This window comes from Methylotenera sp., from assembly GCF_029946165.1.
Lineage (GTDB): Bacteria > Pseudomonadota > Gammaproteobacteria > Burkholderiales > Methylophilaceae > Methylotenera.
Map to the genome: position 1 here is coordinate 57,672 of NZ_JAQSDZ010000008.1, position 57,671 is coordinate 115,342.

A 57,671-nucleotide genomic window follows, 5' to 3' on the forward strand; every position below is an offset into this window, starting at 1 on the left:
AGTAATCATACTTCAGAGCATAAAAAATAAAGTTGTATCGTGAATAAGGTATCGCAGCAATACGTCGCCGAAAAAACACATAATAAAGTTGTATCGTGACTTTTGCTGAACCCGTCAATTTATAAAAGACTATTTCTTTGGATAAAAGCCAGATCTTTCGCCACCAAACTGAATAGGATTGATGGTAGTTAGCAGATTTTCTGGTACCTTTTCATTCTCAAGAATAATGACTTGGCCAGGGCCTTCCCAATTGGCCAGCCAAGAATAAAAACCATCTCTGACTGTTGATAATGGAACTTCAATCTGCTCTTTTGATTCTGGATCAGCATAGGCTTTGAGCGGGGAGTCAATAACAACAAATCCCAAATGTGGGTGATTATTCTCCATAGAGAACTTAAGTAAAGAAATTGAGAGTGCGGTGAGAAACAGAGCTCGACGTCCCGCACCATAACTTAACCTCGCTCTCTCATTAATATACAAATCACAGGACTCAGTATCTAATCGAACCGTTTTCACATCTGCAAGACCCCAGCCATCCAATAAATCTTTTGCATATTTTGCTACAGTAGTCGATGCAGCGAGTGCCTCTCGAAGAACTGGTACAGATTTTGAGCGTTTTACGTCTTTCAATCGTTTAATTTCTAACTCTAATCGCTCAATCTCTTCTAACAAATTCAGTTGAGAGGATAGTTCGCTATGACGTATAGCCAATTCTCTTGGATCGCTACTAAACTCAACTTTAAGGCTGTTTATCGCATCACGTTCAAACTTCTCAAGTGCTACTAATTGCTCTCGCTCTTGATTGGAAATGTCTGTATACGTTTTCAGTCTGCGATTTTCTTGATCAATAGAGTGCCTCAGCCCTATTCGAAGTGCTTGTATTTTTTCTGCTTCGGCCGCCACTGCTGCCCTATATTTTTTGGGACTTTCAATCTCTAAATCTAAATGTTGTCCATGCTCCTTTAACGCTGATCCACAAATCGGGCATGGCGTTGAATCCAGAGATTGATAATAAGCTGTGCCTTCGTTAATCGCGCCAAGTCGATCTAAGTCACTTTGATACTTTGAGTCCAATAAATTAAAACGTTGCAACATGGCTTCAGATTGGATTCGTGCAGCCTCTGATAAATTGAGTTCAGTTATAGACTGTGTTATTTTCTGACGAGTATCTCTTAATAGTGCGGCTCTTGCATCATACTGGCGAGTAACAGCTTGAAGTGTCTCATCAACTCTAGATAATGCAGACACCACATCTGCCTTTTCTAAATCAGCAGGTATTCCAGCATTAGCTCTTTTGATACCTTCTTCAGCCGCAAAAATTCTACCCGCTATTTTATCTTTGTCTGACTTTGACTGTGCAAGCACAATTGCACTATCGTCTTTGCCAGTTAAAAAAACATGAAATGCAGCAACGCGTTGAGTTCTATCAACGTGATTTGATCCACTTGTTGGATCCTCACTAATCATAGACGGTTGGGATAATAAAAACCAATGCCGAAGGTCTCCGCTCGTAACGCCGCCTTTTTTGCTAACTGAGCGCATTGTTTGCATATCTGCGGCTCCAGCCAACCTCACTATCAAATCATTTAGATCGTCCTCTATCGGGGTTAATTGCTCAGGTGCCGTCTTATTATTTACACTATCGATAGAAACACCACCTCCTCTTAAACCACGGGTAATGATGTAATCTTCATCACCACTCGTTATTTCAAGAGTTAATGTATTGTAGCCTTCATCTTCTGGTACAGTTTTTGGCTGCTTATCACCACCAAGCATATACCAGAGACAATCTCTGATATAGGATTTACCCGTATCACTAGGGCCGCGAATGAGACAGTGCGAATTGGAAAAATTGATTTCAGCATCAGCCTTATCTGGTCCTTTGGAAATAATACGTTTTAATACTATTGCCATAGCTTTAACCCTTTAACTCAAAGTTTTCAATTTCAGCACCCCATCGATGCCCCTTATCTGAAAACATTTGCGTAAGTTCCAATGATTCTATATTTGCAAAGCGGTTTGCAGCCCAATTGCAACGCTCTTCAAGCTCTCTAAAATACGGTGACGCAAGAGAACCAACTAGCGCGAAGGAATCTTTGCCTGCCAAATATGTTATGCCCTTTTCGTCGAGCTGGGCTTCAACGAGCCCTCGCATCATCATTAAATGTAGGCCTTGTTCAATTAATGTTCTCCGACTTAATAACTCGCCCCCTCTAAAAGGAACTGGAGTGTGTAAGCTGGAAGGTCCTTCTAAATCTCCAGAATAGACAATTGCATAATCAAGAAGAACTAACTTTTGAAGATCTGCTCCAGTCGGGCGAAGTGAATAAAGCAAATAAACCATTCTTAGCCCAAGCTCAAATGGGGAGTTGAAAACTAATGGAACGGAACTTTTCATTTTACCCATTTAATTTTCTTCTCATTGACCAGATGGTGACAACTTCCAGGAAGGTCACCAGGGCGCATTGTCGGGTGTAACTTACTATCATTAAGAGTCAATGATGATACTTGTGTTACGGCGGCACTCAGTCGGTCTAACCCATTTTTGTGCTTAGGATGACTGACTGTACTACGGATGCCTTGATGCACCATCGTTAAAAGTCTTTCAAATTCGTTTGGATATATATCTCTGCTAAAGCGTTTGAGGCCTTCTGCACAATAAAACTCGCTACGACAATCCATTAGATGCTCTGAGTAATCTGAGGATGCTATTACCTCACCGAACGTCATAGGCTTTCCTACATCCTCTTCATAAACTTTGACTAATTCATTGATGTAAACTTCCTCTTCTATCGAAGGATTGGTAGGTGCTGAAGGATCGTCTCCACGAACTGGTGTAATATGAAAAAGCTTGAAGTGATTTACTTGATCTGCGGAATGTAGCTCTATTAACTCCCTAACTAACACTTCTCGAATATTTTTAAAATCAAAAGCCTCAATCTGGGCAAGAGTGTCAGGCGTTTTCCATTTTGCTTTACCTTTTAAGCCAGTTTTTTCTGATTCCCAATCAGCCAAAAATCTTTTTTTGAATTCATCTGGTTTGGCTAGTAAATCATGGAGCTCTGGACCCGTGTTTAAAGGGGCGCAGATAAAGTAATAACGAGGGCGGGGAAAGGTGCCCAATCCCAAATGCCAGAAAAACTTAGCTAACTCAGGAAAAAAGTCTGAAGGTGCTAATTGGTTTTGATAGTGTTTTGCTTGGTATAAGTCCCACTGATCAATTATTAAATCAGTGGTTAACCTCGCCTCAACATCTCTGCCTGCATCTCCAGGGCCACCCAGTCGCTTTACATTAACATAGCCCTTATTTTTATCTAATAAGCAGCATGCCTCGATAAAAGCTTCCCACTGTTTATCACTGAACTGTTTAACCTGAACGGAAGGTGGAAATGACCCTGCTGAAATTTCGAGTTTATTTTGTTGCATAAATTAAATTATTTTTAAGCATTCTTACTCATCTTTGTTAGGGCAGAAATTAAATAATATTTAATAAACTAAAATCCACTTTTGAGGAAACTTTCTTAATTTTCAACAACACCTCACATGATAACAGTAACATAATACATATCATGCCTGACAGACCCTGCTTTTAGTACGTCTTAGTATCCAAAATTTAACATCATTGATGCCACAATAATGAAAAACACCTACCAAGAAAAATTAAAAAGATCTGCCAAAAATTTCCATAAAAATAGCCGTGGAGAACACTTTTCCAACGGACTCATTGTACGGCATCAATACGATGAAGAAAATATGACTAAACTCTCATGGTGGGATGATGTTGGTTTCATACTCAATAGTTATCTTGTACAGGTTTATTGGATACATCCTAGAACGGCTTACCGAGATAAAGCTGAAAAGGAAACACATAAAAAAATAGCTCACTTAGAAAGTGGTATAGATGATTATTTGAATACCGCCGAACCAAACTATGTCAAAGTCGGTACATCCAGAAAGAAAATAATCAGCCACACTTTAAATGGGCCGCTACTTTCAAGTGATTGGACTGCCGCCTTTGATGCAACCTATGCAGAAATCATCCATGATGCAAACTATCAGATTGTGCCATTTATTAAGACTAAGTGGATGGCACATAGCCGGTTTGTAAAGTTATGTGCGCCTATTGAAGTGCGAAATGAACAAGATCTGAAAATTGTAGCCAATCTAGTCAAAAAACTACTCAAACGCGAAACCACTTTAGAAAAAGAATTTCCTGGCTACGTTTACACCAAAGACAACTGGATCTCTGATAATCCTTGAAAAGTGAATACCTGTTAGGTATATATAATTTATTCAGGCCGCGGCAAATTCAATTTATGCATAAGTTTCACAGCCCAAACCTCCAGTTGGCCCTCATTGTTAACACTCTTACGCGGTGTCAGCATTTTGGGTAATCGTTCACAGATGCATTTACTTTTCAGCTTCTCTTCAATCTCGACATCCCAATGCCCACTAGAATCTATGAGCCCATCCAGCGTTTCCTTGATTGATGATTCAAACTGTTCAAATGGCAAAATTTCTTTGAAATGAAGTGCCATTAGTGACAAAGCAATTTCTCCAGTACGCTCAACATCAAGCAAAACTATCGGGGGCTTCGTTGGCGCATAGATTGAGACTACGAGCGCTAAACGTGGCATTCTGTTCGCCATTGAAAAAACTCGTCCTCCTTTTAGCTGACAAAGTGACATCGCAAACTTGGTGTCTGTTAACCGTTTAGCCAAAAGTTTGATTACCTTCTCCAAGGCATCTAAATCGCCTAGGTATTCCCAAGAGGCAGGTATCAACAATTTAAATTCAATAGGTGGTAACGCTCCCTGTGAAGACTGCTCGCCAGCACTCACCCAAACCGTTTCATGTTTCTCTTTATATTCCCTAGTATTCTTTTGCTTGTTGGCTTCCGATGCTTGTTTATCTTGCTTAATCAAAACTTTCTCTACAGGAATAATCTGATCAAAACTTGATTGTTTGAATGTGTTATTTACAGATTTCTGCTGCTGGCTTGCCTTGCTACCATCCTGCCCATCGTCAAAACGATAATCATAAATCACCTTTTCCTGCGGTGTATCAGTTGAATTCTCGTCTGGATCTCCATCTGTGCCAGAGCCAGATTCAGTAGACTTGGTATTTGGTGCAGCCTGTTTTAAAGAAGGGTGTCCGTAATACAATTTATCGCACGGCAGCACTTTTCCACTCAAATGTAATAACTCCAGCACCAACCACTGATTACCATGCTGAACCCCACGAAAACGCCAATGAGAATCTTTCAACGGAGGCGGTGTGAAGGTCAGGTAGTCTTGATCTTTGCTTTGGATATGAACGCTATCCCAAGATTTTCGTGCATCAGGATCCACGGCTAACCAAGCGAATTCTTGCGCAAATTGGGATGACAGCGAACTCTTAGGCATTTCCGCAGTAAAGTTAATCGTTAGCTCAGCGTAATGCCCTGGCATTTCTGGACTAAATAAAGACATAATGCCTGATGGTCGCATCAAAGAATTCGCAAGCGTTCGGTTATGCAAAAACAGGTAACGAATCAGCTCTATGGTTGGAATTAATATCTCAACATCTCCAGCCTGATATTTAAATAATCGTTGCACACCAACTTGCTTATCATTGAAGGAGTAAAGCACTTTCGGTATCTCTGCCGATGTAATCTCTTTATAATTTGATACGTCTGGGATTAAAGCTGATCCCATGATTCCTTTGGCAGACAATGTCATCAATTTACCAGCGGCATACGCCTGACCTAGCGTCAAAATTGGTAGCATACCAATCGGTAGCAACCGCATGTGGAAATTCCCATCAATGACTTCTCTCAATACCGCTCGGATAAACCATGCATCCTGCTTACAGACCAAGCCAGCGAGCCAATGCAACTCGGTGTGTTGCGGACCAATATCAAACTGAGAAATATAGAGGGAACTCATGCTGCTTTCTGCGAATACAAAATACGGTTTTCTAAAGCTATCTGTACAAGACCAGATGAGGTTGGCTTTAAACCAGCCATTCGCATCACTCGCCATGCCACAACAGGAAAATTACTCTCGTCTAACTGGGTAATTGCCCAGTCGATCCGCCTAGATTGAAAATCCTCGGTAGTCTCAACAATTCGACCAAGATACGTCATGGTGTGGGGTAGTTTGTGAGTGCGTTTCAGTATCCAGCCCTTTTTGTCAGCGCGGCGTTCCAACTCGGCAAGGGTCACTCTGACCGGAGGTGCTTTTTTCCTGATTGCATGCTCCAGTTTTTTTAGTTTAATCACCCATTCTCGGTCGATGCATTTCCAGTCTTTACGCGCCAGCCTGTTCGCTGAAGGATGGCTTTTAATTAAGTTTGGCACTGGTGCAGTTTTAGTGCTCTTATGGACGACAGCCCTTAATACTTTCTTTTTATAAGGTTTTGATTTCCATGGTGTGGATATACCCAGATCATCCGCCAGCCGCACCACTGTTTTTGGATCAAGTTGAAGCATGCGTGCGGTTTTACGTAATGCGGTTCCAGAGCTGACCAAATCGCGCAACACAGGCTCTAGTAGTGGCCCATAATTTTGAAAACGCGGCGAGCCTAATTGACCCGTTTTTTGGTAAAACCAGCGCGTATAAACATACCCACAATCGCATGAAAATACACCTACCGTTTTCCCATGGTTGGCATGTTGCTGAATAGCTTTAATTTGAAGACTGCCATAATGGTCAGCTAATGGATTGAGGCAAGGCCATGGGCCGTGCCCAAATATGGGTTGCCTAGCAACATGTTGATCCAGAAAGTCCCGAAGGAGCAGGTGATAAAGTGGATGATTTGCCTTACGGTGCTTACGCACCATCGATGCTAACCAATCATTGGTAAATTCATTGTCTTCCAGAACACCGGGGAAATAGTCCAACGACTGTCCATAGTAACTTCTAAACTCCTGATTCAATAACGGCTGATTCATCGTCACCATTGATTTACTTAGTCCAGCGCTTACCATCTGGTTGCGATAGAAGCTTGTCCAACTTGCAAAAGATCTCGATGGTACTGACTGCTTTAGAAGATTTGCACTATGTATTGCTAACCGATGCAAATGCTTAAGCACTTTTTGGTTAGGTTTATCGTTGATTAATACAGAAGGTGCATTAAAGGGACAGTTTATTCTGGTAGCCGCTACAAATTCATGACGGCTTTGTGAGGAGATGCTGACTATACTTTCCTGTAATACAACCCCATGATCAGGGCAGACCAATACACTGTCTAACTGATGATCACGACGCCAATACAACTCCCCATGCTGTACCTGCATCACATCAAGACATTGATGACAAAAACGCAATCGATTAACTCGGTTGATTCGAAAGGCCGCCAAGCCAAGGCGGAGATAGACCCCCTCAATTTCTCCTTTAGCTATCGCCTGCCTGATGGTTTCCTGAATGGCCGGTGGCTGAAAAGCCAGATAATATGGAACCAGCGTCAGGTGCTCGATCATATAAGCGACCGTCAGTTTGCGTTGTGGTGGGATACGATTAGCCAGCGCTTGTAAGTTGCCTGGGAGGTCGAAAGCGGCCACTGTTTTTCTGTTTCCAAATAGCGACTCTAGCGTTAGGGCAACTGGTGGTAAACCCATATGAAGATGGTATCTGGCGAGGACGCTATAAAGCAGTTCACTTGGATAGATAGAGGGAAAATAGGCAAGCATCAAGAAATCAGGCGGCAAAATCTAAAAGAGGAGGCTTCACCATATTTGCCTGCAATAAAGCCTCGTACGCTGACAACCCTTTATCACGTCCTAATGCAGTGATGTGGCGCAAATCGTTGGCTGGCAGTTCATCAAACTCTGGTTTTGCAGTGTTACTGGGCTTTGTTCGAGCGATTTTATTTTTCGGTATGACAGTCAGTTTCTCGGAAATTGTCGCCATTAATAACAATGGATCTGCTGAGGGGTGTTGCAACATCGCCTCTTGGATCAGGACATTGGCCACATCAGTTGCCACGCCCAGAGACTGAAGGGTAGAAAGCATAACAGTCTGTGTATTCGCCTCAGATTCAGGGACTGATTGAGCCTCCGTTTTTTGAGCACTTGTTTCTGTAAATGGATAAGTGACTAACCCATTTTGTTGTATGGCGTCATACATGAGCTTATCTACGTGCACTTGTAACGGAAGTAAGTCATCGTACTTTTGCAAAGCATGTTGATCACCTGCCCGTAAAGCATCTAGCATCGGACGTACAATCTTAAAATCCTCCTTAGCCACTCGTCTAAGGAGGGCCTCAGTCAGCGCTTCTGGTCCAGCTTTAACTTCACGAATGGAGATAATTCGCATTTGCGCTAACATGATTAGCTTCACAACAATATCAATAATGCCTTGGCTTTCATCGTAAAGGACTGTCCGGATTTCCTCTGTCAAAGGTGTCTGTTCACTAGTCCACTGATATGACCATAGTTGATCGATAAAATACCGCCAAGCATTATTATTCGGCATGGCATCCCATATCAGCGAACCCAACCCATTGGCTCTTCTGGCTTGCCTGAAATTCTCCTGCAGCATTGGAATTGCACTCAGCGTTCCGATTATAATCACTGGAATTGCAATCGTATTAACGAGGGTGACCAAGAAATTCAGTAGTGCATCTGGGCCCATCTTGGTTTTATTGAGATGTTGTATTTCGTCAATCACCAATACCCCGATGGCATGCAGATTAGCTACATGCGCCATGTGCACCATCATTTCATCAACACTGATGCGGTTACGCCCGTAAATACTCAGATAATTCGTTCCTATCAGACGATCAACTGCTGAGAAGAAGTTGATGCAAAGCTGTTTAGGTGATCCTTGCGAAGGGCAATCCAATTTGAGCCAGACAATCTGAATCAGACTGAAAGGTTCAGTATGCTCAATGCACTGTTTGTATTGCATCAGAACCCGCTCAATGCCTTTTGATTTACCATTCCCAGAACAACCGACTAAAGCAAAACTATTCGCCGTGTTCTCCACCGGATGTTTAGTAGGCACATGTAACGATTTAGCTTGTATCCGTTCAGTACCATTCTGCAAATGGCGAATATAGTCATGGGTCAAAGGATTTCGGCCAATATATCCCTGACGAAGCAACATACCAAATCGATCCGCGAGCTGAATTTGGCGCTCTAATGGTTCAAAATATCGACCAAGCCTTAACAGGCAGTGCTTACGCAAATGTGATGGATAACTGCGTTCCTTCTCGTCAAAACTAGGTTTTTGAGCAAGGGCGTCTAACAAATCTCGTTGTGAAAGCAGTGGCGGTAGCTTTGCGATGAATGGATTCTCAAGATATTCTGGCAACATCAGCTCTGGTAATTTATTGTTTTGCATCACCATCCTTAGATTTGGTTGCTAAAATTTCCGTGATGTCTGGCTCGCCGTAATCATCCTCAATCACACCAGGGAAAGGCACAATAGTTGCAGTACTGGAAGATTTCACTGACTGTGACGAATGTTTATTTCCTAGATGAAACGCTTCAGGCTGTCGATTGGCTGCTTTTTCTTCAGCCCGATGGGTTCGGATATTTTTGGTTCGACTAGCCGCGCTTTCCGCATTGGCTTCTGGTTGTTGAATAACGGCCGTCTGCACAATATTTTGGATATTCGCAGCCAGATCGGCTGAGGCTAACTGCTGCTTAGGTTGATGATTGGCCGAGATATGACGTTCGGTATTTTGTTGTTGTTCAATTTCCCAAGTAGACATTTGTCGATATGAGCGACTTCGTTCGGTCATCTGGCAAACATGAAATTGCATGGATAAAGACGCATCATGCAAATAGATCTCATCCTGATCTCGCGGATCATAAGAAACATTGACTTTCCAGTTACCCTTTTGACGAGCGCGGTCAAACCAGTGCTCTTGTATCGCTTTTTGGCAAGTATAGAAAGTGCCATGAAAACGAATGCCGTTAAGTGTTACGGTCGCTTGTTCTACAGGTAGCAAACTAAATCTAACTAAGTCTTCAGGATATGCACGTAAGCTGCCACTGCTATTTGCAATGCCCCATTCCCAAAGGTCTATCGGAACAGTCGCAATACTATCAGCAGCAATATTGTGATCTTTATCGTAGCCTTCAATCTGATGATGATTGTTATAGTAAAGGGCGCATTCAATGATAATTTTTGTGAACTGATCTAAATCTAGCACCGCATCTAACCGGTAATCCTTACCACCACGAATCCTGTAATCAACGTCAATATAGCCTGGCACATAAGGTTTAAATTTAGAAGGAAGTAATTTAAAACGTTGCTCTACGATGCCTTTCCAATCTGCCCGATATGCAGCCGCATTTTCAACGGTTACATTGAAACTATTGATTAACATTTCAATGGCACTGGCCTCGATTTCACCCCGATCGCCTAGCAAGGTTGCAGGAAGATAATGACAAGGCCATTCCTCTGGCTCAATGATACGTCCAAATTTTTTACAGAACGCTTGTTTATCTGAGGCAGTGTTAGCCAAAGCCATCATGGCACCCACCCAAGACGGCCCCTCCAAACCAACATAAATACCAACGATCATCCTGCTAAATGTATCAATTACTACATAGAGCACTGGACGGCCAATGATTTTGTTGCGATTCAACCGTGACACGAGAAATACATCCGCGATAGTAGCGTCGATTTGATACCTTGCCCCTGGCCCCCAAACTTCCGCGGTCGATGTTCCAATCAGCCCACGAAAATCTTTGTCATAAACGCGTGGTGTCATGCGCTTACGCGCTATTTCAATACGATCATTGTCTTGATCTAACCAATAATTAAATTGAGCGAATGTAGGAAACCCAGTCTCAGCAACGTCCATGTTGGGGTAATGCGTAACCATGCCAGTATCTGGATTGATTGACCTCTGACAGAAAAAATCCTTAATCATCTCGTTAAATGCACCTTTGAAGGTGAATTTTTTATCTGAAACATAGTATCGGAGTACCGCCACACGAAACACCTTCCTAATTTCAGGGGTGACATTTAGACCCGACTGGTCACCGTATATCCTTGGCCGACCACGCTTAACTCCATCCTTAGTATCACGACTTTTGCCTTTTCCTCCAGAATTTGCATAATCAGGTAATAGCGCGTTCATGGTCTGACTGCGTTGCCAATAGCGACGCATCTTTAGGTAAATTACCTTATGTGTTGAACCGCTTTTCTCAATGCTGTCTAAAACTAATCCCCAACGTTTATCAGCCGCATAAATAGCGGGTTCATTCGTAACTAACTCTTGAATCAACTCCCAAGCATCTTTTCGAATTTTTTTATGTTTTTCCTGCAACAACGACTCATTCACAATACAAGAGTAAGGATCAGTAGAAAGTCGTTGCGCAATGCCTGTCATTAAATCGTCCTCTAACGCTGCTATTTGTTGAATTTCAGGCATGGCTTTAGGTGCATTAATGTCGATTATGACTGCATAAGGATGCGTTGGATGTTTCCATAAAATACGTACGACTTTCCCCGTTCCCTTGTATTCAATACAATCGTTTCTTAAAAGTATCATGCTGTTCTCCTAAGAGAACCAGTAGTCGAGTTGACGCCAATAGCGTCAATGGAGGAGTTAATATCAAATCGGGCATCTAAATCCATACTGATCACCTTGTTTGCCGCAAGATGGCGTAATGTTGTAATCACTTCACCCGTCGCAAATCCTTGCGAATTCTCCATATAACGAATAAATTGCTTGATACTCATAGTATTTGCTTGGGAGATGCAGGCTAGCAATCTGGCACATCTATCTTCCCAATAACCTTGATAGGATGAAACCATATGCTCTAAAGATTGCAGCTCATGCAACCAGCGCAGGTTCTTAATACGCTGCACGGGCAAGTCAATATCTATAATCAAAGCCCAATCCACACCCTTGATTTCCCAATAGCGGCGCTCAATTTCCTGTTTTTCTAGAGTTCTTTTGTCTTCTAATTCCCCATGCGGTTTAACTGAGCGTGCAATCATCTTTTTTTCAGCGCCGTCATCCAGGTCAACCAAAAAATCCGTCGTCATAACAATGTCTGTGCGAGTATGTGGATCAATCGGATGAGCCACTCCCATCTCAGCGGCAATACGTCTAGTTAGGTCTCGATCAAGCGGAAATTGCTCCCGTATGTCGGTAACCTTATCTGACCAGTCGAGCATTAAAAACACGGCCGTTTCATTGTCTGAGAGTAAATGATGTTCACGCTGAGTTTTGCGACTATGAATACGAGTTGAGCGGCCATGAGATGACACATCTTGAATCGTTAGCCATGGCTGATAGGCACTTCCACTCCCTTGCCCACGACCTTCTTTCAGGAATCGCGTTATCTTTGCCTCATCAAAGCCGTATCTACGTTTTGCCATATCTTTGTTCTCTGCTCGATTTAATTGCATAGCGATATGGATTGAAAATAACCATCCCCATCATGCCTGCAACCTTTTTTATTATTTAAAGAGGTAAATTTTTTATTTTGACCGGCTTATAGGAATGTATGAGAAGTACCATTCACCGTAGTATTTTCGGTCTTCAAAATGCTGGTACATCCATCTAAAATTCTTGGTTTTATAAGGTTTTGCTGCGGATAAACTATAAACCCCCATCACGCCACCGCTAGGGGCTTCAATAATTCCCCAGCCCTCTCTTTGCGTGACTGGGTCTACATACATCTTACGCAGATAACGTCTTGGTTCAGGGAATCGATCATCCCTCAATAAGGCCTCTAAATTCGGCGGATATTGTTTAACAACACCAGGTGTTTGATTGTAATAATTACCAATTGCCTTACGGATACAATCGCCAACTTTGAGTAACTCCTGCTCTCTTTCTCGCTTTCTTGCATCACTCCACTTTGTGCCAGCTTGAGCTAGAGCAAACCCAGAAACCATAATCAAGACCAGTAAGCCTATCAATATATAACCTGACTGACCCTGGTCGAAATATCTGACTTGATGATTACCAATCAACATAATGACTACCATCAGATGCAGTCTCTTGAGATCCGCTATGAATGTCGTAAATCACGCCTTTCACCTCAATATCTAGTGGCGGAGAAAATACCCAAGTTGCGGCGCTTTCTGTGATTGGATCTTCAGGTATTGTTCGCAGATATTTGAATTGCACTAGTTCTTCGAGTGAATCAGGATATGCATTTTTATCGCTGTAGAATTTATCAAGCGCTTCTCGCATGGTGGCTAAATCATGTTTTAAAATGGTTTCTTTGGAACGACTAATCGAATCAAAATAGCGCGGGGTCACCAAACTGAGTAGCAAGGCGATGATGGTCAGCACTACCAGCATCTCGATTAGCGTGAATCCATTTGTAATGTGATGTTTTTGCATTACCACTCGCTATAAGGCTGCTGATTGATGCCAGCTTCATGTGAAAGTGAATACACATCATAGACATCGTCACCTTCCTCTGGCTTGTCAAATGAACTGGTATAACTGCGCTTTCCCCATGTATCTTCTGCAGCTATCGCTGAATCTGCTGAAAATGGATCTCGAGGAATATTGCGCATAAAGAATATTTTTCGTTTTTTAGGGTCTTGAGTATTCTCAACACCGCTTACCAGTATCTGCAACGAGGCAGGATAACCTGATTGTTCAACTGACTTTTTGATGATGCCATCATCAGCTGCCTGTTTATATGCATCTATGGCATCACGGATCTGCCAGAGTGACTTTTTCAGCTCCTGCTCTTTATTGCGTTTGGCTGACAGCTGCATTAACGGAGCTGCAGAAGTAATCAGTAGCGCCAATAAAACCAAGGCGACCAACAGCTCAATAAGCGTAAACCCAGTAGCCTTTTTGGATGAAATCAACATGACTTATGCGCGGCTTATGGGTTAGGTTTTACACTAGGGCTATTTGTCTCTATGCCCGGCTGCAATAGCTGGTTAGAAAAACTTTCATCTAACTTTGCACGCTCAGCCTGTATGGCTTGTGGTGTTTGTACGGCTACGGGTTCTGTCGCTATAGGCACTACCGCTTCGGCTTGTCGTGCGGCTTGGTTGCCCGTGCCTGACACATGACTAACCCCTGATGGGAACAGCGTATAAACAGCATTTGCGGGGGCAATATTATGCAAAATGCGTGGCGTAATCAGTAAAACGATTTCGTTCTTACGCCTGTCATTATTTTTATCAGAAAAGAGTTTGCCAATGATTGGCAAACTAGAGAGTCCAGGTACTTTATTCGAGATACGCTGACTATCATCGCGGAATAAGCCTGCCAGAATTTGTGTTTCGCCATCTTTTAATTGCAAAATGGTATTCGCGTTACGACTACCAATAGTGTAAGCCAGCACCCCTGAATCAGTTCTGACTTGATCGGTCACATTGCTAACTTCTAAACCCACTTTAATGCTCACCAGATTTTGTAGCAGGATGGTGGGCTCAACGTCCAGCTTAATCCCAACATCAATATAGCTCACCGTTTGTGAAACAAAGCCTGTGGAATTAGCGATACTGGTAAGTACAGGTATTTTATCGCCCACATGAATTTTAGCTTTTTCTCTATTTTTAACGCGGATTTGTGGGTTTGCCAGTAAATTGGTATCTGTATCTTGTTTCAATAAGTTCAGTGCCAAAACTGGGTCGCTCACACTAAACACACCTAAGCCTGAGTTAAAGTTTTTAAGTTCCGCGATGGTTAGCCTACCTGGCGTTGTATTGACAACCCCATTAGTAGTGCTTGATTGACCCTGTACACCAACGCTGACTTGCGTTGGATATTTAATACCGATTGCCTCCAAATTCTTACGATTGATTTCCATCACCACCACTTCCAGCATCACTTCTGGCACAAGCATGTCTTGCGATGCAATAAGCTTCTCTGCCACCTGAATCGCCTCAGAAGTATCACGCATAATGAGCGTATTAAGCTGTTCATCAATGTAAATATCTTTAGTTTTAACCACCGTTTTAATCATATTCATGGCGCGTTTGGCATCCATGTTATTCAAGTAAAAACTGCGCACAAACTGCTCTTGATACTCTTGGCTACGGCTCAATGGATAAATCAACAAAGTGTTATCGTTTAAGGATTTTTTGGCCAGCTGATTAGACGTTAAAATCACCCCAATGGCATCCTCAATCGTGGCATTACGCACAAAAATACTGGTTTTTAGGTCTTCGCGTAGTTCCTGATCATAAGTAAAGTTGATATTGGCTGTTTTACCAATCAGCTCAAACACCGTTTTAATTGGCACATTCTTGAGTTCTAAAGTGATGGTTTTTTTGAAAGCAGATTTAATCTGTGGCACGGCTGTGGTTTTTTTGTTGCGTTTGTCTTCAATGCTTTCGAATAAAGCGCGCGCCCCTTGATCATTGGCATCTTCCGCCAATATTGCTCTCAGCAAATTTTGCGCTGACTCATCATCTTGTTTATTCACCGCACTTTGAGCATTGGCAAGCATCATGGCATGATTTTGCACTAAGGATAATTGTCGCAATCTCTCCTGGGCACGTTGATTATCTGGCACGAGTAGCAACACTTGCTTATAACCAGCTTCCGCATCACTGAATAATTTTTGTTGAAATTTATTTTCAGCATCCTTGAGCAAATTAGCAATCTGAAAATCTTGCTGCACTTTAAGCATGGTGCGGTATTGCGCATTTTCAGGATACGCATCTACCAATTGTTTAAGCTTGGTAATGCCAGCCTCAACCTCACCGTGACTAATCAACTGTCTTGCAGACTCATAGGACTGATCGGCTTGCGCTTGGCTGTCTAAGCCTTGATTCTCATGGTTTTGCTTCACTTGCATGCTGCTTAAACTGGCACAGCTCGTCATGAGCATTAACACTGCTGACAGAAATATGTATTTTTTAAAATCTTGTTTATTCATAGAAAATCTCAACTTAATGCTCCAATTTGCAGCTGTATTTCAATTTTTGAAGGAATATTTTTTAGGGTCATTACAGGTGGGGTTATTGACTTAACCTGCCACATTTCTTCAATCACATCCCCAGATTTAACGGCATGGTTCTTATCCCCATCGATTAAGAAAACAATCACCTTGCCGTCTTCTACCAATTTTCCTGCATATACAAATGGGTTAACTACCGCCTGCACCACTGACTCAGAGGCATTTTTATCAGACATATTTTCTACTGCAATATAAGGTGTAAAAATGTTTCGTGGTTCTTCAGTGATGATTGGGCGTTGCATCAATAAAGCACTTGAGTCTATCTGGCTTTCAGCTTTCGCTTGAACAACCGGGGAAGGGTGGCTTGTTCTTGTTGTGCGATTGAAAGTCGGCGCAACGTCATTAGCCACATTCGATTGACTCTCTTTTTCTTCGGACTGAGAAACCCAAGCCGTGGCGGCTAGCGTCAATGCCAAAGCAATCCATACACCGTATTTTTTAATCATCCCCATCGAGCTTTACTGCTTTTCGTTTTGCAAATATAAAGTGAACTGAATACGCGCTTCCAACTGATCAGTCGTAATATCTTCTCGTCTTAAGCTAATGTCATTGAGTGCAATTGATGGCAAGGTATTCAGTACTTGATTGATAAACTGGCGAATCTGTATATAGCTACCTTTTAATGGCAATTTAATTTGATATTGAATAAGTGATGAAGCCGAAAGTGGCTGGTCATATTCCACCTTATCGATGACTAATCCAGTATTTGTCGCAACATTGAGAATGGCTGTAATCTTGCTATTCGCGTCTTTCTGCGCAGGCAGTAAGTCATAAAACTTTTGAACAATGTCAAATTGCGCATTATTACTACGGTTTACAATGTTTAGAGTTGGATTGGCCTTAAGTACAGTCATTTCCATTTGTAACTGCTGAAATTGATGTGTGTTAGGAATGGCTGCAATTAACAAATAAAGCAAACTACCCAAAATGAGCATCATCCCCATCCACCCTTGCCAGCCCAGTTGTCGACACTTGTACTTAACAAACTGAGCCATATAAGCAAGCTTATGATTAAGTTCGCGATTGGGTTTTAGTGTGAGATTTATATTTTCCATACTGCCTCGATCACGAATTGGATTGCCTTCTGACCATTAATTTCAGTCGATTCCTGCGACAGTAAAGCGACATCTTTTAACATTTTTAGCTGGGTTAATTCATCTACATAACGCATCATGCTGTTGGCATCCAATGCAACAGCAGTGATGCGTACAGTACGTTGTTGAGCGTTTAGTGCTGTAGTACCAGGTTCTAAAGCAAGTAACTTTACTTCCTCTCGATTGGCAGATTCCAACGTCTTAAATAATGCTGGCCACGGCATCACTATTTCTTTAATGGCTGCATTCACGGTAGCGATTTCATCGCGTTTTACAGCCTCTTCTTTATTGTTACTTTGTAGCAAAGCACGAGAACTCGCCAATAGTGAGCGCGAGGTGACCTTTGGTTGAGCGTGTTGCTGCATATCAATTTGCAATAACTCGGTTTTACTAGTTAATTGCTGAGAGTAAATAGACAATGCAACACTGAGCAAACTCCCTATTACCAACAGCGTCATGGCCGCTGCATTATTTCTAGATGTTTTCATCTCATGATTTAAGTGGATAGACTTCATGCCAGCACCCAGCTAGGCACACTGTTTAATGCCTGGTCATTTTGCATATCAAATTGATGAGAAGGTACTGGAATGACTTGATGATTCGCGAGTTTCAAAGACTTATTTCTTTGAGATTCTGGTCTATATAACAATACGGGGACATCTTCTTTTACATTGCAATTTACTATTTCACGCTGTATTAAAGCCGTGAGCTGTTCAGAAACATCAGTTTCTATCCCCACATTTTTAACTAATCGCCAACCGCTATCATCAAAGAGGGTTAAGCATACGCGTTCACTTTGTATCGCCACAAGCCAAAAAGTGACGGCCTTATTTTCACTCTGAATTAAGTGATTTTTTTTTATCTGACTGACTGTTTGATTAATTGCCAGCATTAATTGTGGATACACTGCCGCCAGTTTCATATCGGCTTCTGCAAATACTTCATGCAATACTTGCAACAGTCCACGATTGATTGCGCTTGCCATCGCAGACTGACCGAAATCAGGCTCACTCATGCGCAAATCCCAAGCTTTTGTAGCATCGCCATAAGCTAAGTTAAAGCAATGTTGCATATAGGCTTGGCGTTCATCCTCAACAGCCAATTCATTACTCCAAGGAATAACTGCATATCTGGCAAATTGATTAGAGACAATGACTGTCGGTACTGCGCCTTGCCACTTAGCACTCTTCAACATGGGTTTCAAATAATTGGCTAATATTTGCCAGTCATTGTCACCCATTTGTTTAGCGGCCAAATGCTTAGTGGCTAGATCCTGCGGTAACGCAATGACCTGCTTATGCATGATATGTTGTTTCAGGCCTTTTTTTAAAGGTCTGGTTAAGCGCAGAAACGTAATGCTTTGTGGGTGAATAAACACCCATAACTCATCTTTAAATAACGATTTAAACCATTGAAGTGACACGGTTGATCTCCTGTAAGGTTGTTTCACCACGTTTAACTAAATCTAGCGCTGCTTCGCGCATGCTGCGCGTGCCATTGGCTCTGGCTGCTTCCTTTACTTTACGAACTGGTTCACGTGTCACTATCAATTCGCGAATCTCGTCGTTAAAACACAATAATTCAGCAATGGCTTTGCGACCTTTATAGCCAGTGCCATGGCACTGACCACAGCCTTGACCTTTTTTAAAATTGAATTCCGTCGCTTGCGATTGCGTGAGTCCAGATTTAGTCATAAGCGCACTATCAGGCGTGTCAGGTACGGCACAATGATGACAATTGATGCGTACCAAGCGCTGTGCCAAAATACCGTTGATGGCAGACACGAAACTGTAGGGGTCGACTTGCATATTGGTAAATCGACCAATCACATCAAACACATTATTTGCATGGACGGTAGTCAATACCAAATGACCTGTCAGTGCTGATTGCACTGCAATTTGTGCCGTTTCAGCATCGCGAATTTCACCCACCATGATTTTGTCTGGGTCATGGCGCAAAATCGAGCGTAGTCCACGCGCAAAGGTCAGCCCTTTTTTCTCATTGACGGGAATTTGTAACACGCCTGGTAATTGATATTCCACAGGGTCTTCAATGGTGACGATTTTGTCTTCGCCATGGTTAATTTCTGAAATGATGCCGTATAAGGTGGTCGTCTTACCGCTACCCGTTGGTCCTGTTACCAGCAGCATGCCGTAAGGTTCTTCAGCCAATAAACGGAAGCGCGCCATAATGTCTGGCTCAAAACCGAGTGTTTCTAAACTCAAGCCTTTCGCTTCATCACTCAAGGCTTTGCGGTCTAAAATACGTAGAACGGCATCTTCACCAAATACGCTAGGCATAATCGAAACGCGCATATCGACCTCACGCACTTTGCCTTCAGCACCTGTCGCTAATACCTTAAAGCGGCCATCTTGCGGCACGCGTCTTTCAGCAATGTCTAATTCAGACATCACTTTAATACGCGAAATCGCCTGTTCGGCCTGTGCAACCCCTTGAATACCGCCCTCTAAACTCAACACGCCATCAATGCGGTATTTCACAGTCAGGCCATGGGCATCAGTTTCCATGTGTACATCACTGGCACCTGCTTTGAGTGCATCATGCAGGGTAGAGCGGACAAATTTAACCACAGGGCTGGTATCTTCACTAATCGAACGTAAAGAAATATCCTCAATACCATTTTGTTCGGCGTGCGTTTCTGTTACATCTGCCGTTAGGCTATCCATCGCGCGCATGCTGGTTTCGTGGTGTGCTAAAAATGCACTTAAATCTTTGTGATGTGCCAGCACCCATGTTGGCCGATTTTCCAGAACACGGTCTTCGATAATTAAATCAATTTTGCCTTGTAAATACACATCAAACGGATTTGCAAAAACCAAATACAAATCTCCATCAGCATTGCGCAATGCGACACAGCTATATTTGCTGGCATCCGTAAATGGCAGCATCTGAAAATCCGGTGCCATCGCGTAAAGCTGACTGATGTCAAATACTGGGTAATGCATGAGCTGGCCCATGGCTGTCACAAAGTCATCTGCACTCAATTTGGATTTTTCTTCCAGAACATCCAACAGTAACTGATTCGTTTGACTGGCAATCGCTTTCGCGTGGTAAATTTGCTCAACAGTAAGTTGAGTGTTTGCGTGTTTTTCTACTTCAAACATTGAATTTTCGAGCATGGTGCCCTTAGCATTAAAGTCTGTAGGTATCATTTTGCTAAGTAATGCACTCATTGAACGCTCCCTGCTAATTCAAAAATCGGCATGTACATCAATACCACCACCAAACCTACAATCAGGCCAATCACAATCATTAATAATGGCTCCAGTAACTTGGTGAACCATTCCACGGCACGACCAATTTCTTCATCATAAAATGCGCCAATACGCTCCATCATTTCACCCATTTGCCCTGAGCGCTCACCCACGCGTAACATACGGATTGAAATCGCAGTGGTCATGCCATGCTGCTCCATCGCAGATGACATCGGTTTACCTTCACGCACGTCATGTGTCACCTTTTCTAGGCTGCTACGTAATTCTGGCTTAAGTAAAGAAGACACCATGCCCATGGCCGTCACCAAAGGAATACCTCCACGCAACAACATGCCCAGCGTGCGATAAAAACGTGCCAACTGATAAATATGCAAGGTGTTACCTAATGCGGGGATCTGCCATATATTTCGCATCATGGCAGCACGAATGGCAGGGCGGCTTACGGTAAAAACCAGCAGCGCCACACCAGCCACAAATACCAATAACACCTCTTTACCATGCTCTTGCAATAGTCGACCCCAACTCAATAGTAGTTGAGACATCCACGGCAAATTTGCACCCGTGCTTTCATAAATCGTGCTGAATTTTGGAACCACATAACCCAATAAGAACACCACCACCAAGCCACCTACAATGATGAGTAATACTGGGTAAATCGAAGCGGATATAATCTTTTTGCGCACCGCATCAATCTGTGTTTGGTAGGTCACATGCCTTGCCAGCGCTTGCACCATATCCCCAGTGCGTTCACTGGCGCGAATCAATGCAACGTATAAGGGGCTGAATACCTGTGGCATCTGCTCTAAAGCCGTTGATAAAGGCAAGCCTTCAAACAATGCCACCATCACCTGCTTGAGAATTGCTTTTGACTCTGCCTGTTGCTCTTTCTCTGCCAAAGCGTCAATCGCCTCAACTAAACTTAAGCCAGACTCCAACAAAGCCAATAACTCCTGACTAAACAACATTAAATTGAATTTAGGTTTTGCTAATGGATGCGTGAATAAATGCTGAAATGACCACCCAGCACTTTTAACTGCAAGCACACTGAATCCCTGAGACTCAGCCAAAAGCCTCGCCTGTACCGCAGTACTGGCTTCTAAAGCGAGCATGCTAATCGCTTCACCCATAGCCACTTTTAATTCAAATTTCATATATGAAAACGCACTATTCCCAATTCACCACATCAGCGGCCTCATCAGTACCACCACTCACGCCATCGCGACCAAATGACCAAAGATCATATTCCCCATGCTCGCCTGGCATTTTGTATTGATACGGTTTACCCCATGGATCATCTGGCAATTTTTTCTGCAAATAAGGGCCGTGCCATTTAGGCTCGTTAGCAGGCGCTAAAATTAATGCGGCCAAGCCATTTTCTGAGCTTGGGTAATGCCCAGCATCTAATCGATATTGGTCTAATGCTTTCCCAAGTGCATCAATTTGCGCTTTAGCGGTTTTAACTTCAGACTTACCTATCTGTGCAAAATATTTAGGACCTACATAACTGACCAGTAAGCCAATAATCACCATCACTACTAAAAGCTCAAGCAGGGTAAAACCTTTTAGCGTAGAGCTAGATTTTAATATTTTTAACTTTGATTCAAATTTAAATGCCATGTCTTTTACTTTCTATCCAATACACTCATGATTAATTGACGAAGAAAAACTGGTTGAGATTTTGTAGCTGGGTTTCATTGAGCACGCCAGCAAAGTGCTGAATATTGACTACATCATTGATTAAAACGTAATAAGATTTGCTTAAATTAAGCTTATTTTCATACAATTTTTGTTGCGCATTCAGCACGTCAATATTGGTTCTAAAGCCAGCTTTAAAACTTTTAGAAGTGCCATCTAATGCAAGTTCACTAGATTTAACCGCTTGGCTGTAGGCTTGTATGGAGCGCATTTCGCTTTGCAACCGCTGAAAGTATTTCTGGATATTGGTACTCGCATCTCTTGTTTTTAAATTCAGATCTTCTTTAGCTGCTTCAACTTTATCTAAAGACTGCCTGACACTGGCTTGGACTCCTCCGCCAGCATAAAGCGGCATGCTAAATTGCAGCGCAATCGTGGTGCTATCAAACCGTGATCCAAGCGTATTGTTACTATCGTTTTCACTGTATGAACGCAAGCCGACTAAATCCAATGTTGGGTAGTGTCCAGCTTGTTTCTTTTCAACATTTTGTTGCGCTTCTTCAACGGTCAATTTAGCTGCCATGATTTCTGGATTATTATCGATAGCCTTTTGTAGCCATGGTTCTACGTGCTCAAAGTCAGCTTTGATTGAGGTTATTTTTTCAGGATTAAGTTTTGCTAAGCTCTCTACCGCATGCCCCGTCATATTGCTTAGGGTGATTCTAAAAGAGTCGGTAGCATTCTCAGCCTCGATAAGTTCTGCTTGTGCAATATCTAAACTGGCTTGCGCCTCACTGATTTCAGTGAGCGTGCCTTCATCATGCTTATAGCGCTGGGTTGCCTGATTGAGTTGCTGTTGAAGCGCATCTGTTTTGTTTTGCACCACAGTTGACTTCTCTTGTGCATATAAAAGCTCAAAATAAGCACTTGCGATTCTCGTAATCAGACTGGAGTTTTCTGCTTGCAACAAAGCTTCTTTGCTTTTAACAAAAGCTTGTGCGCCTTTATAATTGGCTAATATTTCTTTGTTAAATAGTGGTTGCTTGATAGTAAACGCTAGATTTTTTGTGTCATATCGCAGGTGCGCATCAACTGCACTAGAGAGTGTTTGCGTAGTACGATCTGTTTCGCCACGACCGATACTGCCGGTGATCTGCGCTTTAGGATAAAACAAGGCGACTGCTTTATTGACTTCTTCTCGGTCTGCCTGTGTATTGGCGACAGTAGTTTTATATTGCGCGTCATATTGCAAGGCCGCTTGATACAAACTTAATAAAGTTTCAGCCGCGTACAAGGATGTAGGCGCACCTAGCAGTGGAACCAACAAAATTGCACCTAACGTTTTCATGTTTAAATTCGTCATGATATTTGCACTATTCCTCTTTCATTGAGGCAGCAATGCGCTTGCTTAAAGGGTGTAATAAGTAAGTGAGTAGCGTACGTTCACCTGTTTTGATGACCACTTGTACAGGCATACCTGGCTGCAATAATCGGCCGTCAAGCACTTTCAGTCCTTTTGGCGTAATCGATATTTTGGCTAAGTAGTAGCTTGCATTTGTGTAGTTAGGATTAGAGGATGTCTCCACCACTAAATCTTTAGAAATGGTTTCCACTTTGCCTTCTACTAACAATTGCGGCGAATTGGCAAACGTAGAGAAACGCACATCAGCATCTTGCCCCGCATGCACTTTATCAATCAAATGCGGTGGGATTTTGGCGTCTAAAATAAGCGGCTCACCCATCGGGATAATGTCCATTATTTTTTGACCCGGCTGAATCACAGCACCTACTGTATGCACTTGTAGGCCGATAATTTGACCAGAAGCAGGGGCTAGAATTGAAACACGATTGAGTTCTTCTGCGAGGGCTTTAAATTTTTCTGCTTCTGATTGCACCGCAAGATTGACTTGCGCCATCTCTGTGTCAATTTCTTTTTTCTCAGTTTGCTGCCTAACCAGCATGCGCTGACTCAGTTCTAATATTGCACGCTGGCTACGAGAGATACTGGCTTGTGTATTCGCAATTTGCCCGATTGTTTGTGCTACTTTTTGCTCTAAATCATTTTGCTGATTCTTTGGTGCATAACCCTCCAGCACCAGAGCTTTGATGCCATTTAGCTGCTCATTTAATAATGACAATTGTGATTGGTAGCTAGTTAAAACACCTTCATCACCTGCTATTTGTGCTTTTTGACCGTGTATCGATTCTTGTATTGCCATGCTTTCTGCAATCAAAGCACTTTGCCTTGCTTGCAATAACTGTGATTGATTCACCATGTGCTTTTGCACATAAGGGTCTGTTTGATTTTTGATTAAATCTTCATGAAACTGAATCGTGTTAGCGCCAATTTTCTCAGCTAACAAACGGCTTTCTTGCGCTCTTAGCCCCATATAATGCTGCTTGATTTCCTCAAATCTCGCTTTAATCACAGCGTCATCTAAGGTAAGTAAAACATCTCCAGCTTTTACTTCCTGCCCTTCTTTTACCTTTAGTGTTTTAACTATGCCACCGCTTAAATGCTGAACAACTTTATGATTAGTTTCAATGTTAACTACACCCTCTGTTGGCACACCTTCATCAAGCGGTGCAAAACCAGCCCATACTGAAAAACCAATCAGTCCAAACAATAAAAATAACAAACCAACACGACTGGATGATTTATTGTTGGCGTACTTATCTAACTGGCTTACAGCGTCCAGCTTACTTACAGCACTGCTGTTCTGCGAGTCAGTAGTATTCAGCGATTTTTTATTTGAAATGAGTTCCATGATTTTCTAATGTATTTTTCTCTTAGGCTGCCTGTTGTTTTAGTTTTAGTAGAGCATCATTCAACTTGCTCAGTACAATTTCTGTTGGACCATGATGGTGTATTTCGCCACCTCTCATCACCAACAACTGATCAGTAACTTTGAGTATGTTGGCGCGATGCGAAATCACGATGATGGTTTTTCCTTTATTCTTAAGGGCTAACAAGGCTTTTAATAGGTGTTCATCGCCATGTTCATCCAAGTGTGCGTTTGGCTCATCTAGCACCAAAATTGCTGGCTCTTTGTAAATGGCGCGTGCTAAACCCACCAATTGGCTTTGTCCGCCAGATAGAGATAAACCAGACTCATCAATTTTGGTGTCGTACCCTAGTGGCAAACGCAAAATCATGTCGTGTATGCCAACAGTTTTAGCGGCTGCAATAATTTCTAATGAATCCAGGGTGCCGAAACGGGCAATGTTCTCTGCTATCGAGCCTTCAATGAGGTCGATGTCTTGCGGTAGATAGCCTAAGCTAGAGACAAGCTGCTGTTGGTTAATTTTCTCAATTGAAATACCATCAACTAAAAGCGCACCATGTTCAACGGGAATTACCCCAACAAGGCAGCGCGCTAGAGTAGTCTTGCCTGAACCAGAAGGCCCCATAATGGTCAAGATTTGGCCTGATGGTATATGGACACTCAAATCTTTAAGCACTTGCTTACTTCCAGCTTGCAAAGTGACATTCAAGTTTTGAAGGATAATCTCCCCCTTAATAGGGGCATAAGTCTCAACTTTGGCAACTTCAACCGAAGCGCTATTTGCCATTGCTAATAGGGCATTTAATCGACCGAATGCAGCTTTAGCTTGTATCGTTTGCTTCCAAGTGCTCACCACCACATCAAATGGTTGCAAGGCACGCGCGATTAATACGTTAGAGGCAATCATAGAACCAATCGATATTTGACCTTTTACCGCTAACAATGCCGCCGCAGCCAACATGAGCGATTGCATGGTGTAGCGTGTAAATTTATTAAGATGCTGGTTTCTACCTTGTATTTTTGTGGCTTTACTGTTTAACGTTTCTGCTATCGTTTGCAAACTTTGCCAGCGCTTGTAGAGTAGGGGCAGAATCCCCATCACATGCAAGGTTTCTAAATTGCGAATTTTGCTTTGTAGAAACTGTTGATTTTCCAAGTGAGCTTGCATGCTTGCTTTTAATGGCTTATCGGTGCTGGCTTGGTTCCACACCCCCAGCGCAAATTGAATCAAACAAAACACAACGGCCAACCAACCTAGAGATGGGCTGAGTATGAATAACACAGCCACGTAAATGAGTGTCCAAGGCATATCAAAAAACGCGAATAAGCCATTGCTGGTTAAAAATTGGCGAATAAAAGTTAAATCTTGCATCGCTTCGCTCGCGCTTTTCTGTTGACTAACACCTTTTTGATTAAATGCGCGCTCAAACGCCAAGCCAAACAATAGGCTATTTAATGATTGGTCTAATTTCACCCCAGCTTTTATCGTAATCATTGAGCGCAACCATTCAGCAAATGCAATCGCTAAAATAAAAATGCCGATGAGTAAAGTAACCATTAGTAGCGTCAGTTCATTTTTGCTCATCATCACGCGGTCATACAGTTGCAGCATATAAATAGTGGGCGCTAACATCAGTAAATTAGCAATCAAGCTCAGCAAAGCGATGCTTAAAAAGTCGGCCTTAAGCGGTGCTAAATATTGCATCAACGGCTGTTGCATAAGCTTGCTCATATCGCGGCCGCCTTAACTTGCTGGTTCTTATTTTGAGGAGCCTGATTTTGATAAACTTGGTTTTGTGAAGGTTGATTTTGAGAAGCATGGTTTTGCGAAGTTTGTAGCGTAGCCATCACTTCTGCTGGTTTGCCATAACGAAACATTTGGCCGTTCATCATAATCATCAAATAGTCCGCAATATTGACGATATTATGTAAGTGGCTAATGAGAATAAATGTGCAACCCTGCGCTTTCAAACTAGCAATCGTGCTTTGTAAGGCTTTGTCACCCACTTCATCTAAATTGGCATTGGGCTCATCCAGTATGATGATTTTTGGGTTGCCATAAATCGCGCGCGCCAAACCGATTAATTGCCTGCGGCCGCCTGATAAAAACTCGCCATCTTGCCCAATTTGGGTATTCACGCCATCGGGCAAATCGGCGATTAAGTCGTTTAACCCCAGCAATTCAATCACAGTGTTGAGTTTTTCAGTATCCACCTCGTTAAATCTGGCAATGTTTTCGGCTAAGGTGCCATTCATTAACTCAATGGATTGTGGTAAATAACCAATATGTTCGCCAAGCTCATTTTTGTTCCAGGCAAATGCATCCACACCGTTAAATCGTACTTTGCCATTGGTTGGCTGATGCAAACCGACCAAAAGTTTACTGAGTGTAGTTTTACCAGAGGCAGAAGGCCCAGCGATGACCAGCACTTCACCTGGGTTAAGTTTGAACTGGATATTTTTTAAAAATACCTCACGCTTTCCAGCATCGCTAGGCAATGCGTAGCTTAGTGCTTCAACACTCACATCACCTGTGGGTGCAGGCAAAGCCATGCCACTTTTATTTTCTGAGTAATTGGCAAGCAAACTCGCTAAGCGACCATACGCGTCTTGCGCATCTGCCAACACTCGCCACTGTGAGACTAATTGCATAAAGGGTGAAAATACTCTGGCCGCCAAAATTGACGCGATAATCATCATGGCGCCACCTTGTGGCATCAGATTACTAATCACTAAATAACAAGCCAGCCCAAGCACTAAAGAAGATTGCATGGTTTGTAAAAACTTAGAACTAGCCGCACTTTTACTCGCCACTTCTGAAGCCTGCGCTTGGTGATACAAAAAAGCTTGTTGTTTACCCAACCAGCGTTGTTGAATAGGCAATAACATGCCCATTGATTTAACCACTTCAGATTTTCTGCTGACTGTTGAAAAGTAACTTTGCGCTTCAACAGCAAATTGATTGGCTTGTTTCATTTGTGAATGAATGCGCGATTGATTCAACAAAATAATGACAATTTGAACCACCAATGCAATCAAGGTAAAAAATCCTAGCACTGGATGAATAAAAAAGAGGGTAGTGATAAAAATGAATGAAAATGGAATATCCATCAGGCCAATTAGAGCTGGTGAACTCAAGCTCTCTTTTAGCGTTTTAAAGTCTGTAAATACTTGCTGAATAGGAAAGTTAAAGGCTTTAAGTTTGGCTAAAAATGCAGCGTTAAATACTGTTTGACTCAAGTATTGTTCAATACTGAGTGCGGCATGCTCAATTTGTTGTTTGCGCACCCATTCAAGGCACTCCATCACCAAATAGATAAACACCACTAACAACGTCAGCATGATGAGCGTTGTGGTGTTTCTGCTGTTAATCACGCGGTCATACACTTCAAGCATGTACCATGAGGGCGCAAGCAACATTAAATTGGTAAACAAGCCAAAAAACATGGCGTTACGGTAGTAAGGCGCGAGCGAGAACAGTGATTTTTTTAGCGAAATTTGTGGCGTTGTATTCAAAGTTTTTTTACTTTAATAATTTAGTAGGTTTAAGGTTTAAACAAAAAAAGCGAGTGAATATAAAATCCACTCGCTTTATGCTTACTAAACCACTACAACATCACTTGCTGTAAAGGTGTTCACACCTAATAGTTGTGCAATACTCACTGCTGCACCAGCACCACTGCCATCGGCGTCGTAACTTAACATTTTGCTTGTTGTGTTAAACAACAAATAGTCATTGGCATCAGCTGCTGTGCCAGTTGCATTAACACGCAACATGCTCGTGTTAAAGCCTGCAAGTTGACTATATTGGTCTAAATGCAACTCAACTTTGTCTGTACCATGTAAAAAATCAGTAATGGTATCAACACCAGTCAAATTAAATGCAGTATCAACATAAGTTTGCACTTCTGTAGCTGCGCCAGTAATCACTTGCTCATGTACTTGGCCAAACACAAAAGTATCTTTACCCGTACCACCTGTTAAAGTATCGTTACCGCCATTGCCCACAAACACATCTGCTTTAGTGGTACCGATAAAGGTGTTGGTATTAGCATTGCCTTCAAAGCGCAAGCCATTGGTGGTCACACCAGAAGCATCAACTACCACATTGTTAATGCTGCCGCCGTTGTTGCCTAGTGTGTTGGATAAATCTGCCACAGAGCTGTTAGCGCGGTGGTAGTAATGGTCGTTAAGTAATTGTAAAGCAGCGTTTTCTACATTTAAACGGCCTGCTGTGCCACCCACTTGCACAACTTCCATGCTTTGAAAGTTAGCATTATTAAGCACAATAGTGTTGTTACCAGCCACCGCGCCAATGCCTGTAGTAATGCGCAAAGTATCTACACCTAAACCACCCACGATTAAATCATGATTAGCACCAGTTGCAATCCATTCTGCATTGCCATCATCCGCTTTACTGGTAGTGCCCTGTACGCCACTGCCAAAACCGCCAATGGTGAAAATGTCATCGCCAGCTTCACCGTAGAGCTTATCTGCACCACCATGACCAACGATTAAGTCATTACCATCGTTTGCGTAATAGGTATCATCACCCAAACGCATAGTGGCGTTATCTACCCCTGCGCTACCATACACGGTTTCGCTGGCCCCAGCAGACTCATTAGCACCGTCAATACGCACATAACTACCTGCCAAACCCTCAGATGCATCGTAAATCATGTCCACATTGTGGAAAAGATTGGCAACGGTAAAGTCATCAAACTGCAACTCAGATGCTGAGTAAGTCACTGTTGTTGCACCCACAATAGTATCTGCTGGAACAAACTCTGTATCAGCATACTCCAGCTCTAATGTGACTGATTCTGCTGGGCCTCCTGCAACACCGTAAATATGAGTGCCTGGGTTTAAAAAGCCAAGATCAAGCGATTCACCATTATTTAAAAGCTGTTCAGCTGAAAGGGTAATGTTTACGCCACTTGCTAACTCAATACGCTCAATACCGCTAAATGCAAGTGACTCTGAAAAATCACCCGATTTTGTAAATTCCAGCGTATCAACCGCGTTGTAACCAGCAATTGAGCTAGCAAATGTGCTAATTGCGGTAGTAGAACCGGGATGATAGGCGATGTCAATACGCACATCGGTCTCTGTTTGTTCGGCAACTTCAATGTCATCAAGCTCAATCCGCAAACCTGTAGTGGTATCAAGTACAGTAAGCTCACCTGTTCCTTCATCTTCTTCAACTTCCACGTACCGTGCTTCTTCTCCCTCATTGTCCAGATCAGATATACCAGCTTCAATAATCACACCTGTTACTTCGGAACTAATAATGAAAGTATCGTTATCTTCTCCGCCTAGCAATAGGTCATCGGAAGTAACCAAAAACACATTACCATCAACCGTTTCATCTCCCGCACTGGCGCCATCACCCTGCACATAATCAGCCCCACCGCCTCCAGTCAGTATATCGTCACCATCACCACCGTAAATCTCATCATTATCAGCACCTCCATCAAGAATATCATTGCCATCTCCACCAAAAATAGAATCAATTCCTGAATCACCAAACGCAATATTAGTACCGTTACCTACGTCGATGGTATCACCACCAGCACCGCCAAAAATAATATCGTTGCCCTCACCACCCAGTAAAATATCATCACCAGCACCCCCAGCAATAACATCATTACCATTGCCACCATCAATGAAATTACCCAAATCATTACCAATAATTAAATCAGAAGCGTCAGTACCTGTATATTCCGTCTCGGTTGAATTAAATTTTTTATAAGCCATGTTCATACTCCTGTAAATTTTGTTTTATAAAAAGCAAGGTAGCATTGCCACCTTGCTAATTTAGCCAAATTACTTAAGGCATGTTATTGAATTAAGGTACCGTTGCACCCGGAGGTGCATACCCATCAATAGCAATTTCTTTGAAAGATGCTAATTCCTGAGCAGTTTGACGCAAGCGAATTGCGCCTGTTTTCACCCAAGTTGATGGCGCTGAAGAATTGCAAGGTGCCTCAATATAAGTCATTGCTGAAACTGCATTAGTGCCACCGTCATCATCTTTATAAACAGAGTCAACGGTAAACTCTACCCAGTTACTATTAACCTGTGCATCTTGTTGTCCTGCGCCAGCTGCTGGAGTCACAGTGTTTGCTGCAAGCGCTGTGTTAACTCCGTTGATATTAAGCGTAGTAGAGCCAGCAATCGTAGGTAAATCTAGATAGCCACTACCATTATTTTGTTGTTCTGCTAAAGTGCCTCCGCCATAGATATAATTACGGTGCTGAACAGAAGTAAATGTTCTGCCAACGCGGAAAGCAGGCGATGCATTACTACCTGAAGGGAGAAAGTACCCAACATTAACAGCGCCAGAACCACTATGACCACCACGTGCGATACCATTGACTTCAAAGTAAGGACCTGTCGTGCCGCCAGCACCGCCAGTAGTATGATTAGTATTAGTCAGATTAGAAACCTGCGTGCCAAAAATACACATCGTCTTAGCGGAATTACGCCAAACTCTGTCAACCACTGTGCCAATACTTGTCCCACCTCCAGTAATATAAGGTAATGGACGATTAGTTGATGCTGCCAATGTATATCCAGCCACAGGTGCTGTTGATGAGTTGGCCAAACCAGTAATTTCACATGAACCTCCAGAACCGGCGGCATAAGGAGTAGAACCGAAAGTCATTCTTGCTAACAGGTCTGTTGTAGCTGGTCCAGCGAGCGGTGGGATTGTCCGGCCACTGTTATATGCATTAATATAAGCTGAACCAGTTGGGGCAGCGACTAATGAGCACAACGTACCAGCGGCATAAGTTTGCGCTGACGCAACACTTAGTGCACTTAATACTACTAATTTTAAAGTTAAATTTTTCATTTACTTCTCCATAGAGTTACAATTAGCAGGCATTTATGGCTGCCTGCGGTACCAATTCACCGCCATCACTTTTTAGGCCCTTATAAGTTCTAAGCATGATGTTGGTTGAATGCTTTAAGGTGGCTATAAATGCACCCTCGCATTTGCTTTATTTTTTATCTGGTGCAAATTCATAACGAATCGAAACCCACGCGGCCCTTGGTGTAGCTGGGGCAATAAAGTTTGTACTTAGCCAATCATTGGAGTTGTGGTTATAGCCATCTGGGCCGACAGCACCATTTATACTGGGTGAGAAGGGGCTTCGGCCTAACCGTCCGGCACTAAAGTACTCTTTATCAAAAATATTGCTAACCAATAGCGTAGCTGACCATTCAGCCGCTAGCTTATAACTGGTTTGGAAGTTAAATGTTGCATAGCCTTGGACTTTGCCAGGATTAGTGGTTGGCTGAACCAAGGCATTACCTATTGCACCTAGTCCCCTGTCCTGAATGACGCCTACTTTATGTTCGTTATTTTCATTGCCGCGCACAAAACTTTCTGAATGCAATATCCCGCTAAAGCCAATGTTCCATTTGTCAGTGATTTCATAGCCAATGCTGGCATTCAGGTTGTGTAGTGGCACCCCTGGCATACGATTACCTTTTTTGACTTGAATCACACCATCACCAAAGCCATTAACAAATTTACTGCTGCTATTATCTTCGCTAAACATTAAAAAATTGTCTTGAAAGGTGGCATCGGTAAGGCCATAGTTAAGACTAAAGCTCAATTTACCTTGCCTGCCAGAAAGACCTGCTTCTAGCCCTCGCCTACGAGTTTTACCAATACTGTCAAAAAATCCTGCGCCGTTACCCACTGCCACAAAATAAATATCATCTTTTAAATCAGTCTGGTAAGCACCCAGATTCCATTGCAAATTTTCGCCCAAGAAACCGCGCATGCCCACATCGTAGGTCGTAGCTTTTATTTGTGGCAAGAATGGATCGCCCGAAAGCGTGGTTGGAAGCGTACATTGTCGATTTTCTATAATGCTTTTTGGGAGTGTAGCTCCCCCACCTCCGGCTATAGCAACTGGCGTCTTATCAAAGGCACAACCAAGTTCAATCACGCTAGGCGTGCGAGTGCCTTTTGCCCAATTAGCAAATATATTGAGGTTTTCTTTGGCTTGCCAAGTGGCGCCAAAAGAAGGATTAAATGAGTAATAACTAAATTTTTCTGTTTCGGCTTTATCCAGTGCATTAAAGATGCGTGCTGGTCTATAGTTGGTTGGTGGCGGATTTGTTGTACAGTCTCCATCACACACATTGTAGTCATCTGGCACTGCAGTCAAATCACCAATGCCATAAGCGCCAAAACCATAACGTGCCGCTATTTTATTTTTAGTTTGTGTTTCGTTATAGCGGCCTGAAGCACTGAAGTTCCAAGCTTTTGTTGGCGTCCAAGTTTCACTAAAATAAACACTTTTAGTGGTATTTGTGCCTTCAAAATTGTTATTACTAATCGGCTGAAACGCGCCGATAAACTGTGGTAAGGCTTGCGCTGGGTCTAAATACGCTGCACGGTCTGTCGTTAAAAACCCCAGTTGACTGGTATTACTGTAATCCGCACTGGCCGCATCAATAGAAGCACCAATCATAAATTTGTGCTGCTCAAAATTCCAGTTAAACTGCACAGATGCACCATCTACAACTTGATCTATTTGATTATTATTGATAATGGCAGTAGGCGTACCTTCCACCACGCCTGGAGCAACCCCAGCACCAAAAGCGCCATCTACATGGGCTGTGTTGCCACTGCTGTCTAGATAAGTGTAGGCAGGGCCACCCAACCCCCCGTTGCCTCCAGCATTTGTACTTTGTGTTGCGATACAATTATCAGCGTTTACAGGCGCTAATGGTATGACTAAATTCTTAATTACATCACCATTGCTAGCGGTTGAATAAAAAAATAAATCAGAAAATGGATCAGTTACATTTGAGCCTGGCGCGATTCCACTGAAAATAGCTTGATTTGATGCTCCACCTGCGTTGTATGTTGTTGTTGGCAACCCAAAAGGGTCAACAAAAGGGTCTGGCAGCGGTGGGCTTGGTACATCTCTGTTATATACCATTGACTCTGCAGGGTTTCGCCAAAAATTAAACGTTTGTTTTAGCGCCGCCACATAGTTTGCATCATTTATTGGATTATTGATTAGATAATCGTAGGTAGGACTGATAAAGCCGTTAGCCAAGTAATCATTTAAAATAACATCACTTGCTAAACCGAATGAAAATATGTCTTCTCCTGCTGTTTGGTTAACTGGAATTAAATAATAATCGGGTATGCCATAGGCATTAGTGCTGGCAAGCAAGCAAGTATATTGTTCCCCTTCAATACCATTTGCAGGGTCTCCAGGATCTGGTTTACGGCGTGCTAGCAACCCATCGCGATAATCCGTAAACACATCTGCCCCCTTCTGATGGCGCTTACTGTTTCTACGATACACCTGCCCTGTTATTGTGAAGTTGTCATTCACAAAATAACTACTGCTGAGCTGAAATTGAGCCAAGCGATTCTTGGTGGTATCTGGAGAAGTGAATACACTACTTTGGTCTTGTGCATACATCTCACTTGGCAATAAGCCATTACCCACCAAATCAGTTTGCACAAGCAAGGTGCTCAAGCTGAGGTCTAACTTCTCACCGCGGTAACTGGCCTTACCAAAGGCTTGATTAACCTTACTTGGCGAATTATCCCGCCAGCCATCTTCTAAAAAGAAGTTACCTGCACCGAACAAGGCAAAGTCGCCGTTGTTAATGCCGCCCTCAACTTGCAGTTGTTTACGCCCAAATGAGCCTGTTAATACTTCAGCGTCTACACCTTCGTTAGTAAAACCATCTTTGGTTTTTAGGGTAAAAGCACCGCCTAAAGTATTGAGGCCAAATATCGGGTTAGATCCTGGGAATACATCCACCCCTGCAATAGCGTTCATGGGGATCATGTCCCAGTTCACTACATCGCCAAATGGCTCATTAACACGTATGCCATCTAAGAACACAGATAAACCTTGCGGGGTGCCAATCTGTGGGCCTGCGGTAAAGCCACGGTAGGTCACATCCATTTGAAACGGGTTGCCTTGGTAGTCATTCACGTTCACCGATTGCAGTTTTTTGTTCATGAGGTCAGTCAAGCTCAGTGAGTGGCTTTCTTTAATCTCTTTAGCGGTAATGCTTTGTACATTGCCGGGGATTTGGTCTTTGGTTAAACCTAAGCCTGGCAATGGGCCTATCTCGTGAAAGCGTTTGGCGCGTACAGTGACAGCTTGAGTTTTAATGTCTATAGGTAGTTTGTTTTTACCTTCGTCTTTAGCTAAGCGACTTGACCCTGCGGGGTTAGCATCCGTCACTTCAGCGGTGCGAATAATGTCTTTGGAGACATTTAATGGTGTGTTGCCATAAGGTTCACTCGCATCGGCGATTTGTATGTTTTGAGCTGGTTTTGCCTGATGTTGCGCTGAACGCATCTGCTCTTGAGCCGCAATGGCTTGGTCAAATGCTGCATCGGCAGCGAGTTGAGCTTGTAATGGCTCGTTCTTACACATTGCTTTTGCGTGGCTACTGGTGGACGTTTGCTCACATTGCTTTTGCTGTGCTTGCTTGGTGTGTACTTGCGCTTCTGTCAGTGCTTCTGCGTAAGCTTGTTGGGCAAACAGTGTGAATATCATCACCGACACTGGTTTTAGTTTAAATTGAACAGAATGGTTAGTGGATTGATGATGTGATTTCATTACAACTTAATCTCCATGATGCAGACAACAAGTGAATTTATGTGAACTGGAGAATATAAGGCTTATTAAAATTTAGCGTAAGAGTGAGAATCCCGAGTTGATATGGGAGAAACTCACAATTTTGATTGGGTGAGTGAAATAGAGGAAATTCTGTAGAAATGCGAATGCAGATTAAGGCTGTTTAAGCTTTTACAGTGCTATCTAGAGTTGCGATTGACCGTATTTTGATAACGATAAAACTAACACGGCTAAACATGATGCCTGATAAAAAAAGACCGGAAAATCTCGCTTGATTAGAGAGAAGTTCCGGAAAGGGGAGATATGCAACACAACAAAATTAACTTGGTTTTTTAGAAAATTGAATTGCTTATGCTTAGCAAGCCAATCTTCACGAAGCAAATATCGAGTCAATTACTGTGTGCTGCTAATATATCGCTTAATAAAAGTTAGCGTAAGAGCGAGATTCCCGCATTTATATAGGAGAAACTCACAAATCTTGATTAATGTGATTCTTGCTAATTAAAAATTCGTTTAATCGATGATCATGCCATGCTGAATGGCCAGGCGAACCAACTCTACGGCATTTGAAATACCCAGTTTCTGCTTGAGTATAGTCTGATAGTTGGCCGCTGTTTTTTGACTGATATTGAGCGTGCTTGCAATACCCTCAACACTCACGCCCTCAGCTAACAATGTAAATACTTCAAACTCACGTGTAGATAGTTTTTGTATTGGGTCTTGTTCACCAGAGATGGTTTGCAATACCATTTTTTGTGCAATATTGGGGCTGATATAGGTTTTGCCAGCAGCAGCTTCACGCACAGCCAACAAAAGATCATCGGCCAAGCCAGATTTAGCTACATAGCCGCGCGCGCCAGCTGAAAGTGCTTGCGTGGCAAAGGTCGTGTTTTCATGCATGGTGAAAATAACTATTTTTGCATTGGGTGCTATCGCTAAGATTCGTCGTAGCGCCTCAAACCCACCAATACCAGGCATGGATAAGTCCATCACCAAAACATCGGCTAAAAAATCATTGTAAATCAGGCATGCTTGTTCGCCACTATCGGCTTCTGCCACAATCTCAATATCACCACCGAGCTCTAGCAAACGACGTAGCCCTGAGCGCACCACGTTATGATCATCTACGAGTAGGACGCGAATTTTTGTGGTCATGACAATGCCTTGAAATTAATGGGTAAACTGACTTCTACTAGTACACCTGCCTCTAGCTCTGAATGTAGATGAAATAGCCCGCCAAGACCGTCTACACGCTCGCGCATGCCAGCCAAGCCAAATCCCTGCGAGGTAAGGTGTTGATCAAACCCTTGACCATTATCTTTTACTGTTAGCCTTAATGTTTCATCTTGTCGTTCTACTTTAATTGTCACGAAACGGGCATTGGCGTGCTTGCTAATATTGGTTAAACACTCTTGAATAATCCGATAGGCTGTAATGGCAATAGTTTCATTAATGTTATCCAACGCACTAGAAATACTGATGCTAATATTGATGCCACGATTACGCTGTCTCCAAGTATCAATAAGTTCATGCAGCGAAGTTTGCAAACCCAGTTCTTCAAGCATGGCGGGCCTTAAGCGCTGCAACATGTCTCGTACCATGTTCATCATTTGCCTTGCAGCGGCACTAATTGCCATTGCACTTGCGTGCGCCGCGATGATGTTATTTGCTTTTAAAATGGCAGCAGCATCAATATTGATTGCCGTTAAGTGTTGGCCAATTTCATCATGTAAATCATGGGCAATGTTTTTACGTTCGTCCTCTTGCAACCGAATAAGCTGCTGAGTAAGCCGATGGTTACTCATCATGCTACTTTCAAGTGTTTGCGCCATAGCATTAAATTTACTACTAATGCTGGATAATTCTGGCAATGAAAACAATGGCAAACGTGCATCCAGCTGACCATGTTCTATTTGTGTAAGGGCACCTAGAATCTTATGTAAAGGTCGCAATGCTCTATACACGGCCCAGTACACCACGCCATTCACCACTATAAAAAATAATAGGCCAAGACTTAATAAGCCAAGCGTATCATGCCATATTTCGGCAATTTCATAAGAAGGATCTGGCGTAATGACCAGCTCGCCAAGTACACGATTATTGACGACAATAGGGCGGTGCGTTGCTTTCAAAGAAGACGAAACTTTACCCATCAGTTTTTCGAACCAGCTTGGTGGAAAATTATCTCCACGGCCTATTGGGGGACGGTTGCTATCTCTCAGTCTACCCAAGGCATCAAAGAACTCAATGCGCAGATGGCGCACATTATCTAAACTTTGCAGGCGAAAAATAGTGACTTTATTTTTCTCGTTAGCATTGGCCCATGTGTAATCCGAGGTGTAGTGTAAAACTTCAGCATCCAATAAATGCAAAGCCAAGACCGTGGTGGAATCGACTTCCGCACGTATGTCTTCTCGCGCATTGTCTATTATCATGCCTGCACCAAGCACCATGACTAAAGCCAGGATTAAGGTAATGATTAAGTTAATCCTGATTTTTAAATTCATTCATTCGAACCTTTAATTACTGTTCAGCCAGCTTAAAATCTACAGGCACTGTCACCGTAAATGATTTTTTTGCTAAACTACCTTTTACTGGCAATAAATTGGCTGATTTTCTCACCATTTCTAGCGCTTGATCATCCAATGCCTTATGACCAGTTGAGTCAATCAAGGTCACCTCGACAAGTTTTCCTAAAATAAACTTGGCAAGCACTTTTAACTGCCCCTCCCAATTACGACGCCTAGCGATTTCTGGATACTTTTTGTTTTTACTCACCAAGTCAAACAACGCTTGCCCGTAGCCCTCCCATGCCTCGTCATTACTGGCTGCTTCGGTTGGTGCAACATCAGATGTGTTGGTTGAAGTATTTGTGCTTGTCGAGTTACTCGTCGTTTTATTTTCGGCAGCGGGTTCGGGTGCGCTGATTGCCACGGGTTTGGGTGATGCCGAAACAACATAATCGCTTGGCGCTGCTGGCGCCTCCGTTGCTAGCACGGGGGCTTCTTTGACTGGTTTTTGCGGTTCTGGCGTAGGCTTGGTCACGTGCTGCTGTACAGGTTTTTCTGGTGTTGGCTCTGCCTTGGCTTGTGGGGGAGGTGGCGCTGGTAGGGGTTCTGGCGTTTTCACTTCTGGCTGCGGCTCTATTACGCTCAACTCGACCTCGATGCGCTTAACTGGTATTTGAGCATTCCCTTTTAAATAGGGCAATACGTAATATAAGCCCATATGCAACAGTAATGAAAAAGCGAGAGCAAGCCAAAATAGCTTGCTTTCATTTGTAATGCTGCGCTGTGTGAACGTCATTGTGCTCAAAAGAGTCACCTATGCGCCTGTGGGCACACTCTTTGGCGCCGCTACATCTGGCAACATCACAAAACTGAATTTAGCAATGCCAGCCCGTTGAATTGCCGCCATCACTTTAGCTACAACGCCGTAAAACACCTTTTCATCGGCGTAGATTTCTACCGCATAATTTGGATTGACACTCGCTGATTTTAGCTGAGTTTCAAGCTGTGCTTGACTATACTTAGTTTGATCTAAATAAATGTCACCGTTATCCGTCACACTGATATGCGCAGTTTTTGGTTTAGTAATCGCAACTTCGGCCGAGGCCTTGGGTAACTTCACCGAAACCGCATTCATGAGCAAAGGCGCCGTTACAATAAAAACGGTCAACAACACCAACATCACATCCACCAGTGGCGTGACGTTAATTTCACTCATCATGCCGCCTTCAGAGCCATAATTGTCCATGGACATGATTAATCCACCTTATAGTCTGAATGTTTAGCTAGTAGCTGTAGCCTCTCAGAGAAATGGTCCATATCGGCTGCGGCAAGGCGTGATTGACGTAAAAAATAATTATAAGAAAGCACTGCTGGAATTGCCGTTGCGATGCCCATGGCCGTTGCAATAAGTGCCTCACCAATTGGCCCAGCAACGACATCCAAACCAGCCGAGCCTGAAGCAGAAATGCCCTTTAGAGCATGCATAATGCCCCACACCGTACCAAATAACCCTATAAAAGGTGAAGTTGAACCTATGCTTGCAAGCACCGCTAGGCCACTCTCTAAGCGCACCTGTTGTTGATGACGCTCCTCACGCAATGACTGTTTCAACATATCGCTATAGGCATTCACATCTAGCGAAGAATCTTTGCGCCAAGCTTTTAGATTCAACATCACTTTATTGCTTAAGTTATTCAGCGACCCTTTCGCTTTATAAAGCGCTTCAGGTAATTTGGTTAGGCGTGTGACCCCAGTGTAATGACTGATAAAACTAGTGTTTGCGTTTTTTTGTTTCCAAAATACATAGCTTTTAACTATCAAAATAGCCCAGGTCAGGACTGATAATCCCGCTAAGAAGTAAAGTACAACATCAACAATGTCAGGTATATTATCCATAAGTCATTTCTTTAATAGTTAGTTAATTGGCTACTTAATCAACCTTTATTCACCAGATATAGGCATTCAGGTCAGAAAGACAAAATTTAAACTTTTAATGTACCTAACGATTAAATTTTGTGAGCGAACGAATATACGGCTTAGTGAAAATTATTGTAAGAGCGAGATTCCCGAATAAATATAGGAAAAACTCACAATATTGATTAGGAAACCTGAAATTAAGTCTTTTCTGTCAATTAAATGCTCATTTAAAGCACCACTGGTCACACTAAATCCTCAATTTACGCACTTTAACTAAGCGATATTTATGCCAATACACTGAAAATTTACTAACCGTCTGTTAAATTTAAGTAAATTGAGAACTATGTATTGACGCTACTAATGCAAAGAACCAGCTGTTGGCTATATACAACCAGCAATTGGCTGAATACAGCCATAATATAGTTATAAATCAATGTGTTATTGATTAATTTTTTTTATTTTGTTACCATCCTAGCATTGAATTTAACGTAATGGTGATTCATTTTTTTAATCACAAAAGGAGATAGAGATGAACAAGAAATTAGTAGCAGTCGCTTTAGCATCTGCCTTTGTAAGCACTTTTGCTTACGCTGGCGGAAATGGTTTTACTGGAAAAATGGAAACTTGTATGAAGGCTGCATTAGCTAAGCATCCAGGTGAAGTACAAACGCTGGAAGCTGAAATCAGCGGTGGTAAAGCTCAGTATGAGTTTGACATTAAGGGTAATGATGGTAAAGAGTGGGAAGTTGAATGTCTAGCCAAGTCAGGCAAAATCATTGAAGAAGAGCAGGAAGTTGCGAATGCTGATGATCCTTTATTTAAGGCTAAAGCTAAAATCACTCAAGATGAAGCTAAAAAGATTGCGCTTGCTAAATTTCCAGGTGAAGTCGTAGAAAGCGAGTTTTCTATTGAGTCTGATGGCAATCCTTCTTATGAATTTGACATTAAAACCAAAGATGGCAAAGAAATGGAAGTTGAAGTTGATGCGGTGACGGGTAAATTGGCTGAAGAGGCTGAAGAAGAAATCTACCAGATTGGTGTAGAGAAATAATCTTCCATTGCTGTAATACGAAAGGCACTCTTTGCAGAGTGCCTTTTTTATTGGGTTTATTCTTTTGAGTTAGACAAGATTAATTAACACAGCTACCTAAATCAAGGGCGGTCTATACTCCCCATAGATTTTGGATAGGTCACGATACCCCAAGGCATATCTTTGTCAGGAATGCGCTTAGTAACTTCAAGCTTGTTAGCATCGATTACGACCACCTCACTTGATTTGCCACATGCCAGCATGATTTGCTGATCATCAGGTGTGAAGCTAAAATGCCAGCAACGATCTCCTGTAGGAATATCTTTAACTTTTTCGAAAGTCTTGGCATCAAATACTTGCAACGCTTTTTCTTTATTCGCGGCGACAAATACACGCTTGCCTTCGCGATCAAATGAAACGCCGTAAGGTGATTTACCTGTGGAAACCTCTTTAATGACTTCAAATTTCTCATTAAGCACCAGCATTTTGTCTGACAATTCCAGTGTTACTACATACGTTTTACCATCAGGCGATACTTTAATACCACGAGGACGTTCACCATATTGTCCAACCAATACGCTCTTAAGAAGCTTGCCAGATTTTATATCGTGAATTGTGATGGAGTTATCTGATTCATTGGTTACAATTAATTTTTTGCTGTCTTTAGAAAACTCCACGCCTTCGGTTTCTGGTTTACCGATGATTTCCTTGATGACTTTACCTTTTTTAAGATCAACAATGGCAATACGGCCAGGAATTTTGTCGTCATCGTCATCCTCTTTATCAGCCTCTGAACCAGGCTTTGGCGGAGGCCCACCTTTAGAGCTAGGCTCATAAGTGATATAAGCACGATCACCTAACACACGAACGAATTCTGGATTTTTACCAATAGCGATAAATTTTGGATTAGCTGCACCTGATGTATCTATTACTGAAATATTGCCATCATCCTTATTGGCGGTCACCAACCATTTTCCATTTGCTGTAATGCCAATTCCACGAGGACCTTTTGCGCCGACATTGACTCCATCTTTTGTTTCCATAGTCTCTAAATCAATGACAGTTACTCCACCATCCTGATTTGATACATAAGCAAGACCTTTAGTGCCTGCAATGGCGCAGGGAACTAACAGCATACCGATGACAAAAACTAATATTGGCTTTAATTTATGATGACTGCTTTGTTGCTTCATAGGGGAATCTCCAGAAAAATGCAGCACGGGCAAACCGCCCGCATTTCTACACATTAATGGCTTAATGACTATCTGGATATAGAAGAAAACTGTAATTAGCCTTAGGATTTAATCCCGTTCAATACATCACGAGGCTAATTCTTACAAAGAAAATTCTGAAAGGTGTGGATTCATAGATAATTACTTATGATATTTCTAGCGACTTTAATTCTTAAAACTCACAAATGCACGATACAACTTTATTATTTACGTTCCAACTTTATTATTTAGGGTACAACTTTATTATTAGTTAACAGCTCATATTGTCTTATCACCAGTACTATTCAACCGTCACCGATTTTGCCAAGTTCCTAGGCTTATCCACATCAGTACCCTTTAGCAAGGCAGCATGATACGCCAATAGCTGGACTGGGATTGTATGCAAAATAGGGGAGAGTACGCCTACATGGCGTGGCGTGCGAATGACATGAACGCCTTCAGATTCGGTGAAGTGGCTGTCAGAGTCTGCAAATACAAATAGCTCACCGCCGCGCGCTCTTACCTCTTGCATATTAGATTTTACTTTTTCTAGCAAGGCATCATTTGGCGCAATCACTACCACTGGCATATCGCTATCTACTAGCGCTAGTGGGCCGTGTTTAAGTTCACCTGCTGGGTATGCCTCTGCGTGGATATAAGAGATCTCTTTAAGCTTTAATGCGCCTTCTAGTGCTATTGGATAGTGTATGCCACGACCTAAAAATAAAGCATGTTGCTTATTGCCAAAGCATTTCGCCCATTCGCGAATTTGTGGTTCTAAATTTAATGCATGTTGCACGCTACCAGCTAATTGTCTTAATGCGGTTAAGTGCGCTTGCTCCTCATCAATACTCAATAGGCCACGTTGCTTAGCTAAAGTGGCCGCCAAAGTGAAGAGGGCGACTAACTGGGTAGTGAAAGCTTTAGTTGAAGCCACGCCAATTTCAGCTCCTGCGCGCGTGTAGAAAACCAATTGTGAGGCACGTGGAATGGTGCTCTCTTGCACGTTACAAATTGCTAAAGTCAAATTCTGACCTAATGCTTTGGCATGTTTCAGTGCTTCCATTGTGTCTAAGGTTTCACCAGATTGGGAAATCGTGACGATTAATTGCTTAACGTTGGGCACAGACACTCGGTAACGATATTCACTGGCAATTTCTACATTGGTAGGTATTTTTGCAATGCTTTCTAGCCAGTATTTAGCTGTCAGTGCAGCGTAATAGCTTGTTCCTGCGGCAAGTATCAAAATACTATCAACTTGCTTAAACACTTCATTGGCATTTTCGCCGAACAGCGCAGGGGAGAATTGGTTATCGTCAATCAGCGCTTCAATGGTATCTGTCAGCGCTTTAGGTTGTTCATGTATTTCTTTTTGCATGAAATGCGCATAGGGCCCAAGTTCCATGCTGGCGAGTGATACGTCACTCATATGAATTATACGTTCTACAATATTGCCGTCGCGCCCAAATATAGTAACGCCTTCACGGCGCACATCGGCCACATCTCCATCTTCAAGATAGATGACTTTGCGGGTCACGGATAGCACCGCTGAAACATCAGAAGCAATGAAGTTTTCACCTTCACCTAAGCCTATCAATAACGGGCAACCCAAACGCGCAGTTATCATGTGTTCAGGCTCTTTCACTGAAATCACGCTGATAGCGAAAGCGCCAGTCAGTTCAGTCACAGCCCTCTGTGTAGCAGCTAATAGCGGTAAATCTTGATGATAATAGTGAATTAAATGCGCAATCACTTCAGTATCGGTTTGTGACGTAAATTCATAACCAAGTGCTTTTAAACGTGTACGCTGCTCATCGTGATTTTCAATAATGCCGTTATGCACTACAGCAATTTCATCTTTTGACACATGTGGATGCGCATTGCTTTCAGTCACGCCGCCGTGTGTTGCCCAGCGCGTATGGCCAATGCCGACTTGGCCACTCAAGTTAATTTCCAAGGCTTTTTCTGTCATAGCCGCAACTCGGCCTACTGCGCGCACGCGCTCAATGTTACCGCCACTTAACACAGCCACACCAGCAGAGTCGTATCCACGGTATTCCAAGCGGCTTAAGCCTTCTATAAGAGTGGATACTACATTTCTACTAGCTACTGCGCCTACAATTCCGCACATAAATGTACTTTCATTAATTTATTTAGTCTTACTTTTTAATTTTTACTGGTCGTTTCCAACCTACTATGGTTTTCTGATCTTTTGCTCGACAGAAGGTTAAAGCTTCCGCTGGTGCGTCTTTGGTAATGGTTGAACCTGCCGCAATAGTCGCATTTTTACCTATGGTGATTGGTGCAACCAACTGTGAGTCTGAGCCTATGAATGCGCCATCTTCAATCACCGTTCTAAATTTATTCGCACCATCGTAATTACAAGTTATCGTTCCAGCACCAATATTCACCTGTTTGCCCACGGTGGTATCACCCACATAACTTAAATGATTAATCTTGCTGCCTATATCAACCTGTGAGTTTTTAAGCTCTACAAAGTTACCAATATGTGTGTCTGCGGCCAATGTAGTGCCTGGACGCAATCGTGCAAAGGGTCCAATGCGGCTATTTTCACCAATCTCGGTTTCATCTATATGAGTAAAAGGCGCAATTTGCACGCCAGTTTTGATGATGGCATTTTTAATGACACAATTTGCTGAAATTTTTACGTTATCACCTAAAGTGACATTACCTTCAAATACGCAGTTAACATCAATCTCGACATCTTGACCACAGCTGAGTAAACCGCGCACATCAAGTCGGGCAGGGTCTTTTAACGTAACACCTTGCAGCAGTAATTTTTGCGCAATGCGTGTTTGATATACTCGCTCTATAGCACTTAAATCTGTTTTAGAATTAATACCTGTCACTGACCATTCATCATCTGTAATTTCCGCAACAACTTCTACGCCTTGTTGCACAGCTAACGCCACAATATCAGTCAGATAATATTCGCCTTGTGCATTGTTATTGGTCAATTCGGATAACCATTTGGTTAAATGCACATTAGGCATTGCCATAATGCCAGTATTGACTTCAACGATATCTCGCTGCGCTTCAGTAGCATCTTTATGCTCGATAATCGCCATTACATTTTGATTCTCTGCGCGAACAATGCGCCCATAACCAGTAGGGTCTACCTTATTAAAAGATAGAATCGCTAGCTTATTATTGGCTTGTTCAATTAACACCTTACAGGCCGTCACATCAACTAGGGGTACATCTCCTAACATGACTAACGACTGTGCATCAACGTCTAAGAAGGGTAGGGCTTGTTGCACAGCATGACCTGTACCAAGTTGTTCTGCTTGGTTTACCCAAGTAATTTCTTCATGTAAAAATGACTCACGAACAACTTCACCGCCATAGCCATACACCACAATGATTTTGCTTGGATTCAACGTTTTTGCACAGTCAATCACGTGCGCCAATATCGATTGACCGCCAATTTTATGCAGAACTTTAGGTGTATTAGAATGCATGCGAGTACCTTTACCCGCTGCAAGAATAATGATATTGAGTGGCTTCATAACTCTAAAAATATTGTGACTTTCGCATGGCTAAAGTATAACAAAAAAGGCAGCCTAAGCTGCCTTTTTGCTGGTGCTAACTTACTTGTGTTAAGTTATATAGCACCGAATTGATTTTTGCAATTAGTGCTTAACTTTACGTAGTCGTTCGATTGCTTGAATTTGCGCAATTGCCTCAGACAATTCAGCCTGTGCTTTCGCATAATCCATATCAGAAGTACGATTTTTCATCGCTTCTTCAGCTGCCGCTTTTGCAGCAACTGCTTTAGCTTCGTCTAAATCGTGACCACGCACTGCGGTGTCTGCCAACACAGTAATTAAACCTGGTTGCACTTCTAACAAACCGCCAGAGATAAAAATCAAAGTTTCTTCAGCAGAATCAGATAGCTTGATACGCAATGCACCTGGTTTGATTGTAGTGACCATAGGTGCGTGATGTGGATAGATACCCACTTCACCAGCACTGGCTGGCACTACAATAAACTCGGCTTCACCGGCAAAAATGCTGGCTTCTGCACTTACTACATCGATATGAACAGTATTTGCCATATGTTTTCTCTATACTTTTATTAAAGTTTACTAAGTTTTAGCTTAGTTTAAAGTTTTGGCTTTTTCTACTGCTTCTTCAATGCCACCTACCATGTAGAACGCTTGCTCAGGCAAGTGATCGTATTCACCAGCAACAATCGCTTTAAAGCCTTTGATTGTTTCTTTTAGTGGAACATATTTACCGGGTGCGCCAGTAAACACTTCAGCTACGTGGAATGGTTGTGACAAGAAACGTTGGATTTTACGTGCACGGCCAACAGCTAATTTATCTTCGGGTGACAATTCGTCCATACCCAAAATAGCGATAATGTCGCGAAGTTCTTTATAACGTTGTAATGTTTGTTGAACAGAACGTGCAACGTTGTAATGCTCTTCACCAACTACCAATGGATCTAATTGACGTGATGTTGAATCTAGTGGGTCAACCGCTGGGTAGATACCTAAAGAAGCAATGTCACGTGAAAGAACAACGGTTGAATCCAAATGTTGGAAAGTTGTCGCTGGTGATGGGTCAGTCAAGTCATCGGCAGGTACGTAAACCGCTTGGATAGAAGTAATAGAGCCTGTTTTAGTTGAAGTAATACGCTCTTGTAAACGGCCCATTTCATCCGCTAGAGTAGGTTGGTAACCTACAGCAGAAGGCATACGACCTAACAACGCAGATACTTCAGTACCGGCCAATGTGTAACGGTAGATGTTATCAACGAAGAACAACACGTCACGGCCTTCATCACGGAATTTCTCAGCCATTGTCAAACCTGACAAAGCTACACGTAAACGGTTGCCTGGTGGTTCGTTCATTTGACCGAAAACCATCGCTACTTTTGATTCTTTCATGTCGTCAAGTTTAATAACGCCAGCTTCTGCCATTTCGTGGTAGAAGTCGTTACCTTCACGAGTACGCTCACCCACACCTGCAAACACTGATAAACCTGAGTGTTGTTTTGCAATGTTGTTAATAAGCTCAAGCATGTTAACTGTTTTACCCACACCAGCACCACCGAACAGACCGACTTTACCACCTTTAGCAAACGGGCAAACTAAGTCAATCACCTTGATACCTGTTTCTAACAAGTCAACAGAAGGAGATAACTCTTCAAAAGTTGGCGCTTTTTGGTGAATTGCGCGACGCTCGTCACAATCAATTGGACCAGCCTCATCGATTGGGCGACCTAATACATCCATAATACGACCCAAAGTACCTACACCAACTGGCACAGTAATTTGATCGCCAGTTGATTTGAATGCTGTACCACGTGCAAGACCATCAGAAGAACCCATGGCAATCGTACGTACAATACCATCGCCTAATTGCTGTTGCACTTCAAGTGTCAAGCCTGCTTCAGCATTGCTTGTAGCATCATCAATAATTAACGCTTCAAATACTTTAGGCATTTGATCGCGTGGAAACTCAACGTCCACAACCGCACCAATAATTTGCACTACTTTACCTATTTTTACACCTACGTTCGCTGTACTCATTTTTTATATCCTATTCAAGCTAATCTGTTGAATTGTAATTTAATTCTTAAAAATACTATGATACCGCTGCCGCGCCGCCGACGATTTCTGAAATCTCTTTGGTAATAGCGGCTTGACGTGCTTTGTTGTAAACCAGTTTCAAATCACCAATGACTTCTTTCGCATTGTCAGATGCTGATTTCATCGCCACCATACGTGATGATTGTTCAGAAGCCATATTTTCTGCCACAGCGTTAAAGACTATTGATTCAACGTAACGTGTCATCAATTGGTCAACCACTGATTTAGGGTCTGGTTCATAAATATAATCCCACGAGCCTTTTGGGCTGCCTAAGCGGTCACCACTTAATGGTAATAACTGCTCCATCACAGGTTCTTGCTTCATGGTATTAATAAATTTGGTGTAACTAATATAAAGCTGATCAATTTCACCAGCTTCATACATATCCAGCATCACTTTGATGGTACCAATTAGAGTATCTAAATGTGGTACGTCACCTAAACCAACAATGTGAGACTTAACATTAGCACCAACACGGTTCATAAAGCTGAAACCTTTGTTACCAATTGCACTAACCGCGATTGCTTTACCTTCAGATTCCCAATTTTTCATTTGGTTAACTGATAAACGCAACATATTGGTGTTTAAACCGCCACATAGGCCTTTATCTGAGCTAACCACAATCAAACCAACGTTTTTCACAACGTCACGTTTGATTAAATAGGGGTGTTTATACTCTGGGTTTGCAAATGAAAGATGCGCAGCAACGTTACGAATTTTCTCAGCATACGGACGGCTAGCACGCATTCTATCTTGCGCTTTACGCATTTTAGAAGCGGCAACCATTTCCATCGCTTTTGTGATCTTGCGTGTATTTTCAACACTCTTGATCTTGGTTCTAATCTCTTTACTACCAGCCATTTTTAATCCTAAAAGTGATTAGTAAGCGCTATTAATATGCGTTAGTAGCTTTGAAGTCTACAATTGCGGCTTCAACAGCTTTTTCGTTATCACCAGCTAAATCTTTGCTAGATTCAATGCCTTCCATCAATTTAGCGTATTTAGAGCCCATGAAACCATGTAATGCAGTTTCAAAAGCTAACACTTTATTAGTTGGAACATCATCAAAGTAACCTTTGTTAGCTGCTAACAAAGTAATTGCCATTTTAGAAACACTTAATGGAGCATATTGTGCTTGTTTCATCAACTCAGTAAACATACGACCGCGGTCTAGTTGTTTACGTGTTGCTTCATCCAGATCAGAAGCGAACTGCGCGAACGCAGCCAATTCACGATATTGCGCTAGCGCCAAACGTACACCGCCACCCAATTTCTTGATAACTTTAGTTTGAGCAGCACCACCTACGCGAGACACTGAAATACCAGCGTTAATTGCAGGACGAATACCAGCATTGAACAAGTCAGTTTCTAAGAAGATTTGACCATCGGTAATAGAAATAACGTTAGTTGGAACGAATGCAGAAACGTCACCAGCCGCAGTTTCAATCACTGGCAATGCAGTCAATGAACCCGTTTTGCCTTTAACAGCACCGTTTGTGAATTTTTCAACATAATCTTCGTTAACACGAGCAGCACGCTCTAATAAACGTGAGTGAATGTAGAACACGTCACCTGGGTAAGCTTCACGGCCTGGTGGACGACGTAATAGCAATGAAATTTGACGGTAAGCAATCGCTTGTTTTGTCAAATCATCGTATACGATCAATGCATCTTCACCACGGTCGCGGAAGTATTCGCCCATAGTACAACCAGCATATGGTGCTAAGAATTGTAATGCAGCTGAGTCAGAAGCAGTCGCAGCAACAACAATGGTGTAAGCCATCGCGCCGTTTTCTTCTAATTTACGAACCACGTTAGCTACTGTAGAAGCCTTTTGGCCAATCGCAACGTAGATACAGGTCATGTTTTGACCTTTTTGATTGATAATCGCATCAATCGCAACCGCAGTTTTACCTGTTTGACGGTCACCAATAATCAATTCACGTTGACCACGGCCAACTGGAACCATAGAGTCAACTGATTTCAAACCTGTTTGCACAGGTTGTGAAACTGATTTACGGGCAATTACGCCTGGCGCAACTTTTTCAATTTTATCAGTCATTTTTGCATTAACTGGGCCTTTACCATCAATTGGCTGACCTAATGCATTCACAACACGACCGATTAATTCTGGACCAACTGGCACTTCTAAAATACGACCTGTACATTTACAGATGTCGCCTTCAGTAATGTGTTCGTAGTCACCTAGAACAACTGCTCCGACTGAATCACGCTCTAAGTTAAGCGCCAAACCGAATGTGTTGCCTGGGAACTCGATCATCTCGCCGGCCATCACGTTTGAAAGACCGTGAATACGAACAATACCGTCGGTTACTGAAATTACTGTACCTTGAGTACGCGCTTCAGCTGAGGTAGAAAAATTTTCTAATCTGCTTTTAATCAGTTCACTGATTTCTGATGTAGATAACTGCATTTTGACTCCTAATAATTTTCTTTGCCTAAACTATTCTTAGCTATAGGCCTAAGCTGAAAGCGTGTATGCTAAATTTTGTAACTGACCTTTGACGGATGCGTCTATCACGGTATCGCCAACAATAATTTTAATGCCGCCAATCAATTCTGTATCTACAGAAACATTAGCTTCGATCTTTTTACCGAACTTAGCCTCTAAACGTTTTACTAAATCTTTGACTTCTGCAGCACTAGGCTTAGCAGCGGCAATAATTTGCGCATCCAAAGTACCTTCGTCTAACGCTTTAAGCTCTTCAAATGCTTCAGTAATCGCAGGCAAAATAGACATACGTCCGTACTCAACCAGCACTTTAATCAAGTTTTGACCTTGTTCGTTTAGCTTATCGCCACACACTTTTAGAAAAGTGTCTTGCAATTCGCTACTGACTACTTTTGGATCTTGAATGTAAGCTTGCATCTGCGCATCGCTAGCGACTGCAGAAGCGAAATCTAACATTTCAGACCATTTAGCCAACGACTTTTGTTCGCGACCTAATTTATAAGCAGCAACTGCGTAAGGCCTTGCGATGGTTGATATTTCAGCCATGTCTTATCCTTAAAGTTCTGCTGCTAATTTAGATAAAATTTCACTGTGTGCTTTTGCGTCAATTTCTTTACGCAAGATTTTTTCAGCACCAGCAATCGCCAAGGCAGACACTTGTGAGCGCAAACCTTCTTTAGCACGGTTAATTTCTTGATCTATTTCCGCTTTTGCACCTGTAATTAAACGGTCACCTTCTGTAATTGCAGTGCCTTTGGCATCTTCGATAATTTGAGTAGCACGCTTTTCAGCTTGACCAATAATTTCAGAAGCTTTTTGCTTAGCCTCATTTAAAGTTACTTCTGATTTCTTAGCAGCAACCTCTAGCGCATTCTTACCTTCATGCGCAGCCGCCAAACCATCAGCAATTTCTTTCTGACGTGTTTCAATCGCACGAAGTAAAGGAGGCCATACATATTTGACTGTAAACCAAATTAGAATTGCAAAGGCAATAGCTTGTGCAACTAATGTTAAGTTAATATTCATTTTGTTTCCAGATAATGGCTTTTAAATAAGCGGCATTTAAATGCCGCCAACTAAATATAAAATTAGCCTACCACTTTTGGCAATACGCCCAATAATGGGTTTGAAAATGCGAACATCATTACAATACCAACAGCAATAATGAATGAAGCATCGATAAGACCTAGAAGCAAGAATACTTTACCTTGTAATTCTGGAATCATTTCTGGTTGACGTGCTGCACCTTCTAAAAAGCTTGAACACATAATACCGATACCGATACATGCACCTAATGCGCCTAAACCTACCATAAGGCCTAAACCGATTGCAGTGTAAGACTGAACCATTGCGATTGCTTCCATTTTATTACCCTCTCAAGTGAAAATTATTACTAATTAATTAAAACAAATAAACTACCAAAAACTATTAATGGCTTTCATGTGCCATAGATAAATACACTACTGTCATCATCATAAAGATGAATGCTTGCAAAGCTACGATTAAGATGTGGAAAATTGACCATCCCGCGCCCAATATTGCGCCAAATACCGTGCCAGCGATACCACTAGCCGCAAACATGCCTAACAACATAAATATTATTTCGCCCGCATACATGTTGCCGAAAAGACGCAAAGAATGTGATAGCGGCTTTGAAATATACTCAATTATATTAAAAGCGAAGTTTGCTAAAAATAGTAAAGGACTTGCCAACAATGCGATTAAACCACCGATACTTTTAGGCACTTTAAAGCTAGGTGCCCCGAATGGAGAGCAGAATAACTCATGAATCCAACCACCAAAGCCTTTGACTTTAATGCTGAAAAAAATCATTAAAATCCACACAGATAAAGCAAGTGCAAATGTTGTATTAATATCTGATGTAGGTACAGGGCGCCATTTTGCATGCTCACCGCCCAACAAACTCGCTACACCCGCAACCCAATCTACTGGTAAAAAGTCCATGGCATTCATGGCAAGTACCCACAGGAACACTGTTAATGCCGCAGGCGCAATAAACGCATGGCGATTACCATGAAATATATTCTTAACTTGATTATCAATAAAGCTAAACACTAGCTCCACAAAAGCTTGAGATTTAGTTGGCACCCCAGCGTGCGCTTTTCTAGCCACCAGCCAAATTGCAAGCATCACTAACAAACCAAGCACAACAGAAGTTGCTAAAGTATCTACGTGTATAGTCCAAAAACCCTCATTCGTTGTATTTCCATTCACACCTTGAGCATTAAAACTCAAATGATGTTGAATATATTCTGTAGGGGTTAGTTCGTGATTTTCTTGATTTGTTGCCATATCAGTTCTATGTCCAGTAAATTAACTTTTCACTTCCAAAAACAGGGCTTTGTATTTTTAACAAAGACCTATTTTAATTAAATTTTTATATTCGATTTCTTCAATTTGCCAATTGCGGCGCCAGAAATCAGCGCTGTTCCCGCCACTCCAGCCAATAAAGCTGGTGGAATCAATTGTTTGTAAAATTTAAATGATACAAACAGCACAACGATGATAATTAAAATCTTAAGTGCCTCAGCCTTCAATAAATTGAGTAGTGCTGATGACGGTGTTTTTGCTTCACGTCCAGCAACTCTTGAAGAAAAATAAGCACCAATTAATACCGATAAACCACCAATTAAACCTGAAATACCTGCATTTATTCCAGACAAGGCAAAAGCCGTCAGAGTAATTAAAACGGTAACAATCAGCTGCAGTCGCAACATATTATTAAATACCGACGCAGTTGTATTTTCCATATTTTAACCAGTTCAAAATCAACTTTTAAAACTAGTATCGTCTAATATTTTTATTTCAGATCTAGCAAAGTCCGCGATTTTGAATTATTACCGATTTTTAGTCAAGGATTAAGTGATAAGCTTTTACATTTTGTTTAAGCAAAATTAATCACTTAGCGCGAGATCCTGCTCACGATTTCATCTAACTGATCTAAATTTGCGTAGCTTATTTTTAAAGTACCCGCGCCTTTAGCCCCTGCTTTAATGTTGACTGTTGCGCCTAGCTTATCGCTTAATGCCTCTTGCAGCCTTAAAACATCATGATTCACTGGGGTTTTCTGTAATTGTTTTTGGGGTTCTTTTGCCCCTATATGCTCTAGATTTTTTACTAGATTTTCAACTTCACGGACTGATAAATTATTTTGTACAACTAGGTTTGCAATCATCACTTGTTGGGCGCCATCTAGTCCGATAAGCGCACGTGCATGACCCATATCTAATTTGCCGTGCATCAACATATCCTGAACGGGCACACATAAAGTAAGTAAGCGTAGTAAATTTGAAACTGCGACACGAGAACGACCAACTGCGGCGGCGGCTTTTTCGTGCGTCATATCAAATTCATCAATCAGTCGCTTAATCCCTTGCGCTTCCTCTAAGGGATTAAGGTTTTCACGTTGAATATTCTCTATTAAAGCCATTGCTAATGCGGCTTCATCGGCGATTTCACGCACTAAAACCGGCACTTCTTCCAAGCCAGCTATTTGGCTGGCACGCCAACGGCGTTCACCTGCAATAATTTCGTACTGGTCATCATCGCCATGTTCATTTGGCAGGTGACGCACCAAAATTGGCTGCATAATTCCTTGTGACTTAATCGAAGCCGCTAAAGTCTGCAAAGCGGCATCATCCATATAGCTACGTGGTTGGTATTTTCCAGGCTGCAATTGCGCTACTTTTAGCACCAAAAGTGAATCCGCTTCACCCACGCTGCCCATATCCCCAGCGAGTAAACTATCCAAGCCGCGACCCAAGCCTCTATTTAAGCCTTTTAATTTAGCCATGTTTTTTTCCACTCCGCATTACTTCTTTTGCCAACTCTAAATATGCCACAGCGCCTTTTGAGGCTTTATCGTAGCTCAACACTGGAACACCATAACTAGGTGCTTCTGCTAAACGAATATTGCGTGGAATGACAGTTTTGTAAACTTTATCGCCAAAATGGCTAATAAGTTGCGCAGATACTTGCTGTGCCAGCATATTGCGACTATCGAACAAGGTACGCAATAAACCTTCAATTTCCAAGGTTGGATTAAGGCGCGCGCGCACTTTTTTGATAGTGTTAACTAAGTCAGATAAGCCTTCCAATGCGTAATATTCACATTGCATAGGAATCATCACCGCATTAGAAGCTGTGAGTGCATTAACCGTTACTAGGTTGAGGGCGGGGGGGCAATCCAACAATACAAAATCATAAGGTGCGGCTTCTTCAGCACTCACTAACTTTGCAATCGCCACTTTTAAGCGATTTTCACGCGCCAGCTCATTCACCAACTCAACCTCTGCACCCGCCAAATCACGGTTTGAAGGCGCTATATCAAAGCCACCTTTTTCACTGGTTAAAATCACTTCTTTCAGTGACTTTTCCCCAATCAACACATGATAAATACTGAACTTTAAGTGCGCCTTATCTATGCCACTTCCAGTACTGGCATTGCCTTGCGGGTCTAAATCAATGAGCAAAACGCGCTTGCCTAAACTTGCCAAACTAGCAGCTAAGTTCACGCAAGTGGTGGTTTTACCTACACCGCCTTTTTGATTAGTGATTGCTAATATTTTCATTATTTTCTTATAGATTTATCAGAATAAAATTAACTAAATTGAATTAACTACAAATTGGTACTTATATAAACCAAGTGGCGCTCCGCCTCTAAACCCGCCACTTTCAACACTTCTATTTTGCTCACTTGCACGCCCGCACTTTTAAAATCTTGGTGCTCAAACTCATGCGCTGGCAGTTGGCCTTTCATGGCGAGCCATAACCCATTTTCAGCCAATAAGTGCTTCGTAAGCTTTACAAATAAGCCAATTTCAGAAAAAGCGCGTGAAATAATCACATCAAATTTCACGTCTTTTTTAAGCGCCTCTACACGCCCAACTTCCACTTGAAAATTGCTCAAGCCTAATTCGCCTTTTACTTGGCGCATGAAACTAGTTTTCTTTGCTACGGAATCTATAGCGGTCACTTGCAACTCTGGCAAACATATTGCCAAAGCAATACTCGGCAAACCCGCACCAGCGCCAACATCCAATAAAAACTTTGGCGCTAAAGCCTGCACATGCGGCAACACACTCAAACTATCTAACAAGTGTAAGGTCACCATTTCAAGCGGGTCGCGAATCGCCGTGAGGTTATGCACCTTATTCCACTTATCAATGAGCAATAGATAAGCAATCAATTTCGCTTGTTTTTCAGCGCCTATGTGCAAACCCATTTCTAGCAAACCTGATTGCAGCTTGCTTTGTAGCGTATCAATCAAAGCCATGCGGAACTATGCAGCCAAATCTGCAGCAGGCTTACTGCGCGCTTTACGCTTTAAATAAACCAACAACAATGAAATGGCCGCTGGCGTAATGCCCGAAATACGGCTGGCTTGGCCTATCGTTTCTGGTTTTTGCGCATTCAATTTTTGTTGCGCTTCAATCGGCAAGCCGTGAATTTCACGATAATCTAAATCGTTAGGCAGTTTAGTATTTTCTTGACCACGACTACGCTCCACTTCATCTGTTTGACGGTCAATATAGCCTTGATATTTTGCGGCGATTTCCACTTGCTCGCGCACGGCCGGCTCAACCTCGCCCAAACCAAGTTCACCCAAAGTCAACATAGCCTCGTAACTTACTTCTGGACGGCGCAATAATTCAAACAAGCTGTATTCATGTTCAAGTGGCTTGCCAAACATTTCCACCATTTTTTCTGTTGGCACATTGGCTGGTTGCACAAAAGTCTTTTTCAAACGCTCTTGCTCGCGCTCAACCGCTTCTTTTTTAATGCTAAAGGCTTCCCAACGCGCTTCATCCACTAAGCCCAATTTGCGACCAATTTCAGTCAGGCGCATATCGGCGTTATCTTCACGTAGTTGTAGGCGGTATTCCGCACGGCTAGTAAACATGCGGTACGGCTCAGTCACACCGCGCGTGATTAAATCGTCCACCATCACGCCTAAATAAGCTTCATCGCGGGCAGGGCACCAAGACTCTTTACCTTGCGAATAAAGTGCAGCATTAGCTCCCGCAAGCAAACCTTGCGCAGCAGCTTCTTCATAGCCAGTAGTACCGTTGATCTGCCCTGCAAAGAACAAGCCTTGCACCATCTTGGTTTCTAACGAACTTTTTAAACCGCGTGGATCATAATAATCATACTCAATGGCATAGCCTGGACGAAGAATGTGGGCGTTTTCTAAGCCGCGCACTGAGCGCACCAGCGCCAATTGAATATCAAACGGCAAGCTGGTTGAAATGCCATTTGGGTAAATCTCATTAGTAGTTAAGCCTTCAGGCTCTAAGAAAATTTGATGTGAATCTTTATCAGCAAAACGATGGATTTTATCTTCCACACTAGGGCAGTAACGTGGGCCCACGCCTTCAATTACTCCCGTGTACATAGGCGAGCGATCTAAACCACTGCGAATAATATCGTGTGTACGTTCGTTGGTATGCGTAATCCAACATGGCAGTTGAGCAGGGTGTTGCGCCGCATTGCCCATAAAGGAAAATACTGGCACTGGGTCATCACCAGGCTGAATAGTCATGACTGAATAATCAATTGTGCGACCATCAATACGTGGTGGCGTACCAGTTTTTAATCGGCCTGCGGGCAAACCAATTTCACGTAAACGTGCGGCTAAGGAAATAGCTGGCGGATCGCCAGCGCGACCAGCGCTGTAATTTTGCAAACCCACATGCACCAAACCGCCTAAAAACGTACCCGCAGTAAGCACCACTGATTTTGAATTAAAACGCAAACCAATTTGCGTCACCACGCCCGCAGCACGGTCACCCTCTAAAATAATATCATCCACCGCTTGTTGAAACAGCCAAAGGTTAGGCTGATTTTCTAATCGATGCCTAATCGCCGCTTTATACAACACACGGTCAGCTTGAGCGCGAGTTGCGCGTACGGCAGGGCCTTTACTAGAATTTAAGATTCTAAATTGAATTCCGCCTTCATCCGTTGCGGCCGCCATTGCGCCGCCTAGCGCATCAATCTCTTTAACCAAATGGCCTTTGCCAATACCGCCAATGCTTGGGTTGCATGACATTTGACCTAAAGTTTCGATATTATGCGTGAGCAATAAGGTTTTCTGCCCCATTCTGGCGCTAGCGAGCGCCGCTTCGGTGCCAGCATGCCCGCCACCAACGACAATCACATCAAAAAGGTCAGGAAAATTCATATATTCAAACTTGTCTTTCAAACAAAAAGCACAATATAACAACCATCAGACAAAACAATCACTTAAGTCGAGCTTAGCAAGCATTGTGCAAAGACAAGATTTTACTTTAATAGACGCCAATAGTCATGTAAAAGCAGGGTTTTTAACCGAATTAAGTCAACTCTTTTTAGGTTGAAACGTTAGCTTTACAAGATAGACACAATTTCTTAATATACTTGGCATAAAATTCGCTTTATAAAAATTAAAGCATGTTTTAGAAAACTACTTTATGATGTGAATGTAGAAGCACAATTGCTAAGTAAGCAAAGTTTTTTATTAAAATAATGGAGCAGCAAATGAAAAAATTAAGTATTCTTTTAATAGCCATGTTAGGTTTTAGCGCGATTTCTGCACATGCCAGCATTGCCAATGCAAAAAA

Annotated in this window: 50 protein-coding genes (1 of these 50 only partly in view); 3 read left to right on the forward strand and 47 right to left on the reverse strand. The window is 42.4% G+C overall.

Features of this window, described 5'->3' with window-relative positions; genetic code table 11:
- Positions 1-129: 129 nt before the first annotated feature.
- The 3 genes from PSV17_RS05750 to PSV17_RS05760 are packed head-to-tail and all read right to left on the reverse strand — an operon-like array spanning position 130 to position 3,426.
- Positions 130-1,914, reverse strand: a complete 1,785-nt coding sequence (locus PSV17_RS05750) for a hypothetical protein (protein WP_300480536.1) — start codon at positions 1,912-1,914, stop codon at positions 130-132.
- A gap of 4 nt (positions 1,915-1,918) precedes the next feature.
- Complete coding sequence (locus tag PSV17_RS05755; protein ID WP_300480539.1) at positions 1,919-2,407, reverse strand: ABC-three component system middle component 2; 489 nt, start codon at positions 2,405-2,407, stop codon at positions 1,919-1,921.
- The gene (locus tag PSV17_RS05760; protein ID WP_300480542.1) at positions 2,395-3,426 is read right to left on the reverse strand and encodes an ABC-three component system protein; all 1,032 of its coding nucleotides are present in this window, start codon (positions 3,424-3,426) and stop codon (positions 2,395-2,397) included. Before PSV17_RS05760 ends, PSV17_RS05755 begins: the two co-directional genes overlap by 13 nt.
- Positions 3,427-3,636: 210 nt before the next feature.
- Between PSV17_RS05760 and PSV17_RS05765 the strand changes: the two genes are divergently transcribed.
- The gene (locus PSV17_RS05765; RefSeq protein ID WP_300480544.1) at positions 3,637-4,260 is read left to right on the forward strand and encodes a hypothetical protein; all 624 of its coding nucleotides are present in this window, start codon (positions 3,637-3,639) and stop codon (positions 4,258-4,260) included.
- A 29-nt stretch (positions 4,261-4,289) separates the two neighbouring features.
- Here PSV17_RS05765 and PSV17_RS05770 read toward each other — a convergent pair whose 3' ends face one another.
- The 28 genes from PSV17_RS05770 to PSV17_RS05905 all read right to left on the reverse strand — a co-directional run bounded on the left by PSV17_RS05770 (position 4,290) and on the right by PSV17_RS05905 (position 39,692).
- Positions 4,290-5,927, reverse strand: coding sequence for a hypothetical protein (locus PSV17_RS05770; protein ID WP_300480546.1), 1,638 nt, complete (start codon positions 5,925-5,927; stop codon positions 4,290-4,292).
- Positions 5,924-7,672, reverse strand: a complete 1,749-nt coding sequence (locus tag PSV17_RS05775) for a TnsD family Tn7-like transposition protein (RefSeq protein WP_366910432.1) — start codon at positions 7,670-7,672, stop codon at positions 5,924-5,926. Before PSV17_RS05775 ends, PSV17_RS05770 begins: the two co-directional genes overlap by 4 nt.
- 7 nt (positions 7,673-7,679) lie before the next feature.
- Positions 7,680-9,326, reverse strand: coding sequence for an ATP-binding protein (locus tag PSV17_RS05780; protein WP_300480552.1), 1,647 nt, complete (start codon positions 9,324-9,326; stop codon positions 7,680-7,682).
- Positions 9,313-11,493 (reverse strand): transposase family protein, encoded by a 2,181-nt coding sequence (locus tag PSV17_RS05785; RefSeq protein ID WP_300480554.1) that lies wholly within the window; start codon positions 11,491-11,493, stop codon positions 9,313-9,315. The genes PSV17_RS05780 and PSV17_RS05785 overlap by 14 nt, the downstream gene beginning before the upstream one ends.
- Entirely contained in the window at positions 11,490-12,329 is an 840-nt protein-coding gene (locus tag PSV17_RS05790; RefSeq protein ID WP_300480556.1) for a TnsA endonuclease N-terminal domain-containing protein, read from the reverse strand. The genes PSV17_RS05785 and PSV17_RS05790 overlap by 4 nt, the downstream gene beginning before the upstream one ends.
- 102 nt (positions 12,330-12,431) lie before the next feature.
- Positions 12,432-12,944 (reverse strand): type II secretion system protein, encoded by a 513-nt coding sequence (locus PSV17_RS05795; protein ID WP_300480559.1) that lies wholly within the window; start codon positions 12,942-12,944, stop codon positions 12,432-12,434.
- The gene (locus PSV17_RS05800) at positions 12,919-13,305 is read right to left on the reverse strand and encodes a prepilin-type N-terminal cleavage/methylation domain-containing protein (RefSeq protein ID WP_300480562.1); all 387 of its coding nucleotides are present in this window, start codon (positions 13,303-13,305) and stop codon (positions 12,919-12,921) included. Before PSV17_RS05800 ends, PSV17_RS05795 begins: the two co-directional genes overlap by 26 nt.
- Positions 13,305-13,790, reverse strand: a complete 486-nt coding sequence (locus PSV17_RS05805; RefSeq protein ID WP_300480564.1) for a type II secretion system protein — start codon at positions 13,788-13,790, stop codon at positions 13,305-13,307. Before PSV17_RS05805 ends, PSV17_RS05800 begins: the two co-directional genes overlap by 1 nt.
- A gap of 14 nt (positions 13,791-13,804) precedes the next feature.
- Positions 13,805-15,814, reverse strand: coding sequence for a secretin N-terminal domain-containing protein (locus PSV17_RS05810; protein ID WP_300480565.1), 2,010 nt, complete (start codon positions 15,812-15,814; stop codon positions 13,805-13,807).
- Between the two features lie 8 nt (positions 15,815-15,822).
- Positions 15,823-16,341, reverse strand: coding sequence for a hypothetical protein (locus PSV17_RS05815; RefSeq protein ID WP_300480567.1), 519 nt, complete (start codon positions 16,339-16,341; stop codon positions 15,823-15,825).
- A gap of 12 nt (positions 16,342-16,353) precedes the next feature.
- Positions 16,354-16,950 carry a type 4a pilus biogenesis protein PilO gene (gene pilO / locus PSV17_RS05820; RefSeq protein ID WP_300480569.1) on the reverse strand — a complete coding sequence of 199 codons (597 nt, stop codon included), beginning with the start codon at positions 16,948-16,950 and terminating at the stop codon, positions 16,354-16,356.
- On the reverse strand, positions 16,938-17,504 hold the full coding sequence (locus PSV17_RS05825) for a PilN domain-containing protein (protein ID WP_300480570.1): 567 nt from the start codon (positions 17,502-17,504) through the stop codon (positions 16,938-16,940). The genes pilO and PSV17_RS05825 overlap by 13 nt, the downstream gene beginning before the upstream one ends.
- The gene (locus tag PSV17_RS05830; RefSeq protein ID WP_300480572.1) at positions 17,501-18,412 is read right to left on the reverse strand and encodes a hypothetical protein; all 912 of its coding nucleotides are present in this window, start codon (positions 18,410-18,412) and stop codon (positions 17,501-17,503) included. Before PSV17_RS05830 ends, PSV17_RS05825 begins: the two co-directional genes overlap by 4 nt.
- Complete coding sequence (locus PSV17_RS05835) at positions 18,393-20,114, reverse strand: GspE/PulE family protein (protein WP_300480796.1); 1,722 nt, start codon at positions 20,112-20,114, stop codon at positions 18,393-18,395. Before PSV17_RS05835 ends, PSV17_RS05830 begins: the two co-directional genes overlap by 20 nt.
- A 65-nt stretch (positions 20,115-20,179) precedes the next feature.
- Positions 20,180-21,376, reverse strand: a complete 1,197-nt coding sequence (locus PSV17_RS05840; protein WP_300480575.1) for a type II secretion system F family protein — start codon at positions 21,374-21,376, stop codon at positions 20,180-20,182.
- Positions 21,377-21,389: 13 nt separating this feature from the next.
- Positions 21,390-21,842 (reverse strand): type II secretion system major pseudopilin GspG, encoded by a 453-nt coding sequence (gene gspG / locus PSV17_RS05845; RefSeq protein ID WP_300480578.1) that lies wholly within the window; start codon positions 21,840-21,842, stop codon positions 21,390-21,392.
- A gap of 31 nt (positions 21,843-21,873) precedes the next feature.
- Entirely contained in the window at positions 21,874-23,223 is a 1,350-nt protein-coding gene (locus tag PSV17_RS05850; protein WP_300480580.1) for a TolC family outer membrane protein, read from the reverse strand.
- A gap of 10 nt (positions 23,224-23,233) precedes the next feature.
- Positions 23,234-24,628 (reverse strand): HlyD family type I secretion periplasmic adaptor subunit, encoded by a 1,395-nt coding sequence (locus PSV17_RS05855; protein ID WP_300480583.1) that lies wholly within the window; start codon positions 24,626-24,628, stop codon positions 23,234-23,236.
- A 22-nt stretch (positions 24,629-24,650) separates the two neighbouring features.
- Positions 24,651-26,378 carry a type I secretion system permease/ATPase gene (locus PSV17_RS05860; RefSeq protein WP_300480585.1) on the reverse strand — a complete coding sequence of 576 codons (1,728 nt, stop codon included), beginning with the start codon at positions 26,376-26,378 and terminating at the stop codon, positions 24,651-24,653.
- Positions 26,375-28,162 carry a type I secretion system permease/ATPase gene (locus PSV17_RS05865; RefSeq protein WP_300480588.1) on the reverse strand — a complete coding sequence of 596 codons (1,788 nt, stop codon included), beginning with the start codon at positions 28,160-28,162 and terminating at the stop codon, positions 26,375-26,377. The genes PSV17_RS05860 and PSV17_RS05865 overlap by 4 nt, the downstream gene beginning before the upstream one ends.
- Before the next feature lie 84 nt (positions 28,163-28,246).
- Positions 28,247-30,403, reverse strand: a complete 2,157-nt coding sequence (locus PSV17_RS05870; RefSeq protein ID WP_300480590.1) for a calcium-binding protein — start codon at positions 30,401-30,403, stop codon at positions 28,247-28,249.
- A gap of 91 nt (positions 30,404-30,494) precedes the next feature.
- Entirely contained in the window at positions 30,495-31,502 is a 1,008-nt protein-coding gene (locus PSV17_RS05875; protein ID WP_300480593.1) for a hypothetical protein, read from the reverse strand.
- Between the two features lie 148 nt (positions 31,503-31,650).
- Positions 31,651-35,268 carry a TonB-dependent receptor gene (locus PSV17_RS05880; RefSeq protein WP_300480596.1) on the reverse strand — a complete coding sequence of 1,206 codons (3,618 nt, stop codon included), beginning with the start codon at positions 35,266-35,268 and terminating at the stop codon, positions 31,651-31,653.
- A 531-nt stretch (positions 35,269-35,799) separates the two neighbouring features.
- Entirely contained in the window at positions 35,800-36,441 is a 642-nt protein-coding gene (locus PSV17_RS05885) for a response regulator transcription factor (protein ID WP_300480600.1), read from the reverse strand.
- A complete protein-coding gene (locus tag PSV17_RS05890) occupies positions 36,438-37,793 on the reverse strand; it encodes a histidine kinase (protein ID WP_300480602.1) in 1,356 nt (451 codons plus the stop codon). Before PSV17_RS05890 ends, PSV17_RS05885 begins: the two co-directional genes overlap by 4 nt.
- A gap of 16 nt (positions 37,794-37,809) precedes the next feature.
- Positions 37,810-38,592 carry a TonB family protein gene (locus PSV17_RS05895; RefSeq protein WP_300480798.1) on the reverse strand — a complete coding sequence of 261 codons (783 nt, stop codon included), beginning with the start codon at positions 38,590-38,592 and terminating at the stop codon, positions 37,810-37,812.
- 18 nt (positions 38,593-38,610) lie between these two features.
- Positions 38,611-39,048, reverse strand: coding sequence for a biopolymer transporter ExbD (locus tag PSV17_RS05900; protein WP_300480604.1), 438 nt, complete (start codon positions 39,046-39,048; stop codon positions 38,611-38,613).
- A gap of 2 nt (positions 39,049-39,050) precedes the next feature.
- A complete protein-coding gene (locus PSV17_RS05905; protein ID WP_300480605.1) occupies positions 39,051-39,692 on the reverse strand; it encodes a MotA/TolQ/ExbB proton channel family protein in 642 nt (213 codons plus the stop codon).
- Positions 39,693-40,242: 550 nt separating this feature from the next.
- Here PSV17_RS05905 and PSV17_RS05910 point away from each other — a divergent pair.
- Positions 40,243-40,764, forward strand: a complete 522-nt coding sequence (locus PSV17_RS05910; protein WP_300480607.1) for a PepSY domain-containing protein — start codon at positions 40,243-40,245, stop codon at positions 40,762-40,764.
- A 101-nt stretch (positions 40,765-40,865) separates the two neighbouring features.
- On the opposite strand, the gene PSV17_RS05915 is transcribed toward PSV17_RS05910, so the two are convergent.
- The 16 genes from PSV17_RS05915 to mnmG form a co-directional block, all read right to left on the reverse strand.
- Positions 40,866-41,936, reverse strand: a complete 1,071-nt coding sequence (locus PSV17_RS05915) for a beta-propeller fold lactonase family protein (protein ID WP_300480608.1) — start codon at positions 41,934-41,936, stop codon at positions 40,866-40,868.
- Between the two features lie 319 nt (positions 41,937-42,255).
- The gene (glmS, locus tag PSV17_RS05920) at positions 42,256-44,085 is read right to left on the reverse strand and encodes a glutamine--fructose-6-phosphate transaminase (isomerizing) (RefSeq protein WP_300480609.1); all 1,830 of its coding nucleotides are present in this window, start codon (positions 44,083-44,085) and stop codon (positions 42,256-42,258) included.
- A gap of 28 nt (positions 44,086-44,113) precedes the next feature.
- On the reverse strand, positions 44,114-45,484 hold the full coding sequence (gene glmU, locus PSV17_RS05925; protein WP_300480611.1) for a bifunctional UDP-N-acetylglucosamine diphosphorylase/glucosamine-1-phosphate N-acetyltransferase GlmU: 1,371 nt from the start codon (positions 45,482-45,484) through the stop codon (positions 44,114-44,116).
- A 123-nt stretch (positions 45,485-45,607) separates the two neighbouring features.
- Positions 45,608-46,033: a F0F1 ATP synthase subunit epsilon gene (locus PSV17_RS05930; protein WP_300480613.1), complete on the reverse strand. Its 426-nt coding sequence runs from the start codon at positions 46,031-46,033 to the stop codon at positions 45,608-45,610.
- 42 nt (positions 46,034-46,075) lie between these two features.
- Positions 46,076-47,515, reverse strand: coding sequence for a F0F1 ATP synthase subunit beta (gene atpD, locus PSV17_RS05935; protein WP_300480614.1), 1,440 nt, complete (start codon positions 47,513-47,515; stop codon positions 46,076-46,078).
- Between the two features lie 55 nt (positions 47,516-47,570).
- Positions 47,571-48,437 carry a F0F1 ATP synthase subunit gamma gene (gene atpG / locus PSV17_RS05940; RefSeq protein ID WP_300480615.1) on the reverse strand — a complete coding sequence of 289 codons (867 nt, stop codon included), beginning with the start codon at positions 48,435-48,437 and terminating at the stop codon, positions 47,571-47,573.
- Positions 48,438-48,468: 31 nt separating this feature from the next.
- Positions 48,469-50,010, reverse strand: coding sequence for a F0F1 ATP synthase subunit alpha (gene atpA / locus PSV17_RS05945; RefSeq protein ID WP_300480617.1), 1,542 nt, complete (start codon positions 50,008-50,010; stop codon positions 48,469-48,471).
- Positions 50,011-50,058: 48 nt separating this feature from the next.
- Entirely contained in the window at positions 50,059-50,595 is a 537-nt protein-coding gene (locus PSV17_RS05950) for a F0F1 ATP synthase subunit delta (RefSeq protein ID WP_300480619.1), read from the reverse strand.
- 9 nt (positions 50,596-50,604) lie between these two features.
- Positions 50,605-51,075 (reverse strand): F0F1 ATP synthase subunit B, encoded by a 471-nt coding sequence (locus tag PSV17_RS05955; protein ID WP_300480622.1) that lies wholly within the window; start codon positions 51,073-51,075, stop codon positions 50,605-50,607.
- 62 nt (positions 51,076-51,137) lie between these two features.
- Positions 51,138-51,413 carry a F0F1 ATP synthase subunit C gene (gene atpE / locus PSV17_RS05960; protein WP_300480624.1) on the reverse strand — a complete coding sequence of 92 codons (276 nt, stop codon included), beginning with the start codon at positions 51,411-51,413 and terminating at the stop codon, positions 51,138-51,140.
- 64 nt (positions 51,414-51,477) lie between these two features.
- On the reverse strand, positions 51,478-52,362 hold the full coding sequence (atpB, locus tag PSV17_RS05965; protein WP_300480626.1) for a F0F1 ATP synthase subunit A: 885 nt from the start codon (positions 52,360-52,362) through the stop codon (positions 51,478-51,480).
- Positions 52,363-52,439: 77 nt separating this feature from the next.
- Positions 52,440-52,820 (reverse strand): ATP synthase subunit I, encoded by a 381-nt coding sequence (locus tag PSV17_RS05970; protein ID WP_300480627.1) that lies wholly within the window; start codon positions 52,818-52,820, stop codon positions 52,440-52,442.
- 152 nt (positions 52,821-52,972) lie between these two features.
- Entirely contained in the window at positions 52,973-53,863 is an 891-nt protein-coding gene (locus tag PSV17_RS05975) for a ParB/RepB/Spo0J family partition protein (RefSeq protein WP_300480629.1), read from the reverse strand.
- Positions 53,856-54,641: an AAA family ATPase gene (locus PSV17_RS05980; protein WP_300480630.1), complete on the reverse strand. Its 786-nt coding sequence runs from the start codon at positions 54,639-54,641 to the stop codon at positions 53,856-53,858. Before PSV17_RS05980 ends, PSV17_RS05975 begins: the two co-directional genes overlap by 8 nt.
- 47 nt (positions 54,642-54,688) lie before the next feature.
- Positions 54,689-55,345, reverse strand: coding sequence for a 16S rRNA (guanine(527)-N(7))-methyltransferase RsmG (rsmG, locus tag PSV17_RS05985; RefSeq protein ID WP_300480633.1), 657 nt, complete (start codon positions 55,343-55,345; stop codon positions 54,689-54,691).
- 6 nt (positions 55,346-55,351) lie between these two features.
- Positions 55,352-57,253 carry a tRNA uridine-5-carboxymethylaminomethyl(34) synthesis enzyme MnmG gene (gene mnmG, locus PSV17_RS05990; protein WP_300480636.1) on the reverse strand — a complete coding sequence of 634 codons (1,902 nt, stop codon included), beginning with the start codon at positions 57,251-57,253 and terminating at the stop codon, positions 55,352-55,354.
- Positions 57,254-57,588: 335 nt separating this feature from the next.
- On the opposite strand from mnmG, the gene PSV17_RS05995 reads away from it, so the two are divergent.
- On the forward strand, positions 57,589-57,671 hold the 5' portion of the coding sequence (locus PSV17_RS05995; protein ID WP_300480638.1) for a DUF1924 domain-containing protein. It continues 367 nt past the right edge of the window; only the first 83 of its 450 coding nucleotides appear in the window; it begins with the start codon at positions 57,589-57,591; its stop codon lies off the right edge, out of view.

Coding starts and splice junctions, on each gene's coding strand:
- PSV17_RS05750 (WP_300480536.1), bottom strand. CDS start 1,914: ATGGCAATAGTATTAAAACGTATTATTTCCAAAGGACCAGATAAGGCT.
- PSV17_RS05755 (WP_300480539.1), bottom strand. CDS start 2,407: ATGGGTAAAATGAAAAGTTCCGTTCCATTAGTTTTCAACTCCCCATTT.
- PSV17_RS05760 (WP_300480542.1), bottom strand. CDS start 3,426: ATGCAACAAAATAAACTCGAAATTTCAGCAGGGTCATTTCCACCTTCC.
- PSV17_RS05765 (WP_300480544.1), top strand. CDS start 3,637: ATGAAAAACACCTACCAAGAAAAATTAAAAAGATCTGCCAAAAATTTC.
- PSV17_RS05770 (WP_300480546.1), bottom strand. CDS start 5,927: ATGAGTTCCCTCTATATTTCTCAGTTTGATATTGGTCCGCAACACACC.
- PSV17_RS05775 (WP_366910432.1), bottom strand. CDS start 7,672: ATGCTTGCCTATTTTCCCTCTATCTATCCAAGTGAACTGCTTTATAGC.
- PSV17_RS05780 (WP_300480552.1), bottom strand. CDS start 9,326: ATGCAAAACAATAAATTACCAGAGCTGATGTTGCCAGAATATCTTGAG.
- PSV17_RS05785 (WP_300480554.1), bottom strand. CDS start 11,493: ATGATACTTTTAAGAAACGATTGTATTGAATACAAGGGAACGGGGAAA.
- PSV17_RS05790 (WP_300480556.1), bottom strand. CDS start 12,329: ATGGCAAAACGTAGATACGGCTTTGATGAGGCAAAGATAACGCGATTC.
- PSV17_RS05795 (WP_300480559.1), bottom strand. CDS start 12,944: ATGGTAGTCATTATGTTGATTGGTAATCATCAAGTCAGATATTTCGAC.
- PSV17_RS05800 (WP_300480562.1), bottom strand. CDS start 13,305: ATGCAAAAACATCACATTACAAATGGATTCACGCTAATCGAGATGCTG.
- PSV17_RS05805 (WP_300480564.1), bottom strand. CDS start 13,790: ATGTTGATTTCATCCAAAAAGGCTACTGGGTTTACGCTTATTGAGCTG.
- PSV17_RS05810 (WP_300480565.1), bottom strand. CDS start 15,814: ATGAATAAACAAGATTTTAAAAAATACATATTTCTGTCAGCAGTGTTA.
- PSV17_RS05815 (WP_300480567.1), bottom strand. CDS start 16,341: ATGATTAAAAAATACGGTGTATGGATTGCTTTGGCATTGACGCTAGCC.
- pilO (WP_300480569.1), bottom strand. CDS start 16,950: ATGGAAAATATAAATCTCACACTAAAACCCAATCGCGAACTTAATCAT.
- PSV17_RS05825 (WP_300480570.1), bottom strand. CDS start 17,504: ATGAAGTCTATCCACTTAAATCATGAGATGAAAACATCTAGAAATAAT.
- PSV17_RS05835 (WP_300480796.1), bottom strand. CDS start 20,114: ATGTTTGAAGTAGAAAAACACGCAAACACTCAACTTACTGTTGAGCAA.
- PSV17_RS05840 (WP_300480575.1), bottom strand. CDS start 21,376: ATGAAATTTGAATTAAAAGTGGCTATGGGTGAAGCGATTAGCATGCTC.
- gspG (WP_300480578.1), bottom strand. CDS start 21,842: ATGGCATTTAAATTTGAATCAAAGTTAAAAATATTAAAATCTAGCTCT.
- PSV17_RS05850 (WP_300480580.1), bottom strand. CDS start 23,223: ATGACGAATTTAAACATGAAAACGTTAGGTGCAATTTTGTTGGTTCCA.
- PSV17_RS05855 (WP_300480583.1), bottom strand. CDS start 24,628: ATGGAACTCATTTCAAATAAAAAATCGCTGAATACTACTGACTCGCAG.
- PSV17_RS05860 (WP_300480585.1), bottom strand. CDS start 26,378: ATGAGCAAGCTTATGCAACAGCCGTTGATGCAATATTTAGCACCGCTT.
- PSV17_RS05870 (WP_300480590.1), bottom strand. CDS start 30,403: ATGGCTTATAAAAAATTTAATTCAACCGAGACGGAATATACAGGTACT.
- PSV17_RS05875 (WP_300480593.1), bottom strand. CDS start 31,502: ATGAAAAATTTAACTTTAAAATTAGTAGTATTAAGTGCACTAAGTGTT.
- PSV17_RS05880 (WP_300480596.1), bottom strand. CDS start 35,268: ATGAAATCACATCATCAATCCACTAACCATTCTGTTCAATTTAAACTA.
- PSV17_RS05885 (WP_300480600.1), bottom strand. CDS start 36,441: ATGACCACAAAAATTCGCGTCCTACTCGTAGATGATCATAACGTGGTG.
- PSV17_RS05890 (WP_300480602.1), bottom strand. CDS start 37,793: ATGAATTTAAAAATCAGGATTAACTTAATCATTACCTTAATCCTGGCT.
- PSV17_RS05895 (WP_300480798.1), bottom strand. CDS start 38,592: ATGACGTTCACACAGCGCAGCATTACAAATGAAAGCAAGCTATTTTGG.
- PSV17_RS05900 (WP_300480604.1), bottom strand. CDS start 39,048: ATGTCCATGGACAATTATGGCTCTGAAGGCGGCATGATGAGTGAAATT.
- PSV17_RS05905 (WP_300480605.1), bottom strand. CDS start 39,692: ATGGATAATATACCTGACATTGTTGATGTTGTACTTTACTTCTTAGCG.
- PSV17_RS05910 (WP_300480607.1), top strand. CDS start 40,243: ATGAACAAGAAATTAGTAGCAGTCGCTTTAGCATCTGCCTTTGTAAGC.
- PSV17_RS05915 (WP_300480608.1), bottom strand. CDS start 41,936: ATGAAGCAACAAAGCAGTCATCATAAATTAAAGCCAATATTAGTTTTT.
- glmS (WP_300480609.1), bottom strand. CDS start 44,085: ATGTGCGGAATTGTAGGCGCAGTAGCTAGTAGAAATGTAGTATCCACT.
- glmU (WP_300480611.1), bottom strand. CDS start 45,484: ATGAAGCCACTCAATATCATTATTCTTGCAGCGGGTAAAGGTACTCGC.
- PSV17_RS05930 (WP_300480613.1), bottom strand. CDS start 46,033: ATGGCAAATACTGTTCATATCGATGTAGTAAGTGCAGAAGCCAGCATT.
- atpD (WP_300480614.1), bottom strand. CDS start 47,515: ATGAGTACAGCGAACGTAGGTGTAAAAATAGGTAAAGTAGTGCAAATT.
- atpG (WP_300480615.1), bottom strand. CDS start 48,437: ATGGCTGGTAGTAAAGAGATTAGAACCAAGATCAAGAGTGTTGAAAAT.
- atpA (WP_300480617.1), bottom strand. CDS start 50,010: ATGCAGTTATCTACATCAGAAATCAGTGAACTGATTAAAAGCAGATTA.
- PSV17_RS05950 (WP_300480619.1), bottom strand. CDS start 50,595: ATGGCTGAAATATCAACCATCGCAAGGCCTTACGCAGTTGCTGCTTAT.
- PSV17_RS05955 (WP_300480622.1), bottom strand. CDS start 51,075: ATGAATATTAACTTAACATTAGTTGCACAAGCTATTGCCTTTGCAATT.
- atpE (WP_300480624.1), bottom strand. CDS start 51,413: ATGGAAGCAATCGCAATGGTTCAGTCTTACACTGCAATCGGTTTAGGC.
- atpB (WP_300480626.1), bottom strand. CDS start 52,362: ATGGCAACAAATCAAGAAAATCACGAACTAACCCCTACAGAATATATT.
- PSV17_RS05970 (WP_300480627.1), bottom strand. CDS start 52,820: ATGGAAAATACAACTGCGTCGGTATTTAATAATATGTTGCGACTGCAG.
- PSV17_RS05975 (WP_300480629.1), bottom strand. CDS start 53,863: ATGGCTAAATTAAAAGGCTTAAATAGAGGCTTGGGTCGCGGCTTGGAT.
- PSV17_RS05980 (WP_300480630.1), bottom strand. CDS start 54,641: ATGAAAATATTAGCAATCACTAATCAAAAAGGCGGTGTAGGTAAAACC.
- rsmG (WP_300480633.1), bottom strand. CDS start 55,345: ATGGCTTTGATTGATACGCTACAAAGCAAGCTGCAATCAGGTTTGCTA.
- mnmG (WP_300480636.1), bottom strand. CDS start 57,253: ATGAATTTTCCTGACCTTTTTGATGTGATTGTCGTTGGTGGCGGGCAT.